This window comes from Ruegeria sp. K11 (genome assembly GCF_056531905.1).
The window spans coordinates 390,818-448,261 of record NZ_JBQFMP010000002.1; the positions used below are offsets into that span (position 1 = coordinate 390,818).

Annotated in this window: 53 protein-coding genes and 1 tRNA gene (2 of these 54 only partly in view); 25 read left to right on the plus strand and 29 right to left on the minus strand. The window is 54.7% G+C overall.

What is annotated here, in order from left to right:
• Nucleotides 1-836, plus strand: partial view of a ribonuclease J gene (locus ACR0K4_RS04720; RefSeq protein WP_480853042.1) — the 3' portion only. Its footprint begins 832 nt before the window's first position; the window shows 836 of its 1,668 coding nt (coding positions 833-1,668); its start codon lies off the left edge, out of view; the stop codon is at nt 834-836.
• Here the strand turns inward: ACR0K4_RS04720 and ACR0K4_RS04725 are convergent.
• Both ACR0K4_RS04725 and ACR0K4_RS04730 read right to left on the minus strand, forming a co-directional pair.
• Nucleotides 833-1,534, minus strand: a complete 702-nt coding sequence (locus ACR0K4_RS04725; RefSeq protein WP_480853043.1) for an NUDIX hydrolase — start codon at nt 1,532-1,534, stop codon at nt 833-835. The genes ACR0K4_RS04720 and ACR0K4_RS04725 overlap by 4 nt on opposite strands.
• Complete coding sequence (locus tag ACR0K4_RS04730; protein ID WP_480853044.1) at nt 1,531-1,929, minus strand: DUF983 domain-containing protein; 399 nt, start codon at nt 1,927-1,929, stop codon at nt 1,531-1,533. Before ACR0K4_RS04730 ends, ACR0K4_RS04725 begins: the two co-directional genes overlap by 4 nt.
• A gap of 220 nt (nt 1,930-2,149) precedes the next feature.
• On the opposite strand from ACR0K4_RS04730, the gene ACR0K4_RS04735 reads away from it, so the two are divergent.
• From ACR0K4_RS04735 to ACR0K4_RS04750, 4 genes are read left to right on the plus strand one after another with little or no spacing between them, the layout of a single operon-like run.
• Nucleotides 2,150-2,617: an EF-hand domain-containing protein gene (locus ACR0K4_RS04735; RefSeq protein WP_480516884.1), complete on the plus strand. Its 468-nt coding sequence runs from the start codon at nt 2,150-2,152 to the stop codon at nt 2,615-2,617.
• Nucleotides 2,618-2,623: 6 nt separating this feature from the next.
• Entirely contained in the window at nt 2,624-3,238 is a 615-nt protein-coding gene (locus tag ACR0K4_RS04740; RefSeq protein ID WP_480853045.1) for an RNA polymerase sigma factor, read from the plus strand.
• Entirely contained in the window at nt 3,231-3,569 is a 339-nt protein-coding gene (locus tag ACR0K4_RS04745; protein WP_480853046.1) for a hypothetical protein, read from the plus strand. The genes ACR0K4_RS04740 and ACR0K4_RS04745 overlap by 8 nt, the downstream gene beginning before the upstream one ends.
• A complete protein-coding gene (locus tag ACR0K4_RS04750; RefSeq protein ID WP_480853047.1) occupies nt 3,566-4,039 on the plus strand; it encodes a periplasmic heavy metal sensor in 474 nt (157 codons plus the stop codon). Before ACR0K4_RS04745 ends, ACR0K4_RS04750 begins: the two co-directional genes overlap by 4 nt.
• A gap of 6 nt (nt 4,040-4,045) precedes the next feature.
• On the opposite strand, the gene ACR0K4_RS04755 is transcribed toward ACR0K4_RS04750, so the two are convergent.
• A complete protein-coding gene (locus tag ACR0K4_RS04755; RefSeq protein ID WP_480853048.1) occupies nt 4,046-5,446 on the minus strand; it encodes a diguanylate cyclase in 1,401 nt (466 codons plus the stop codon).
• A gap of 89 nt (nt 5,447-5,535) precedes the next feature.
• Here ACR0K4_RS04755 and ACR0K4_RS04760 point away from each other — a divergent pair, with 89 nt between their 5' ends.
• The 5 genes from ACR0K4_RS04760 (at nt 5,536) to ACR0K4_RS04780 (ending at nt 9,916) form a co-directional block, all read left to right on the plus strand.
• Nucleotides 5,536-5,814 carry a DUF3572 domain-containing protein gene (locus tag ACR0K4_RS04760; RefSeq protein ID WP_480853049.1) on the plus strand — a complete coding sequence of 93 codons (279 nt, stop codon included), beginning with the start codon at nt 5,536-5,538 and terminating at the stop codon, nt 5,812-5,814.
• A 31-nt stretch (nt 5,815-5,845) separates the two neighbouring features.
• The gene (locus tag ACR0K4_RS04765; RefSeq protein WP_480853050.1) at nt 5,846-6,538 is read left to right on the plus strand and encodes an HAD family hydrolase; all 693 of its coding nucleotides are present in this window, start codon (nt 5,846-5,848) and stop codon (nt 6,536-6,538) included.
• A 118-nt stretch (nt 6,539-6,656) separates the two neighbouring features.
• Nucleotides 6,657-8,216, plus strand: coding sequence for a trimethylamine methyltransferase family protein (locus ACR0K4_RS04770; protein ID WP_480853051.1), 1,560 nt, complete (start codon nt 6,657-6,659; stop codon nt 8,214-8,216).
• Nucleotides 8,217-8,333: 117 nt separating this feature from the next.
• The gene (locus tag ACR0K4_RS04775) at nt 8,334-8,921 is read left to right on the plus strand and encodes a heme NO-binding domain-containing protein (protein ID WP_480516867.1); all 588 of its coding nucleotides are present in this window, start codon (nt 8,334-8,336) and stop codon (nt 8,919-8,921) included.
• Nucleotides 8,918-9,916 (plus strand): diguanylate cyclase domain-containing protein, encoded by a 999-nt coding sequence (locus ACR0K4_RS04780; RefSeq protein ID WP_480853052.1) that lies wholly within the window; start codon nt 8,918-8,920, stop codon nt 9,914-9,916. The genes ACR0K4_RS04775 and ACR0K4_RS04780 overlap by 4 nt, the downstream gene beginning before the upstream one ends.
• Nucleotides 9,917-9,982: 66 nt before the next feature.
• On the opposite strand, the gene ACR0K4_RS04785 is transcribed toward ACR0K4_RS04780, so the two are convergent.
• The 8 genes from ACR0K4_RS04785 to ACR0K4_RS04820 all read right to left on the minus strand — a co-directional run bounded on the left by ACR0K4_RS04785 (nt 9,983) and on the right by ACR0K4_RS04820 (nt 17,618).
• Nucleotides 9,983-10,675, minus strand: coding sequence for a CbiX/SirB N-terminal domain-containing protein (locus ACR0K4_RS04785; protein WP_480853053.1), 693 nt, complete (start codon nt 10,673-10,675; stop codon nt 9,983-9,985).
• A 73-nt stretch (nt 10,676-10,748) separates the two neighbouring features.
• Nucleotides 10,749-11,681, minus strand: coding sequence for an AEC family transporter (locus ACR0K4_RS04790; protein WP_480516861.1), 933 nt, complete (start codon nt 11,679-11,681; stop codon nt 10,749-10,751).
• A 47-nt stretch (nt 11,682-11,728) separates the two neighbouring features.
• Nucleotides 11,729-12,532, minus strand: a complete 804-nt coding sequence (locus ACR0K4_RS04795) for an MBL fold metallo-hydrolase (RefSeq protein WP_480853054.1) — start codon at nt 12,530-12,532, stop codon at nt 11,729-11,731.
• Entirely contained in the window at nt 12,529-13,335 is an 807-nt protein-coding gene (locus ACR0K4_RS04800; RefSeq protein ID WP_480853055.1) for a TatD family hydrolase, read from the minus strand. Before ACR0K4_RS04800 ends, ACR0K4_RS04795 begins: the two co-directional genes overlap by 4 nt.
• A complete protein-coding gene (locus ACR0K4_RS04805; protein ID WP_480853056.1) occupies nt 13,332-14,453 on the minus strand; it encodes a DNA polymerase III subunit delta' in 1,122 nt (373 codons plus the stop codon). The genes ACR0K4_RS04800 and ACR0K4_RS04805 overlap by 4 nt, the downstream gene beginning before the upstream one ends.
• A 9-nt stretch (nt 14,454-14,462) precedes the next feature.
• Nucleotides 14,463-15,086 (minus strand): dTMP kinase, encoded by a 624-nt coding sequence (gene tmk / locus ACR0K4_RS04810; RefSeq protein ID WP_480516853.1) that lies wholly within the window; start codon nt 15,084-15,086, stop codon nt 14,463-14,465.
• Nucleotides 15,083-16,249 carry a D-alanyl-D-alanine carboxypeptidase family protein gene (locus ACR0K4_RS04815; RefSeq protein WP_480853057.1) on the minus strand — a complete coding sequence of 389 codons (1,167 nt, stop codon included), beginning with the start codon at nt 16,247-16,249 and terminating at the stop codon, nt 15,083-15,085. Before ACR0K4_RS04815 ends, tmk begins: the two co-directional genes overlap by 4 nt.
• A 16-nt stretch (nt 16,250-16,265) precedes the next feature.
• The gene (locus ACR0K4_RS04820) at nt 16,266-17,618 is read right to left on the minus strand and encodes an SPOR domain-containing protein (protein ID WP_480853058.1); all 1,353 of its coding nucleotides are present in this window, start codon (nt 17,616-17,618) and stop codon (nt 16,266-16,268) included.
• A gap of 204 nt (nt 17,619-17,822) precedes the next feature.
• Here ACR0K4_RS04820 and ACR0K4_RS04825 point away from each other — a divergent pair.
• Nucleotides 17,823-17,912: transfer RNA gene (locus ACR0K4_RS04825), tRNA-Ser, on the plus strand.
• 375 nt (nt 17,913-18,287) lie between these two features.
• Here ACR0K4_RS04825 and ACR0K4_RS04830 read toward each other — a convergent pair.
• From ACR0K4_RS04830 to ACR0K4_RS04840, 3 genes are read right to left on the minus strand one after another with little or no spacing between them, the layout of a single operon-like run.
• Nucleotides 18,288-19,967: a recombinase family protein gene (locus ACR0K4_RS04830; RefSeq protein WP_480853059.1), complete on the minus strand. Its 1,680-nt coding sequence runs from the start codon at nt 19,965-19,967 to the stop codon at nt 18,288-18,290.
• Nucleotides 19,964-20,380: a DUF2924 domain-containing protein gene (locus ACR0K4_RS04835; RefSeq protein WP_480853060.1), complete on the minus strand. Its 417-nt coding sequence runs from the start codon at nt 20,378-20,380 to the stop codon at nt 19,964-19,966. Before ACR0K4_RS04835 ends, ACR0K4_RS04830 begins: the two co-directional genes overlap by 4 nt.
• Nucleotides 20,377-20,607, minus strand: coding sequence for a DUF3489 domain-containing protein (locus ACR0K4_RS04840; protein WP_480853061.1), 231 nt, complete (start codon nt 20,605-20,607; stop codon nt 20,377-20,379). The genes ACR0K4_RS04835 and ACR0K4_RS04840 overlap by 4 nt, the downstream gene beginning before the upstream one ends.
• 390 nt (nt 20,608-20,997) lie before the next feature.
• Between ACR0K4_RS04840 and ACR0K4_RS04845 the strand changes: the two genes are divergently transcribed.
• The 6 genes from ACR0K4_RS04845 to ACR0K4_RS04870 all read left to right on the plus strand — a co-directional run bounded on the left by ACR0K4_RS04845 (nt 20,998) and on the right by ACR0K4_RS04870 (nt 26,846).
• Complete coding sequence (locus ACR0K4_RS04845) at nt 20,998-21,852, plus strand: ParB/Srx family N-terminal domain-containing protein (RefSeq protein ID WP_480853062.1); 855 nt, start codon at nt 20,998-21,000, stop codon at nt 21,850-21,852.
• Between the two features lie 12 nt (nt 21,853-21,864).
• Nucleotides 21,865-22,464, plus strand: coding sequence for a DNA-methyltransferase (locus ACR0K4_RS04850; protein WP_480853063.1), 600 nt, complete (start codon nt 21,865-21,867; stop codon nt 22,462-22,464).
• Nucleotides 22,457-22,888 carry a DUF5681 domain-containing protein gene (locus ACR0K4_RS04855; RefSeq protein WP_480853064.1) on the plus strand — a complete coding sequence of 144 codons (432 nt, stop codon included), beginning with the start codon at nt 22,457-22,459 and terminating at the stop codon, nt 22,886-22,888. Before ACR0K4_RS04850 ends, ACR0K4_RS04855 begins: the two co-directional genes overlap by 8 nt.
• Nucleotides 22,875-24,353 (plus strand): phage terminase large subunit, encoded by a 1,479-nt coding sequence (gene terL / locus ACR0K4_RS04860; RefSeq protein ID WP_480853065.1) that lies wholly within the window; start codon nt 22,875-22,877, stop codon nt 24,351-24,353. Before ACR0K4_RS04855 ends, terL begins: the two co-directional genes overlap by 14 nt.
• Nucleotides 24,354-24,472: 119 nt before the next feature.
• Nucleotides 24,473-24,691 (plus strand): hypothetical protein, encoded by a 219-nt coding sequence (locus ACR0K4_RS04865; protein WP_480853066.1) that lies wholly within the window; start codon nt 24,473-24,475, stop codon nt 24,689-24,691.
• Between the two features lie 226 nt (nt 24,692-24,917).
• Nucleotides 24,918-26,846 (plus strand): UvrD-helicase domain-containing protein, encoded by a 1,929-nt coding sequence (locus ACR0K4_RS04870; protein WP_480853067.1) that lies wholly within the window; start codon nt 24,918-24,920, stop codon nt 26,844-26,846.
• Nucleotides 26,847-26,939: 93 nt separating this feature from the next.
• On the opposite strand, the gene ACR0K4_RS04875 is transcribed toward ACR0K4_RS04870, so the two are convergent.
• The 5 genes from ACR0K4_RS04875 to ACR0K4_RS04895 form a co-directional block, all read right to left on the minus strand.
• A complete protein-coding gene (locus tag ACR0K4_RS04875) occupies nt 26,940-28,133 on the minus strand; it encodes a hypothetical protein (protein ID WP_480853068.1) in 1,194 nt (397 codons plus the stop codon).
• 45 nt (nt 28,134-28,178) lie between these two features.
• Nucleotides 28,179-29,171 carry a hypothetical protein gene (locus tag ACR0K4_RS04880; RefSeq protein WP_480853069.1) on the minus strand — a complete coding sequence of 331 codons (993 nt, stop codon included), beginning with the start codon at nt 29,169-29,171 and terminating at the stop codon, nt 28,179-28,181.
• Between the two features lie 278 nt (nt 29,172-29,449).
• Entirely contained in the window at nt 29,450-30,397 is a 948-nt protein-coding gene (locus ACR0K4_RS04885) for a DUF2726 domain-containing protein (protein WP_480853070.1), read from the minus strand.
• 871 nt (nt 30,398-31,268) lie between these two features.
• Nucleotides 31,269-33,584: a hypothetical protein gene (locus ACR0K4_RS04890; RefSeq protein ID WP_480853071.1), complete on the minus strand. Its 2,316-nt coding sequence runs from the start codon at nt 33,582-33,584 to the stop codon at nt 31,269-31,271.
• Nucleotides 33,577-34,800 (minus strand): phosphatase PAP2 family protein, encoded by a 1,224-nt coding sequence (locus ACR0K4_RS04895; protein WP_480853072.1) that lies wholly within the window; start codon nt 34,798-34,800, stop codon nt 33,577-33,579. The genes ACR0K4_RS04890 and ACR0K4_RS04895 overlap by 8 nt, the downstream gene beginning before the upstream one ends.
• 178 nt (nt 34,801-34,978) lie before the next feature.
• Here ACR0K4_RS04895 and ACR0K4_RS04900 point away from each other — a divergent pair, with 178 nt between their 5' ends.
• From ACR0K4_RS04900 to ACR0K4_RS04920, 5 genes are all read left to right on the plus strand, one after another.
• On the plus strand, nt 34,979-36,586 hold the full coding sequence (locus ACR0K4_RS04900; RefSeq protein ID WP_480853073.1) for a tetratricopeptide repeat protein: 1,608 nt from the start codon (nt 34,979-34,981) through the stop codon (nt 36,584-36,586).
• A 691-nt stretch (nt 36,587-37,277) separates the two neighbouring features.
• Complete coding sequence (locus ACR0K4_RS04905) at nt 37,278-38,207, plus strand: hypothetical protein (RefSeq protein WP_480853074.1); 930 nt, start codon at nt 37,278-37,280, stop codon at nt 38,205-38,207.
• Nucleotides 38,208-38,231: 24 nt separating this feature from the next.
• On the plus strand, nt 38,232-38,996 hold the full coding sequence (locus tag ACR0K4_RS04910; protein ID WP_480853075.1) for a hypothetical protein: 765 nt from the start codon (nt 38,232-38,234) through the stop codon (nt 38,994-38,996).
• A gap of 33 nt (nt 38,997-39,029) precedes the next feature.
• Nucleotides 39,030-40,175: a M12 family metallopeptidase gene (locus tag ACR0K4_RS04915; protein WP_480853076.1), complete on the plus strand. Its 1,146-nt coding sequence runs from the start codon at nt 39,030-39,032 to the stop codon at nt 40,173-40,175.
• A gap of 42 nt (nt 40,176-40,217) precedes the next feature.
• Nucleotides 40,218-42,761: a hypothetical protein gene (locus ACR0K4_RS04920; RefSeq protein WP_480853077.1), complete on the plus strand. Its 2,544-nt coding sequence runs from the start codon at nt 40,218-40,220 to the stop codon at nt 42,759-42,761.
• 191 nt (nt 42,762-42,952) lie between these two features.
• Here ACR0K4_RS04920 and ACR0K4_RS04925 read toward each other — a convergent pair whose 3' ends face one another.
• The 4 genes from ACR0K4_RS04925 to ACR0K4_RS04940 form a co-directional block, all read right to left on the minus strand.
• A complete protein-coding gene (locus tag ACR0K4_RS04925) occupies nt 42,953-43,195 on the minus strand; it encodes a hypothetical protein (protein ID WP_480853078.1) in 243 nt (80 codons plus the stop codon).
• A gap of 409 nt (nt 43,196-43,604) precedes the next feature.
• The gene (locus ACR0K4_RS04930) at nt 43,605-44,591 is read right to left on the minus strand and encodes a SphA family protein (RefSeq protein WP_480853079.1); all 987 of its coding nucleotides are present in this window, start codon (nt 44,589-44,591) and stop codon (nt 43,605-43,607) included.
• A gap of 23 nt (nt 44,592-44,614) precedes the next feature.
• The gene (locus tag ACR0K4_RS04935) at nt 44,615-46,468 is read right to left on the minus strand and encodes a sensor histidine kinase (protein WP_480853080.1); all 1,854 of its coding nucleotides are present in this window, start codon (nt 46,466-46,468) and stop codon (nt 44,615-44,617) included.
• Complete coding sequence (locus ACR0K4_RS04940; RefSeq protein WP_480853081.1) at nt 46,465-47,118, minus strand: response regulator; 654 nt, start codon at nt 47,116-47,118, stop codon at nt 46,465-46,467. The genes ACR0K4_RS04935 and ACR0K4_RS04940 overlap by 4 nt, the downstream gene beginning before the upstream one ends.
• Nucleotides 47,119-47,906: 788 nt before the next feature.
• Here ACR0K4_RS04940 and ACR0K4_RS04945 point away from each other — a divergent pair.
• The 3 genes from ACR0K4_RS04945 to ACR0K4_RS04955 are packed head-to-tail and all read left to right on the plus strand — an operon-like array spanning nt 47,907 to nt 51,903.
• Entirely contained in the window at nt 47,907-48,881 is a 975-nt protein-coding gene (locus ACR0K4_RS04945; protein WP_480853082.1) for a HAMP domain-containing protein, read from the plus strand.
• Nucleotides 48,881-49,636, plus strand: a complete 756-nt coding sequence (locus tag ACR0K4_RS04950) for a MinD/ParA family ATP-binding protein (RefSeq protein WP_480853083.1) — start codon at nt 48,881-48,883, stop codon at nt 49,634-49,636. The genes ACR0K4_RS04945 and ACR0K4_RS04950 overlap by 1 nt, the downstream gene beginning before the upstream one ends.
• Complete coding sequence (locus ACR0K4_RS04955; protein ID WP_480853112.1) at nt 49,636-51,903, plus strand: aromatic amino acid transport family protein; 2,268 nt, start codon at nt 49,636-49,638, stop codon at nt 51,901-51,903. Before ACR0K4_RS04950 ends, ACR0K4_RS04955 begins: the two co-directional genes overlap by 1 nt.
• Nucleotides 51,904-52,115: 212 nt before the next feature.
• On the opposite strand, the gene ACR0K4_RS04960 is transcribed toward ACR0K4_RS04955, so the two are convergent.
• From ACR0K4_RS04960 to ACR0K4_RS04985, 6 genes are all read right to left on the minus strand, one after another.
• Nucleotides 52,116-52,748 carry a tyrosine-type recombinase/integrase gene (locus tag ACR0K4_RS04960; RefSeq protein WP_480853084.1) on the minus strand — a complete coding sequence of 211 codons (633 nt, stop codon included), beginning with the start codon at nt 52,746-52,748 and terminating at the stop codon, nt 52,116-52,118.
• A 229-nt stretch (nt 52,749-52,977) separates the two neighbouring features.
• Nucleotides 52,978-53,964 carry a zinc-dependent alcohol dehydrogenase family protein gene (locus ACR0K4_RS04965; RefSeq protein WP_480853085.1) on the minus strand — a complete coding sequence of 329 codons (987 nt, stop codon included), beginning with the start codon at nt 53,962-53,964 and terminating at the stop codon, nt 52,978-52,980.
• Nucleotides 53,965-54,045: 81 nt separating this feature from the next.
• Nucleotides 54,046-54,891, minus strand: a complete 846-nt coding sequence (locus tag ACR0K4_RS04970) for an enoyl-CoA hydratase/isomerase family protein (protein WP_480853086.1) — start codon at nt 54,889-54,891, stop codon at nt 54,046-54,048.
• Nucleotides 54,892-54,983: 92 nt separating this feature from the next.
• The gene (locus tag ACR0K4_RS04975; protein ID WP_480853087.1) at nt 54,984-55,772 is read right to left on the minus strand and encodes an SDR family NAD(P)-dependent oxidoreductase; all 789 of its coding nucleotides are present in this window, start codon (nt 55,770-55,772) and stop codon (nt 54,984-54,986) included.
• A 12-nt stretch (nt 55,773-55,784) separates the two neighbouring features.
• The gene (locus tag ACR0K4_RS04980; protein ID WP_480853088.1) at nt 55,785-56,750 is read right to left on the minus strand and encodes an LLM class oxidoreductase; all 966 of its coding nucleotides are present in this window, start codon (nt 56,748-56,750) and stop codon (nt 55,785-55,787) included.
• 12 nt (nt 56,751-56,762) lie between these two features.
• Nucleotides 56,763-57,444, minus strand: the 3' portion of a protein-coding gene (locus ACR0K4_RS04985; protein WP_480853089.1) for a CmcJ/NvfI family oxidoreductase. Its footprint extends 95 nt past the window's final position; the window shows 682 of its 777 coding nt (coding positions 96-777); its start codon lies beyond the right edge, outside the window; it ends in the stop codon at nt 56,763-56,765.

Consider the following 57,444-nt stretch of genomic DNA (forward strand, 5'->3'; position numbering starts at 1 on the left):
TCCCAAAGGTCATCAGCGCCGAAGAGGCGGTGGATGTGCCCCGTCAGAACCTGATGCTGATCGTCACCGGCAGTCAGGGCGAGCGCCGCGCCGCCAGCGCTCAGCTGGCCCGTGGCAAGTATCGGGGCCTAGAGGCGAAAGAGGGCGATCTGTTCCTGTTTTCCTCGAAGACAATCCCGGGCAATGAACGCGGCGTGATCCGCATCATCAACCAGCTGAGTGAAAAGGGCGTTGATGTCGTCGACGACAGTTCTGGCCTTTACCATGTGTCAGGACACGCCAACCGACCCGATCTGCAGCGTGTGCACGCGTTGATCGATCCGCAGATGGTGATCCCGATGCATGGCGAACATCGCCACTTGCGCGCCCATGCCAAACTGGCGGAAGAGGGCGGCCGCACGGGAATTCTGGCCGTGAACGGCACCATGCTGGACCTGACCGGCAACGCGCCCAAAGTTGTGGACTATGTCGAAACCGGCCGGACCTATCTGGATGGGTCTGTTCAGATCGGAGCGCTGGATGGGGTGGTGCGTGATCGCATCCGCATGGCGCTGAACGGTCATGTGACGATCACTGTCATTCTGGATGAAGAAGACGAACCCTTGGGCGAGCCCTGGTGTGATACAATGGGTCTGCCAGAGATGGGCTCGTCCCGGGCCGCGCTGATCGAGGTGTTGGAAGAGGACCTGAACCAGTTCCTGATGCGTGCGGATGCCAAAACCCTGCGCGATGACGATAAGATCGAAGAAGCTCTGCGCCGGATCGCGCGGCAAAGCGCGCTGTCCGAGATTGGCAAAAAGCCCGAAGTGACGGTGGTTGTCAGCCGGATGCGCTAGGGCTCAGACGGCATGGGATAGCCGCGTAGCTGCAGAAACAGGCTTGCCTCTTCATTGTTCAGAAAGAAAGGCACCGTTTCGGGTGGTTGCGTGTCTGTCGCGCGGGCGGCGATTTCGGCCAGAACGACCTCGGTGATGAAGGGCAGATCAAACTCGCGCGCCTGACGGATCTTGACCCATTGCAGGTGAGACAGCTCGTCCGAGGCATGGGTGAAATCGTCCAGATCGCCCTGTATGGCGTCTGCATCGACCAGAAAGAACCGCGCATCAAACCGGCGCGGACGACCAGGAGGCGTGACGGCCCGGAATACGAACTGCAAAGCCTGGGCGGCAGGCACGTGGCCCGTCGCGGCAAAGCTTTGCCAATCGTCAGGCACAGGATCAGGCCATTGTCCGCTTTGCCCGAGGATCAGACCGGTCTCTTCCCAAAGCTCGCGGATCGCAGCGGCGGCCAATGCGTCCTGCAGACCGGGTTCGGATTGCTGCGACAGGCGGTCGACGCACAAGTCTGGCAGCGGTGTTGCAAGCGGTACATGCGCGTCTGCCGCATCAACGGCCCCGCCGGGAAACACAAACTTGTTCGGCATGAACGCGGCTTTAGAGCCGCGCTGACCCATCAATATCGCAGGATCATCAAACCGGTCCCGCAATACGATGACGGTTGCTGCATCCCGGATTGCGGTCTTGTCCTGCGTCATTCAGACTTGCCGAACCCGTGCATCCGCCTGGCCCATTGATAGCCGACGATGGCGCCTTTCAGACGCGGCAGCAGGTACAGCGACAGCGCGACACACGCGATGGAAAAGCCGATCGCCATGGTCCAGGGGCTGGGCCTCCAATGCACGTATGACACATGCAAGGCGGGCGCCAGAAGGTGACCCACGATCAGAATGGTCAGATAGGCCGGTCCGTCATCGGCGCGATGATGAAACAGCTCTTGCCCGCAATTCGAGCAGGCATCGTTCACTTTGAGGTAGCTATGCAGCAGCTTACCCTCACCGCATTTTGGACATTTGCCCTTAAAGCCCCGCATCAAGGCAGGTTTGGTCGGTCGGTCTTCGCCAAGCTGAGTGTCGATGGTCTGGTCGGTCATGTGATTCTCGCGCGTTCAATTCCGGCAGATATAGTCGTTGAAAGACCCGGCTGGAAAGGGGGTGCGTCGCTTTGCGGCGTCTGGTGAAAAGCTAACAGGTTTCGCCCTCAAATCAAAGAAATCGAAAAAAGATGCGGGCATCGCGACGGAACCATCGGGCCGTCGCGTTTTAACAGATATCAACGGCGGCGCGCAGCCGCGAAACAAAGGATATCGAAGCATGAAAACGGCAACCTACATTTCGGCCATCGTCCTGACAGCCGTTGCAGTGACGGGAACATCAGTTTTGGCCAAAGGGTCGCGCGACCGGCAACCGGCGACGTTTCAGGAATTGGATGCAGATGGAAATGGTGAAATTACGCAGGCTGAACTTGAGGCGCATCGCAATCAGCGCTTTACGTCGGCCGACGCGGATGGCGACGGCCAGCTGAGCGTTGACGAGATGCAGGCTGCGGCCCAGAAAACCGCATCTGATCGAGTGACCAAGATGTTCGAAAAGCATGACGCAAATCAGGATGGCTTTCTGAGCGATGATGAGTTGCCCAAACCGCGCCGGGGCGCAAAAATGTTCGAACGGATTGATGCCGACGGAAACGGAACAATCTCGGAACAGGAATATGCGGATGCGAAAGACCGGATGGGGCGCCATCACAAGCGGCAGGGAAAACAGAAGTCTTCCGATAATTGATGCAGGATGGAGGACCTGACCTCTGGCCCGAAACCGGTGTGTGGCGATATGCTTGCCACACTCGAGCCCAGCGACGAGGCGTTGCTGGGCCGTTACGCTGCGGGCGATCCCCGGGCGGCCCGGGTGCTGACGGACCGGTTGGGGCCACGTTGTTTCTCGGTCGCGCTGCGCATGCTGGGCAACCGGGCCGAGGCCGAGGATGTCACGCAAGATGCCATGATGCGGCTCTGGAAGATGGCACCGGACTGGGTGTCAGGACAGGCGCAACTGTCCACATGGCTATACCGCGTTACGCTGAACCTGTGTGTAGATCTGCGGCGCAAAAAACGACCCGATGCGCTGGATACAGTGCCCGAACCCGAAGACAGCGCTGCAAGCGTGCTGGATCAGATGCAGGACACGGCACGCAAAGATGCGCTGCAGGATGCGCTGGACCAATTGCCGGACCGACAGCGGCAGGCTGTTATTTTGCGGCACATCGAGGAATTGCCCAACCCCGAGATCGCTGGGATTATGGAGATTTCCGTTGAAGCCGTCGAAAGCCTGACCGCTCGGGGGAAACGAACTCTGACAGCGCTACTGTCCGGGCGCAGAGAAGAACTGGGGTATGAAAATGGCTGACCAAGAAAGCAAGTTGGAGGACCTGTTTGCACAGGCCCGGAAAACGCGAAACACGCTGCCCGAAGACCTCGCCGTTCGGATTGAGACAGATGCCGAAGCCTTGCGGTTGAGCAGACGCGCTCGGGCAACCAAGGTGGGGCGGCGGCGTTGGATTGCCGGAATTGGCGGTTGGCAAGGGCTGGGTAGCTTGATTGTGGCCAGCGCGGCCGGGGTCTGGATCGGATTTTCGGCTCCGTCTTTCCTGCCTGATCCGGCGGAATTGCTGAGTGTCCAGGACAGCTCGTTTTTGCTGGCGGAACTCAACCTCGATTATCTGGAGGACACGGAATGAGCGACAATCCAGCGCGCAAAGTAAAATGGATGCCGATCACTCTGGTGATCTCGCTGGCGGTGAACTTGCTGGTGGCTGGTGTGGTGATCGGGACAGTTCTGCGTTTTCGCGGAGGCGAGCATGCGGCGGTGCCTCCGGGATTTGGCCCGGCGCTTTATTGGGCGCTGCCAAAGGAAGACCGCAGATCATTGCGTGGTGAGCTGTCCGGAAAACGATCCAAGGGTTCAGATCGCCGCAAACAGGATTTTGCGGCGCTCAGCCAGGCGTTGCAGGCCGAGCCATATGATCCCAAGACGGTCGAACTGTTGTTGATCCGACAGGCGGAAGCCACTGCGACCCTGCAAGCAGCCCTGCATGAGCGTTGGCTGAACCGCGTCGCTGATATGAGCGATGCGGAACGCGTGGCCTATGCCAAAAGACTGGAGGAGGTGGTCAAGCGCGGCCCGCGCAAATCGCGGAAAAAAGACTGACTTGCGTCAGGCCGCGCTCTGGCGCAACCGGACTTGATTGCGCCCGGCCTTTTTCGCGGCATACAGCGCCTTGTCGGCGGATTGGATCAACTGGCTGACCGGGTCGACACTGTTCCGGTGCACCAGGTCGGCTGGTTCGCACATTTTGAGCCCGACGCTGATCGTCACCGGGATCAGCGCGGGGTGATCGGGCAGGCGGAATGGATGGCGGCAGATGCAATCGCAGATGACATCCGCTTGCCCAAGCGCGGCCCGTGTCGAGGTTTCGGGAAGCCCGATCATGAACTCCTCGCCGCCGATCCGGGCAACAAATCCCGCCCCCTTCATCGCTGCCTTCAGGCGGCGGGCCGCTTCGGTTAGCACAAGATCGCCGCCAGCATGACCGAATTGATCATTGATTGCCTTGAAGTGATCCAGATCGGCCAGCATGACCGCAAAACCATGCCCGGATTGCTGTGACCGTCTGGTGATTTGGTCCAATGCCCGCATCGCGTATCGGCGGTTGAACAGACCTGTCAGCGGGTCGGTCAACGAATCCGTCAGACCCTGCCGCATCGATGCCCGCAGCCGGTCATCGCGGGTCTTGCGGGCAATCTGTGTCTCCAACCTCAGGGAAATCTCATCTGTATTGAAGCCATCCATGCATATCGCATCAGCACCGCGATCCAGAGACTCGGCCGCCAGCGCCGCGTTTTGGCCGGGCAGGACACCGATCATCACCGTGTGTCGGGTTGCCTGCCGGGACCGCAGATCCGCAAGGATATTTCGGCCATTCGAATCGCCACTCAATTCAACGACGATTGCATCGGGAACTGGACCGGACAGCAATTTGCGAAGATTGGCCAGCGTGTGACAGGTCACACTGTGACGGGTGTTTCCGGACAGGGCTTTGCTCCACAACGAAGCTGTTCGCGCAGATTGGGTCAGCAAGGCGATGCAAGCAGGTTTTGGTGGGGCAATCAGACCAGCGCCGGGTTCCGCGAAACCTATGGATTGTGAGTCGTCCCGGGCCTTAAGGTCCTGCCGGTCCGCGCGGGCGCGCAGCAAACTGCGCACACGGGCCAGTAAAAGCGCATCGTTGTATGGGTATCCCAACACATCGTCCAACCCGCTCGACAAGGCCTGAAGGCGGGCAGCTTTATCGTTTTGCGGCACCACAGCCACCACCGGCACGTCCGCCATCGAAGGGTCGTCCATCATCAGGCGCTTGACGTCAGATGCAGTCCCGTCCGGAAGCGTCTGGGCGGTGAGAACCAGGTCAGGCCGCACCCGCCGCAGCATCGTCGCTAGCCCGACCAGTTTTTCCCCCTGCACGACGTGATACCAAGCCGCCGTCAATTGCACCTTGAGCATGATGCGGTTGGTCGAAACCCCATCGAGAACAAGTATTGTGCCTTGTACGGACATTGCCATTCACCGTTTGATTGCATGCGTTGCCAAAGTGTTTATGAGTCTGGTTAACAAACCCTTTCCAACCTGCGTTTTGAGGCGAGATAATGCCGATGGCACCTGAAACAGCCGAAACAGTGGCCCTGAAAATCCTCGGTTGGCTGGTCGAAAACGAAGAGCTTTTGCCCGTGTTTCTGGGAGCCACGGGTGCCTCGGAGCAGGATTTGCGAGACCGGGCAGGTGATACGGACTTTTTAGGTTCTGTTCTGGACTTCCTTATGCTTGACGATTCGTGGGTCATTGCCTTTTGTGATGCCAGCGCAATGCCTTATGAACGCCCGGCGCAAGCGCATGCCGTCTTGTCCGGGGCGTCGGAAATGCACTAGACCTGAGTCCAACTCATTGGAGATATCCCAAATGGCGATCGACGCCCTATTGTTCGACAAGGACGGTACATTATTTGATTTCGCCGCGACCTGGGGGGATTTCGGGCGCATCGCGATGTTGCGCCTGTCCAACGGGGATGAAGCGCGCGCACAAGCCATGAGCGCGGCCATCGGCTTTGATTTGGCACGCGAGATTTATGCACCCGACAGCGTCGTCATCGCGGGCACCGTTGATGAGGTCGCCGACGCGCTCATGCCTCATATGGAAGGGCAATCACGCTTGCAGGTGATCGATACGCTCAACCGGTCTTCAGCCGAGGCGCAGCAGATTCCGTCTGTACCGTTGGCCCCTTTTCTGGACGGCTTGAAAGACCGGGGGTTGCGGTTGGGGGTGGCCACGAATGATGCGGAAGAACCGGCATTGCAGCATCTGGATTCGGTCGGTGTGCGGGATCGGTTTGATTTCATTGCCGGCTATGACAGCGGCCATGGATTCAAACCCGGACCGGGGCAGCTGCTGGCTTTCGCCAAACATGTCGACCTTGCCCCCGAGCGGATCGCAATGGTCGGAGACAGTCGTCACGATCTTGAGGCCGGTCGCGCGGCAGGGATGGTCACAATTGGTGTTCTGACTGGTCTCGCGCCTGCCGACATGCTGGCTCCGCTTGCTGATGTTGTGCTGCCGGATATTGGTCATATCCCTGCCTGGCTCTCGGAATCCTGATGATCTGACGCGGGAAATCGCCGCTCTGAGATTCAAAACCGACATCTTCTGTCGCAGACAGAGCGGCCAGAGCCAGACCTTCCGGGCTTGCATGGATACAGCAGGACCGGAGGGTATCATGGCCGACACAAAGAACCGCAGACGCCGAAGCGGCGGGCGCGCAGGCGCGGCGGAGCGTCGGGGAAGCGCTGTGATCGATCAGATGCCCTGGAACCCGCCGGTCAATATCGATGCGCCAACTGAACCTCTTGGACCCGAAGGCGTCGAGGCGATCCATTTAGGAGCCATGCGCATACTCGAAGAGATCGGGATTGAATTCTATAATGAAGAGGCCATTGCTATCTTGCGCGAGGCGGGGTGCACCATAGACGGAGATAACGTTCGAATGGGGCGTGACTTCGTGATGGAGATGGTAGAAAAAGCGCCGAGCTCGTTCAGGATAATGCCGCGAAATCCAGATCGTCAGATCGAAATTGGCGGCCGCAACCTTTTGTTTGGCAACGTTTCCTCTCCGCCGAACTATTGGGATATGGAAATCGGGAAGAAGGTGCCCGGGACACGGCAGATGTGTCAGAATTTGTTAAAGCTGACGCAGTATTTCAACTGTATTCATTTTGCGGGCGGCTATCCGGTGGAACCGGTCGATCTCCATGCAAGCGTGCGCCATCTGGACGTGCTCTATGACAAGCTGACCCTGACAGACAAGGTGATGCATGCATATTCGCTGGGCAAAGAGCGCGTCGAAGATGTGATGGAGATGGTGCGCATCGCAGGTGGTCTGACTCATGAAGAGTTCGAGGCCGCGCCGCGCATGTATACCAACATAAACTCGACCTCGCCTTTGAAACATGATCATCCGATGATCGATGGATGTCTGCGTCTGGCCCGGCGCGGGCAAGCGATCGTTGTCACTCCCTTTACACTGGCCGGGGCGATGGCGCCTGTAACGATGGCAGGTGCAGTGGCACAGTCCTTGGCCGAAGCGCTGTGCGCAATAGCTCTGTTTCAGTACGTTCGTCCGGGCATTCCCTGCGTAATCGGGACGTTCACATCGAATGTAGATATGAAATCGGGCGCGCCTGCGTTTGGAACGCCGGAATATATGCGGTCAACCCAGATGACCGGCCAAATGGCGCGGTTTTACGGCCTTCCCATGCGCTCGTCCGGTGTGTGCGCCGCGAATGTGCCGGACGGGCAGGCGATATGGGAGACTTCGAACTCGCTTTGGGCCGCGGTGCAGTCGGGCACGCATATGGTTTACCATGCGGCCGGTTGGCTGGAAGGCGGGCTGATTGCCAGCCCCGAGAAATTCATAATGGATTGCGAAATTCTGCAGCAAATACAGCGCTATATGCAACCCGAGCTGACTGCGACAGGACCGGATGAAATTGCTCTGGATGCGATACGTTCGGTTGGCAATGACGGGCATTTCTTTGGCATCCAACACACGCAGGACCGGTATACGACCGCGTTTTATCAACCTTTTCTCAGCGACTGGAAGAATTTTGAAGGATGGGAGGCGGCGGGCGGCATATGGACAACCGAGCGCGCGCATCAGATGTTCAAAGAGATCATCGGCAGTTTTGAGGCCCCACCGCTTGACGACGGCATTCGCGAAGAGCTTGCCGACTTTGTCGCGCGTCGCAAGGCCGAGGGCGGTGCGCCGACGGATTTCTGAGGATAGGCCTCAGCGTGAGATCACATCGCATTTTCAATATCTCACTTCGAGGGTTGGGAATTTATTAAGCTTTCTGGGGTCTGTTCATGAGGAATTGCAACCCCCGGGGGCGCCCCTATGCACGGTCTCATCAACAGGGCTATTCAATCCTTTGTGTGCGCAACATACGGTCAGCCCTGCTGGGTGCGGGCAACCGAATCCGCCGGGTTGGGATTGGTCGAATTCGAAGCGATGCTGGTCTACGATCCAAAGATTTCAACCCGGGTCCTTGATGAGTTATGCGTCGAATTGAACCGCCCCCGCGCAGAGTTTCTGGAAGATCTGGGCACCTATCTGGTGTCGCACCCCAATACAGAAGGATTGCGGCGCTTGCTCCGGTTCAGTGGGGAGACCTATGTAGAGTTTCTTCATTCACTTGATGATCTGGCAGATCGGGTCCGACTAGCGGTGTCCGATCTGGACCTTCCCGCGCTGGAGCTGCGTGAAGTTTCCCCCACCGAGTACGAATTACTGTGTTCTCCAGGTTTGCCGGGTTATGCCTGCGTGATGACGGGGGTACTGCGGGCGATGGCTGATGATTATGGCGCGCTTGTGATCCTGCCGGACGTGCAGCAGGTCGATGAAACGGACGTGATTTCGATCACATTGGTTGAAAGCGCCTTTGCCGAAGGCCGCCGCTTTGACCTGGGGGCCCGGTCGCCATGAAAGAAACAGACCAGTTGGCTACCCTGCTTCAGACTCTTTGCCCGATGTTCCTTCTTGTCGATCAGGATGCGCGGGTTTATCGGGTCGGACCTACTTTGCAGAAACTTCGCCCTGAACAACCGATGGAGGGGCAGTTTTTTTTTGATCTGTTCCAACTTGTTCGACCCAGGTCGGTGACGACACTATCAGCTTTGATCTCACAATCCGGCGCCAATCTGCGGGTGAAACTCCGTGGCCAGCCACAAACCACATTGAAAGGTCTGATTGTCCCGTTACCCGATGGTCAGGGGGCCGTGATCAACCTGTCCTTTGGCATCTCGATTCTGGACGCGGTGCAGGATTATGCGCTGACCAGCGCCGATTTCTCGGGCACGGATCTGGCGATCGAACTATTGTATCTGGTCGAGGCGAAATCCGCCGCGATGGAGGCATCCCGGTCGTTGAACCTGAGGTTGCAGGGCGCAAGGCTGGCTGCTGAAGAACAGGCCTATACGGACACGTTGACCGGTTTGAAAAACCGGCGGGCGATGGATCATATACTGGGGCACCTCATCTCGACAAAATCGACCTTTGCCTTGATGCATCTGGACCTCGATTTTTTCAAATCGGTGAATGACAGACTTGGCCACGCGGCCGGGGATTTCGTACTGCAACAGGCAGCCCGGATCATGCAGGACGAGATTCGTGGTGACGATACCGTCGCGCGTGTCGGAGGGGACGAGTTCATTCTGATCTTCAAAGGTCTGACAGACACGGATCAGCTGACCAGAATTGCCAGCCGTCTGATTGCGCGCCTGCAAGAACCGATGCAGTTTGAGGGGGATAACTGCAAAATCTCATCCAGTATCGGGACGGCCCTGTCTACTCAATTCACCGCGCCCGAGCCTGCGGCGATTGTGCACGCCGCTGATCTGGCGCTCTATGCCGCAAAGCGAAGCGGTCGTGCGTGCCACAGGTTCTATACAGATGGGGCGACGACAAAATCCCATGAATAACGTGAAGGATTGCGGCAAACGCACGCGAGCGTTGTGCCTAAATCACTAAGAACTCAGTTAGATTCGTCACGAGGCGCACCCGTCCAAAGTCGCTGCGATTTGCCGCTGAACCTGTACGAGGTCCCCGATAACGGGCATGACGTGGCCCTCAAAAGATGCCAGAGCCAGCTCTTGCGGGATATCCTCCAGCACATGACCTCCGGCGCAGGCAAAGAATGGAAGACAGATGGACATGGGACCTGCGTCCCGCGCGGCCTCGGAGATCGAAGGTGGTTGTTCCACGAACCCGACACGCAAGCTTTGGAATGGGATGAGCCGACCCAGTTCGCCGCCGAAGTCCCGGGCAATTTTCGCCGGGTTCTGGCTTCGGCCCGACCCATGGGCGGCGATCACCAGATCGGTTGTTTTGGCTGCCCATCCCAGCGCGGACATGCGGTGCGTCAGGGCATCAGCCACAAGAGACGGCAACGTCGGGTCGGTGCCCATCGGGTCAAGTACGTTGACAGGGCGCGCTCCGATCCGTTTGGGCAGCGCGCTGGTCACAAACCACCCACGGGCCATGAACAGCGGATAGACAAGGGTGCCGTCCGGCAGCGCATCCAGACAGGTTTCCAATGCCCGGGGTGCGGCCAATGTTGCTGACGTAACCGTTACCTGTTCGCACAGGGCATCAACTTTCCGGGCCAGCGTGGCCAGCGCGGCCTCGGCGGGTTCGGGATCGGATGGTTGGCCATGTGCGACGATAACAGCGTGGGGCATTGCGGGCTCCGTTGTTTGTTCTGTGATAAGTGTAGCATCGCAAAGCCGAGTCAATCTGCGACCGAAGATTCGATTATCCCAACAGTGTCAACCACATCCAGACCGTCAGAATGGACGCGCCGGTGCCGATCAACACGGAAGAGGCCGCAACGCGTTTGGCACGCCCGTAGATATTGGCGAAGATATACGCATTGAAACCGGGGGCCATTGCAGCTGTCAGCACGCCCGACCGGAACAGGTCCGGAGATAGCGCCAGCGTTGACCCAAACAGCCAGACAAGGGTTGGATGCAAAAACAGCGAAATGGCGCAGACAAAGAGGATGGCGCGCAGATCGCCCTCGGGCCGGTATTTGACCAAGACGCCGCCCAGCGCAAACAAGGCTCCGGGTAATGCGGCGCGGGTGATCAGGTTAAGTGCGTCATCTACCACGCTGGGCAGGGCAAGGCCCGACCAATTGACCAGGAACCCCAAACCGATTCCAAGTATCAGGGCATTTTTGAACATGGCGGCCAAAACTGAACGCACCATGCGCATGCCACCATTGCCGCGATTGCGAAAAATCTCCATCACCGTGATGCCGACGCCGTAACAAAACGGCGAGTGGAATGCGATGATGGCATAATTGCCGGTCAGATTTTCGGGCCCGTAGGCGCGTTCGGTGATGGGCAGACCCAGCAGAACGGAGTTCGAAAACAGGCAGCAAAACCCGATGGCGACGCTGTCTTCCCACTCGCGACCAAAGATGAAATGTGCACCCAGCATCCCGACGGTAAAGCACAGCCCGGCTGCGGTGTAGAAACTGCCCAGCAAGCGGGGGTCAAAACTGGCGCTGAGGTCCAGATTGGCAATGGCGAGAAACAGAAGGCAAGGAATGGCAAAGCCTTGGGTGAATTTCATCACGCCATCAATGTGTTCTTCTCGGAAATACCCGGCGCGCGTCGCGGTGTATCCGGCCCCGATCACCAGAAAAACCGGCAGGATGACGTCAATCAGGCTTTGAAACATGGCGCAGCCCTTTTGGCTTGAACAGCTATGCGCGCGATACCCAGAGGTCAGCCCCTGATCGTCTGTCGGATCACCATCCCGTCGAAGGCAGGTGTGACGTAATCCGCCGTTTCTGCCTCGACCGTGGCGTAATCCAGATCGATATGCATGTTGGTGAGAACGGCGCGTTTTGGGTTCAACTGGTCAATCCAGACCAACGTCTTTTCCAGATGACTATGGGTGGGATGCGGAGAGCGGCGCAGGGCGTCGATGATCAGACAGTCCAGCCCCTGCAGGGCGGGCCAGCTGTCGTCGTAGAGCTCGGCCACGTCAGGCAGGTACGCCAAGTCCCCCATTCTGAACCCCAGCGCGTCTATGGCGCCATGGTTGACCCGGAACGGGCGAAACGGAATCGTGCCACCCGGCCCATCGATCTCAAAGGGGCCGTCGATCGCGTTCATTTCCAGTATCGGCGGGTAGGGCGAGCCTTCGGGCTGTACAAACGCGTATCCGAACCGGCCCAGCAAGTCGTTCTGCGTGGGTCCGTCGGCCCAAATCTGGACCCGCGTGCGCATGTTAAAGACGATCATCCGCAGATCGTCGATGCCGTGCATATGGTCCGCGTGCGAATGGGTATAAACTACGCCGTCCAACCGTCCGGTGCCGGTGTCCAGCAACTGACTGCGCATATCCGGGGTTGTATCGATCAGGACCGAGGTGGTTCCATCCGGCCCATCCCGCTCGACCAGCATCGAACACCGCCTGCGCCGGTTGCGGGGATTGTCGGGATCACAATCGCCCCAATGTCCACCCAGGCGCGGAACGCCTCCGGACGAGCCGCAGCCGAGGATGGTGCAGCGCAATTCGGTCATGCAGCGGCCTTGTAGGTTGCGGCCTTCGAGAACAACCGGTCGAAATTGGTTTGAGTTCGGGCCGCAAATTCGGCGTAGTCCATGCCAAATATTTCCGCCCCCTTGCGTGCCGTATGGGCCGTATAAGCCGGTTCGTTGCGCTTGCCGCGAAAGGGCGGCGGGGCAAGATACGGGGCGTCGGTTTCGACCAGAATGCGGTCGACCGGGGCTGCGGCAAAGATATCGCGCAACTCCTGACTTTTGGGGAAGGCGGCGATGCCGGACATGGACAGGTAAAAGCCCAGCTCCAATGCGGCCTTTGCCAGTTCTGCCGAAGAGGAAAAGCAATGCATCACGCAGGAATAGGGCGCGTTGCGGTATTCGTCGCTCAGGATGCGGGCCATGTCATCGTCTGCGGCGCGAGCGTGGATGATCAGGGGCAGGCCAGTGCGTTGGGCGGCTTCGATATGGATGCGAAGAGAGCATTTCTGCACCTCCGCGCTTTTGGCGGTGTAATGATAGTCCAGCCCGGTCTCTCCAATGCCCACGAATTTAGGGTGTCGGGACAAGGCTACCAGTTCGTCCACCGTGGCCATCGGTTCGTCAGCGGCGCTCATCGGATGGGTTCCGGCGGCGTAGAAGACGGGCGCGTGGGCCTCGGCAATGGCGCGAACGTTTGGTTCATTGCGCAGGCGCGTGCAGATCGTGACCATGCGGGTTACACCAGCGTCTGCTGCGTTGGCGATGATCTGATCCAGTTGGCCTTCGAAATCCGGAAAATCCAGATGACAATGGCTGTCAGTGATTTGGGGGGTGTCGCTCATCTGCTCTGACCGGCGGTTTCCTGTATCTTGAACACCGTATCTAGGACCAGAGCGGCAGGGTCAAGGTTCACCGCCTGACCATGACGCGCGCGGGCTGTGATCAGGGCCGCAGCTTCGGCCCATTTGCGGGCCTGTTCGGGGGACTGAGACAAGCGAGACAGGATTTCGGCCTCATGTGGCGCGGCTTCGGGCGAGGGCGGGGCACCCGTCGCACCGGTCAAGGCGAGGCGTGACAGGGCCACATCAATCAGCGTGAGAAGCAGTTCAAACCGCTCAGCGGCGCCGCGCTGGGCGGCGGCTTCGGCGAGAGCCAGCGCGCGTTGGCGGTCCATGCGAGGCAATGTGCCGAGAACTGCGATGAATTCAGCGTAAATCTCCAACCCACCCAGGGTGATCAACCGCACGGCATCCCCCACCGAGCCCGCGGCAAGCGCAGCCAGATGGTCCGGAACGGCAGGCAATTCGGCTCCGGTCTGTGTCAGAGCCGATTGCATATCCTCGGGTCCCAACGGTGACAGACGCAAGGTCCGGCAGCGTGAGCGGATCGTTGGCAACAGACGGGATGGCTGGTGCGAGATCAGCAACAATGTGGTGCGCGCCGGGGGCTCTTCCAACATCTTCAAAAGGGCGTTGGCCGCGCTGACATTCATTTCGTCAGCCGCGTCCACGATGACGACCCTGCGCCCTCCATCCGCCGATGACAGGCCGAAGAATTTGCCCAGCTTGCGGATATCGTCCACCACGATGTCGTTGCGCAGCCGTCCCTGGTCATTCAAGGATCGGATGACGGTGGCCAATCCCGGTTCTGCCCCGGCCAATATGCGATGCGCAACCGGATGATCCGGATCAATGTCCAGCGTTTCAGGGGCCGGAGGAGCGTTGAACAGACCATCATCCTGCGCCGGCGGCGTCGCAAGCAGAAACCGCGCGATCCGCCAGGCCAGCGTGGCCTTACCGATGCCTCGCGGTCCGGTCAGCAACCAGCCATGGTGCAGCCGGTCCGAGTTATACGCGGTCAGAAACGCCTGTTCGGCCTCGGTCTGCCCGAACAAACGCAGCGTTTCGCGCGGGTGAGGGGCTCCGGGGGCCTGATCCGGGGTCGGGGTGTCGTCGCTCATGGTCGTCCGTTACAAGGATTGCAGGACGATATCTGTCACATCGCGGGCAACGCTGTCCATGTCACGATTGCCATTGATGACACGAAACCGGTCCGGAAATTCATCCGCCAACGCCAGAAATCCGGATCGCATCTTTTGTTGCAGGTCGAGGCCGAAGTCTTCGAACCGCTCTTCAGTTCCCTGCCGCCCCTTGGCGCGGGACAGGCCAAGCGCCGGATCCATGTCGATCAGTACGGTCAGATCGGGTTCCCGCCCGATCATGAGGGCGTGCAACTGGTCCACGATCCCGCGCAGATCGCCGCGTGACAGACCTTGATACATGCGGGTGCTGTCTGCAAACCGGTCGCAGATCACAATCTTGCCCGCAGCCAGAGCAGGCTCGATCGTGCGTTCCAGATGATCGCGCCGCGCGGCGGTGAACAGAAGTATCTCGGTCTCGGCGGACCAGCGGTCAGGATCGCCTTCAAGCACCAGACTGCGGATTTCCTCGGCCCCCGCCGAGCCGCCGGGTTCGCGCGTCAGAACGACGTCTCGCCCCAATCCGCGCAGATGCTCAGCCAGCAGACGCGCTTGGGAAGACTTTCCCGATCCGTCGATACCTTCAAAAGTCAGAAACAACCCGTCGCCCGTCACAATGCGTCCAGAGGGTTTCCGATCACGTCGGTCAGGACAATGCCGCCAACGGTCAGCATACGCACCACGAAGCCGCCCGCAGCAACGTCCTGCGACGCCACCAGAGGGCGACGGATTTCCGGCAGGCCTTCGGGTTTGATCACCAGCTCGGCCAATTGCTGGCCCTTGGTTATGGGCGCATTGATGGGCCCGTCATAGACAACCTCGGCTTTGATATCCTTGTCTCCCAACACCGGGAACAAAAGGGTCAGGTCATCTTCGGGCACCAGACCGACGGTTTTTTGTGCCCCCATCCAGACCTTGGCTTCGGCTATTGGCGTTTCCGCTTTGGCAACTGTCCTCTCGACAAAATTTCGAAACGACCAGTTAACGACGGCCTCAGCCTCCTCTGCCCGGCGGGACGTACTGTCGAGCCCTGAAAGGACAAAGATCACACGGCGGTCGCTTTGTTTCGCGGACCCGACAAGGCCGTACCCGGCCTCTTGTGTGTGGCCTGTTTTCAGTCCGTCCGCACCGATGCCCAATCGCAGTAGCGGGTTACGGTTGCGGGAATTTGAGGGAGCGCGCCCGTCAAACTCGAATTCTTCTTCTGCGAACAGAGGGTAATATTCAGGAAAGTCGGTGATCAACCTGTCGGCCAGAATTGCCAGATCGTGCACGGACATCATGTGCCCGGCGGCTGGCCATCCGTTGGAATTGGCGAAATTCGAGGCGTTCATCCCCAGCTGTTGCGCCCGCTGCGTCATGAACCGGGCGAACCCGGCTTCAGTTCCATCCGGGCTGAGCGCTTCGGCAATGACCACGCAGGCGTCATTGCCCGAAAGCACAATGATGCCGCGCAAAAGATCCTCGACAGTAACCCGGTCCTGAGTGTTCAGGAACATGGTCGAGCCGCCATAGCTCATGGCATGTTCCGACACCGGCAGGGTTTCGTTCAGGGTCAGGCGACCTTCGCGCAGCGCCTCAAACGCCACATACAATGTCATCAGCTTGGACATCGATGCTGGCGGAAGGGGTTGATCGGCGTCTTTCGACAGCAGAACGGTGCCGGTTTTCTGGTCTATGACATAAGCAGCCCTGGCCTGCGTATCAAATGCGTGGGCAGGGACGGCCATAAGGGCCATGCCAAGGGCGAAAGTGGTTGATCGCAGTGCGGACAGCATCATGGACCTCCTGTCTTTAATTCCTGGCGATAAAGGCGTCGGTGAACCCAAGGTCTTTTACATCAGACAACAAGGCGCGTCGATCCGAACGGGTGGCAACCGGGCCTACCAGAACACGCCAGACGGTTTTGTCTTCTGTCTTCAGCTCGCTCACCTCGGCGGACATCCCATTTCTGCGCACTTTCTGGGCTGCGCTGTTGGCGTTTTCTTCAACGCCAAACGTGCCGATCTGCACATAAGGTTTGGACAGGGCGGATTGCGGCGCAGTCGAGGCGGTCGCCGCGACCGTCGTTGCCGTTAAAGGCGCGGCCGGAGTTGGCTCGGCCGCGTCGATTGCTGCCGCTGCGCCGGCTATGGGGTCAAGCGTCGTCGTGGTGATCTCATCGGTTTTCTTGCTTTGCCACCATTTGCGCTTTTTCGGTTCGTCAGTCGGAGCCGTTACGACAGGGTCGGTCAAACCCGTTGTCTGGGGCTCTGGGACCGAGGGGTCCTCGGTCGTGACCGTAGCGGCGACTGCGCCTGCTGCCGTACCGGCGACCGCAGCGTCAACAGCCGCTGTGCTGGTTTCTTCAGCGGGTTTTCGCTGCCACCATTTGCGTTTTGGCGGTTCCTCGACTGCATCTGCCGTATCCGCTGCCGCAACATCCGGTTGGTCGGCGACGGGCGTCGCGACCTCGGCTGGGTCGTCTGCCGACGATGCGGCGGCCACGCCCACAGCTGCACCGGTGGCCACAGCCGCTGCGGCGACGTCAGCCCCAGTGTCCGCTGCAGGTTTTTTCTGCCACCATTTGCGTTTGGCAGGGGCTTCGGGCGAATTCGTATCCGGGGTTTCCGCCGATGCGGTTTCCACCTCACCCTCAGGTTCTGCGGGCGCAGGGTCCGGCACGACTGTTTCGCGTTTCAGCGCGACTACTTCGATACGGGTCGGCGCGCCAGCCAGCATTCCCAATTCTGCTGCCGCCGACGATGAAACCTGAAGTGCCGGTCCAGGCAGATTTCGGTCCCGCCGGAACAATGCACCCGTTATGGATTTGTCGTTGGCAGTATTCTTGATCAGCACACGCTGTGGTTGCTGAACGTCCGGATGAGCCACCCATGTGCCCCCCAATGAGGGCCGTCCATCCCAGAGACCCGCTTCGGTCACTTGAAACAGTTCGGGGGCCTCGACATCGCGCTGTTGGCCTGTCGCCGTTTCGGGGAACAGCTCGATCGTCTGACTCTGACTGTTTTCCGCCTTTTCCGCGGCTGCGTCTCTTTCCTCGGGTCCCTTAAGGTCGAACCCTTCTTCACAGCCTGCCAAAGCTGCCAAACTTACGGCTAAAAACGCCAGCCTCTGGGGCCCGGGGCGTTTGCCAGTCGCTCGTTTCATCGTTTTATCCCTTGCCTGACAGGGCCATTATGTGGCCACGCCTCAACCGCTATTGCTGGTTCTTGTGCCAGTCTAACGCGATCCTCTGCGCAGATCATAACGCGCCAGTGGTGTCATGGAAAGGCCGCTGCATGGGCTTCGGCAAGTTTTCCCGACATTGTGGCTTGCCTCTGGTTCCAACTCGCCTTAGACGAGGCGATACGCGGGGAGGTGGCAGAGTGGTCGAATGCGGCGGTCTTGAAAACCGTTGGGCGTGAGAGCGTCCCCAGGGTTCGAATCCCTGTCTCCCCGCCACTCATACCTGTCTCACTTCAGATATGTTTTCTGGCCCGGAATTGTGCCGCAATTCCCGCGCGTTGGCGCGTGCGCATTCAATCAGAGACGGAGCAGATCGTACACTCAGAGCGCAATTTCGGCCGCAGTCTCAGTGCCGCATTTTGGCGGGGTCGCTTTGGGCTGGATTTCCCTGATACCCGGCAATTTACAGGGAATTTTCGCGAAACAGGTCTGGAACTCGACTTTTCAGATGTCACAACTCTATTTTTTTCAATGGCTTATGTTGCAAATTCCCTAAAAAGTGGAGCAGGGAATTTTCTCGCAGAAACAGGGAATTGTGCCGACGGATCAGGGAGGGCGAGCCTTGTATCAGGGACGCAGGACTTGGAGATGTCAGAAGCCGAACAGGCGCTCCTGTTCGGACCAGTCTAGTGGGTGGGTCACGCTGACCAGACGCTTGAGTGTGAGTTCGGGCGGCTGTGTGCCGTCGAGAATCGCAGCCTGAATCTTCGGGGAGAGAAAGGCGAGCTGGGCGCGGGTACGGATGAAGGCGCCGGGGGCGCTTTCGCGGCGTGCAATCTCCATCAGTTGAACTCCGGCTCTTAGATCGCGCGCCCAGCCATGGGCGCGGATCAACATGGACCGGAGATGGGGGTCGGGTTGGGGTGCCATTTCTCCGGCGATGACCTTGGCCTCGACGCCGCGGCGGCGCAGATCGAAGGATGCCGTGATGTGCGTGAGATCCGGATGCAGATGATCGGCCGCGACGACAAGTGCGCTTGCCAGGGTTTTGGGGTTCAATTCGAGGTCGATCTGTCCTCGTGCAATTCTGCCGCTGGCCAGAATATCAGCGCTGACTTGCCCGCCTTGGCGTTGAAGCCGGATTACTAAATCCGCAACTGAAGCCTGAATTGCCTCCGCTGACCCGGCCTCCGGCTGCGCCAGAACTCGATGCGTGATTGCGGCGTCTTGCAGATGTTTGACGATGACATCAATGACCGCGTTTTCCAGCGCAGGGCCGGGCAGTCGCCAGCCGGAGATATCCGTGCCACCCGAGATCAGTCGATTGGAGACGTAATAGCGCAACCGTCGGCCTTTGCGGGTGGTGTGGGTTGGCGTCAACCGATCCCCGGTTTCGTCCTGCAGCAGACCGGTGAGCCAGGCGCCGGGGTCATTGGTATGTTGGCGCGCATCAGGTGAAGCGTCTGCACGAGATCGCTGCGACGCTTGGTGCATTTTTTCCTGCACCCGAGCCCAGATACCCTGGTCGATGATCGCCGGATGTTGTCCGTCCCAGACCTTATCCTTGTGGCGAATTTTTCCGAGATAAGCCGGGTTACGCAGCAGGTAATAGATCTGGCCGCGTAACAGCGGACAATCCCCCTTCATACTGCCATCCGCCCGAACAACCCGTTTTGACCGCAGCCCTTCTGCCGTTGCCCGTTCTTCTACTTTGCGCAGACAACCCAGCTCGTCATAGAGATCAAAGAGATGCCGGACCGTTCTGGCCTCCTCCTCATTCACCACCAGAGTTCTTGCCTTTGGATCAGGGTGTCGATCATAACCCAGAGGCAGATTGCCACCCATCCAGAGGCCCTTTTTATTCGACGCAGCAATCTTGTCGCGAATACGTTCCGCCGTGACTTCCCGTTCGAACTGGGCAAAGGACAACAACACGTTCAGGGTCAATCGGCCCATGGAGGAGGAGGTATTGAAGGCCTGTGTAACCGAGACAAAGGAACAGTTCGCCTCTTCCAACCGTTCGACCAGCTTCGAGAAGTCGGCAAGCGATCGGGTCAGCCGGTCGATCTTGTAGACCACAACCATGTCGATGCGCCCGGCATCGATCTCTTCAAGAAGGCGCTGCAGGGCGGGGCGTTCCAGCGTTCCACCAGACAGGCCGCCATCATCGTATCGCCCGGGCAGTAGAGTCCAGCCTTCGTGTCGCTGGCTCGCGACATAGGCCGCGCAGGCCTCATATTGCGCATCCAGAGAGTTGAAGTCCTGATCCAACCCATCTTCTGAGGACTTGCGCGTGTAGATGGCGCATCGGATTTTACGGCGCGGGCTCATTTGGCCGCCTTGCCGGTGAGCCCAAAGAAACGCGGCCCTGACCAATGCGCGCCGGTAATCTCTCGGGCGATGGCCGAGAGCGAGCGATAGGATCGCTGGTCCCAGACAAAGCCGTCCTCTGTAACGTCGACAACATGGGTCACGCCATTCCACTCGCGCAAAAGGCGCCCGCCGGGTTTAAGGACAGGGCAGGAAGGCCGCGGCTTAGTCTCTGAGCCCTTTCCCAGTGTGGCTTTGACCTGCCGGGGCAGCCCGCCATGACGGCGGGACTGCATCTCAAAGGCAATGAAACGGCGCAGGAAGGGTTGGCTGAGCATGGCGGGTGCGGGTTGATCAAACAGTTGCTGCCAAAGCGTGACCAGATCTGATCGACCAATGGCGGCAAGATCGGCGACGTCGCTTGTCTTCGTCATGACTCGCCGTCCTTATTTGCTGTGAGGTGATACGTGGAAGATCCATGTGGCTTGTCGGATTCGCTCCGTTCGATTGTGACGCCTTTTTTCCGCAGACCGCTGATAGCTGCTCGGACCGAATGAGGTTGCCACCCCGTTGCTTTGCAGAGCGCCTCAATGCTGGCGCCACTCGGGCGACGCAACAAGGCTTGCACCTTGTCAATTTTGGTTTGCTTTGGCTTGGACATGAACTGTCTCCTCTGATCTTGGGTCAGCGAGATGCCGAACCCCGGTACCGAGGAGCGCCCGAATGGCTCGGGCGTGGGATCAGTGATGCGTGGTTCACAGCAACAGTCCAGCTCTTTCTGGAGCAATCCCAAGAGGAGTGTGTATTGCAGGGCGTTGCTGCCGTACCCCCGATTATTCGTCAACAATCTTAATCGGTTACTTTTCTTTGGGGGTTGCAATTGCAAAAGCCCGTGCATAGATTCGAGCCAGCCCTGCAAGGGACAAGGTCCCACGGGGAGGTGAATACATCTCCCAGGCAGCATTCGGCGCCGCATTTTTTGAAGCGGATAAGACCGAGAGCATTCGAAGGGGCAACGAACCGGATCGATTGGTCCGGAGAGTTGCTAGTCATGCTCTCTCCGAATTCCCAACACGATCCTTTCTTGTCGACGCTAAAGAGCGTCAAACGAAAGGAGGCGGCTATGTCTGCCAAAAAAACACACAGCGACGCCAAGGCGTCCAACACGCCGATCTGGTTGGCGGAAAAAGTCGTCCAATCTCAGATCAGCCAGATCAAGCCCTACGCCAACAACAACCGCGTGCACGCGGCCAAGAATATAGACAAGCTCAAAGCGTCGGTGGCCAAGTTTGGCTTTGTCACCCCGATCCTGTTGGATGGTTCGGGCACGATCATTGCGGGTCATGGCCGCTATGAAGCCGCCAAGGCCCTGGGGTTGATGTCCGTGCCGACTGTTGTCGCGGATCACTTATCAGACGCGGAAGTGCGCGCTCTGCGCATTGCGGATAAAAAGCTGGCTGAATTGTCGGACTGGAATGAGGCGGCGCCCCAAATTGAGTTCGCCGAGCTGATGGATCTCAGCCTTGATGGCGAGCTGGACTTTGATCTGGACATCACCGGTTTTGAGACACCGGAGATTGACATCATCATCGACGGCGAGGATGAGGCCACGGAGACGGAAGCGGAAACTGTTGAGACTCCGGACCCTGCTGCACCTGTCATCACGCAGCCAGGCGAACTCTGGATTCTTGGAGATCACCGCATCTTCTGCGGGGATGCTTTGCAAACCCAGAGCTACGAGACGTTGCTGGAAGGCGAGCTTCCGCGGTTGGTCTTCACGACCCTCCTTATAATGTTCCGGTCGATGGGCATGTGCGCTGTGGTGCCAGTGGCGATCATCGCGAGTTTGCCATGGCATCCGGAGAAATGTCGGACGGCGAATTCCGTGGCTTTCTCTCAAATGTGATCAAACGGTTGTTTGACTGTCTCCCCGGGCGAAGGCATCGCGATGATCTGTATGGATTGGCGTCACATTGAAGAGCTGATCGCCGCAGGAAAGGCGGGCTGTTTCGATCTCATCAATCTGTGTGTCTGGAACAAGACCAATGGCGGGATGGGCAGCCTCTATCGCTCCAAACATGAACTGGTCTGCATCTTCAAGAAACCCGGTGCTGGGCATATCAACAATGTCGAACTGGGCAAACACGGGCGCAACCGGACCAATGTCTGGGATTATGCGGGCGTGAACAGCTTTGGGGCAGGGCCCGAGGCCGATCTTTCAGATCACCCGACGGTAAAGCCGACGGGTCTGGTGGTAGACGCCATCATGGATGTGAGCCATCGCAGCGACGTCGTGCTGGACGCCTTTGGCGGGTCCGGCGCGACCCTGCTGGCGGCAGAGAAAACCGGACGCCGGGCGCGCTTGATTGAACTCGATCCGGCTTATGTGGATGTCGCCATCCGCCGTTGGCAGGAGATGAGCGGTAATAGCGCCGTGCATTCGGTCACAGGCCAGACGTTCGACGCGCATTCTACAGCCAATCATACGACTTCAGAGCGGGAGGCGCCTCATGTCTGACGACACGAAAGAGTATGAGGTGGGCTACGGCAAGCCGCCCAAAGCGACCCAATTCAAGAAAGGCCGCTCTGGCAATCCGAAAGGGCGGCCGAAAGGTGCCAAAGGGGTGAATGCCAGCCTGAAACGGGAATTGGAAACCAAGATTACGGTTCGCGAAGGCAACCACAAAATCCGGATTTCCAAGGCGGAGGCAATTGCTAAGCGGCTCACGGCTGGCGCGTTGAAGGGCGACACGAAACTGTTGATGGCGCTGCTGAAGCTGGACACAAATCTATTCAACACAAGTGAATTGGACGCGCAAGAAAGCGCCCGTGCGGTTGAGCCGGACGCTGTCGACTACGACATCCTCCGGGATTTCTTTTCCAGTCACCCGGATGGTGACGGCGGTCCTGGAGATGGGGAGGTGGATGATGTCAGCTCCTGATCCCAAAATGGTCCGGCAGGTCGCTCGCGAGGTTTGCCGGGATAATTTCTTTCCCTTCGTGTGGCGCGTGTTTGACACGCTGCACCAGGGAACTGACCGCAGCTTTGATCCGGCCTGGCATGTGCGGGCCATGTGCCATGAGTTGGACAACGTTCGCGTCGGCGAGAACAAGCGATTGATCATCAACATTCCGCCCCGGTGCCTGAAGTCGGTCACCGTGGCCGTTGCCTATGTCGCTTATCTTCTCGGGCATAACCCCAGCGCCAAGATCATTGTTGCCAGCTACGGGCTGAATCTGGCGCGCAAGCATTCCGAAGATTGTCGTCGGATCATGTCTGCACGCTGGTACCGGGAAATGTTCCCTGAAACGGTCTTGGCTAAAAAGGGCAACACCTCAGAAGAAATCCGCAACACAAAGGGAGGCAGCCGTAAGGCTGTCTCCATCGGCAGTTCTGTGACTGGTCATGGTGCTGATTACATCATCATCGACGATCTGCTGAAAGCGAGTGATGCCGGCTCCGAAGCCGAGCTGGTCAAAGCACAGGAGTTCATTGAGGGGACCTTGCTGTCGCGCTTTGACAACCCGGCCGAGGGGCGCGTGGTTATGGTTGCACAATGGCTGCACGAGATGGATCCTCCGGGGTATCTGCTCGAACGCGGTGCCTATCGGCACCTAAACCTGCCTGCCATCGCCGAAGAACGTGAGGTGGTTTCACTTGGGCGTGGAAGGGTCATGCGCCGCAAACCGGGTGATCTCCTGTGCCCGTCCCGTTTGGATCAGGACATGCTTGATACCAAGCGTTGTGAAATGGGCGCAGCTGTGTTCAATTGCCAGTATCAGCAGAACCCCATTGCTCCCGACGGGTCACCCCCGCGTTGGGAGAGGTTTGGTACCTACAAGACTATCGAAGATCGCCGCTGGTATCAGCTTGTCGTTCAAAGCTGGGATACGGGGATGTCTGCGGATCCCCGGTCCGACTTCTCGGTCTGTACGACCTGGGGCTTCCGAGAAAATGCGTGGTGCCTTCTCGACGTCTGGCGTGGGCAGGTGGACTACCCAGACCTGAAAGCCAAAGCACTGCAGCTTGTCGGTCGCTGGGATCCGGATCGTGTTCTGATCGAAGATGCCGCTTCTGGCAAACCGCTTCTGGACGAGTTATTTCGTGATGACCGTCGGCGCTATGAACGCATCAGACCTGACAAGGACAAGGAAACCCGGTTCCAGTCCGCGTGCGGTCCGGTCGAAGAGGGCAAGGTGTATCTGCCTGCAAACGCGCCCTGGCTGGCGACGTTCAAACGCGAATTGCAGCCCTTTCCACGCGGTCGCAATGACGATCAGGTCGACAGCTTTGCCCACTTTCTGAACTGGTCCAAGGGATTGGGGTTCTATCGGGCGCTAGGCCATGATCATCAGATAAACATCGAACGTCGCGAGCGCCGTCACGAGCGGATCAGACGGCGGTAGAACATAAACCAAAGTTCGAGGCCGGTAGTCGGCCTTGAACCGCCCCGGCGAACCTTGGTCAGTGGGCACGAAGGGCGGAAACCGGTCATTAGCTGCAACCGCGACAATAAATAACACAAATGAGTGAAAGCGGACACGAGTCGCTTTATGGCAATACCTTCGTTTCAACCAATCCCGAGAAAGTCCGAGAAAAGAAGCGCAAGGTTGTGCTTGTAGCGATGGCTTTTCACGTGGATGAGGAGCGTCTGGTACCGCGTGAACTGCTGGAAGAGGTTGGTCTCACGCCCGAAGACAATCCACGTATTCCAGTGCTCGACGAACCAGATATACCGTTCTAAACCGTGTTCTCGTCGAGCTCGCTGCCATCGCCCGGGTCGATGTGCCTTGAGTTCGACGAGAGACGGTAACCTACCCTGGCACTGATGAGTGTTTGAGAGAACTTAAGCGATTGGGTTTTTGCGACTGCACACCGCGACGTTTGATCGCTCAGCCGAAGGTTGAAGGTTGCAACCGACAAGCCCGTAATTCAATTTGTGCCAAATTGAGATTTATTGAGGATTCGTAATGGCATGGAATGATGGCCTTGTCCCGGGCACCCCTGCATACCAAATAGCGTCAGAAACCAGCAATCGCGTACGTGTGGTGGCTGGTCCAGGCACGGGTAAGTCCTTTGCCATGAAGCGACGTGTGGGTCGGTTGCTTGAGGAGGGAGTCGATCCGACTCAGATCCTGCCGGTTACTTTCACGCGAGTAGCCGCCGAGGACCTCCACCGCGAATTGGTGGGCATGGCAGTTCCCGGTTGCGACGAGTTGGAAGGAACCACACTTCACCGGCTTTGTTTGCGCCGTCTTTCACGTAACTCTGTCCTAGAGGCGACTGGGCGGCACGCGCGTCCACTGAATCAGTTCGAATTGGAGCCAATGGTTGCAGACCTTATGCGGACTGGGCGTGGCAAACGTGCTGTTCGAAAGCTCCAAGCCGCGTATGAAGCAGCGTGGGCGCGGCTTCAACACGAGGAACCCGGGCATGCCGTCGGTGAAGAAGACGCAGAGTTTCAGGCCGAATTGCTTGCTTGGCTCCGCTTCCATCAGTCAATGCTGATCGGTGAGGTTGTTCCACTGTTCTACAATTTTCTTTCTGCCAATCCTGCGGCAGCAGAACGGGCCGAATACTCCCACATCCTCGTTGACGAATTCCAAGACCTAAACAAAGCCGAACAAGGCGTTGTCCGCCTCATGTCGGATGCTGCTGACGTCTGCGTAGTCGGTGATGATGACCAGTCGATCTACAGTTTTAAGCATGCTCATCCGGATGGAATTCGCGATTGGATGGCCAACAACGCTGGCGCCGTTGACATTGGTCTGGATGATTGCCGTCGTTGCCCGACGCAGGTTGTGGCAATGGCAAGTTCGTTGATTTCAAGCAACATAAACCGCCCAGTTCCACGTCCACTAAATGCAATGGCAGAAAACGGTGCGGGCGAGGTCAGAATCATTCAGTTTGGAACTTTGAATGCCGAAGTTGCTGGCGTAGCACAACTTGTGTCTCAATTCGTCGCCGACGGAGTTCCACCGGGCGACATTTTGGTACTTGCCCAGAGTAAAGCGGTGGGCACGCCAATTTTTGAAGCGATTGCCGAAACTGGTGTTGCGGTCCGATCTGAATACACGGAATCTGAATTGAATAGTATGGATGCCCAAAGGGCATTTGCATTACTGAAACTTCTGGAAAACCGCGATGATCGGGTGGCGTTGAGATGGCTGGTAGGTGTCGATAGCAATACTTGGAACGCGGCTGGTTATCGCCGTATCCGAGAGCATTGTGAGGCTACAGGTGACGCTCCTTGGGCGGTTATGGAGCAGTTGCGCGATGGCACCCTAGCATTGCCATACACCCAAAACGTCGTTCGGGCATTTCGAGACCTTTGCGCCGAGCTCGACGCGCTAGATGCCCTTCCTGATCTCAATGCGCTGATCGAACGCCTGTTCCCCGATGGTCATTTAGGAACACGGGAAATCCGGGCGCTGTCGCTTATGGTTCTCGAAGATAACCCCGATATCAATAGAACCGATCTTGTCGCTGAATTGCTGACTGCCGTTACGCAACCCGAGACTCCAACCAACGTCGAGTACGTTCGCATCATGAGCTTACACAAGAGCAAAGGGCTAAGTGCTCCGGTTACTATTGTATCCGGCTGCGTTGAGGGCCTTTTGCCCCGGCGACCGGAAGAGGGAATGACCGCTCAGCAAACGTCCGACTATATAGAAGAACAACGACGCCTGTTCTATGTTGGCATCACACGAGTGAAGGCATCACCTGCGGATGGCAAGCCCGGCACGCTTGTTTTAACTTATGCCCAAAGGATGCCTTATGGCGACGCCCTTAGAGCGGGTATTCAGCCTGCGGACCAAGACTACGGAGACGGTATTCTAATCGCCAGTCGGTTTATCAATGAACTTGGGCCTTCGGCGCCGAATCCAATCGTTGGTTAGGATGAAAAATTGAGATAACAGGGAGAAAGCAAATTGCTTTCTCCTTGCCAGCCACACTCGAGTGTTCTTGCTGTCATTGGTCTGCTCTGCAAATTAGTGCCAATCGACTCTTAGTTCGTCGTCGTACTTGAGTGGCATAACCATCATTGCTTCGTAAGATGGGAACAACCGTCCTGGTCGATTGCGGGACAAGTCGTAACCGAACTCTGAACCGTCCATTATCCGCTCCAATTCGGCACGAGGCTTCTCTTCGATTAACTCTAATACATACTGGAAGAAAAGGTGCACATCTTGATAGCGTGCTAGCACGCCAGCTATGTCAAATACGCGTTCCTTTTTTTTGAAGAGTTCGAGGATAGGGTCTGCGCCACTTCGATAAAGGGGCGTAAAATTGTCAAAATATACTTCTTCAATAGCGTCTTTTTTTGGATCGATGTTTCCGTGCAAGTTATAGTTCCTACGGTCCATTACACGCTTGAAATTTTTGTAAAAACTATTCTCTGAATCAACACCTGCGGTGAAATAGTTGCACTTTAGATGGAGGTCGAAGACACGGATATCGATTGGTTGTCTGACATAATGGTCATACTGACGCGGATTTTGCTTTAGTTCGTCTTTCCGCATCACAAAAATCAAAAGGTTTATAAAAGCCTCGGCTAACACCGGTGTCATAAGGTCAAGCGATAGAGACGCACTAAAAACTCGGTCTGCTCGCTGCCCAATCTTTTTTACTTGCCGAAGATACCTCTCGATACCGGTTTTGGACGAACGTCTGTGAGGCGTAAAACCTGGCGTGTCTTCTTCATCTGTCAACACATCGTGGAAACCGGCACAGGCGTCTGCGATCATCGCAAAGCGGTTTGACACAATATCCCACTTTTCAAACCGGGCGCCTACATTGGCCATCTCAGAGCCAACGCGCCCAAAGTCGTTCTTTAGGTGTCTGACGAATCTAACCCAATCCTTTGAAGACATAACTTTTCCAGTGATGCCTATGTGGACATCGCGATTTCCGCCTTGGATGTGGATCATGTGAGATCCAGCTTTGATGATGTAGTCCCAGTGGATTAGGTTGTCGTTGTCACCCGGTTTTTTTGCAAAGGTCTGGAAGCCATATGGCTGGCCAAATCGAGCATGCAAGTATTTGTATACGTCCAGCGGTGACAGATGCTTCCGAAAAACCAGTATGCTACCAGTCGGTCTATCGTTTTTCGGTGTCTTTGGCTCCAGGAATGCGAACATTTCCTTATTCGTCGGTTTCTCCCATTCCTTTGGATCGAATATCATGAACCTTTGCTTTCACTACCGTTCTGAAGTTTCTCGACTTTTCAGCTACGTCTTTTTTCTACCGTCTAAGAATGCGCCGGTATTTGGAAACTTGGGTCTCGTTCTTAATAGCTCATCAATCTCCTGAGATACTTTTTTCATTGTATCCTCGGAGAGGTTTTGGTGCCTATTTGCCATTGCAGATAGGATGTGTCGAACACTGTCCTCCGCCATGGTGCTATCAAGCGTCTGGTGCACTATGGAATCACTCAGAATTCGAGAAAGGACCGTGGTGGGGCGCTTGAATGCAGCACCAATATCAACCACGGATTGTTGGAGGTGATGGAATCTGTTGCGTTCATGAACATATGTGTCATAGGCAAACTTAGATTCACCAAGCCGATTTTCAGCCAATTTACGGTGAAATTTGACCAATCGCCGAACATCTCTGATGACACTGTTGGTAGCCTTTATTACGTCAAGTTTCTCGCTGGATTGAATGTAGTTTTGTGCGTCGGCGTTCCATGTAAACCCGGAGAAAAGAAGGTAATTTGATTCCAAGAGCAACTTAACCGAGCGTTCGGAACTCCAAGAGATGGAGATTTCAGGCTCAACTAGGTGGTAGTGGAGTATGAAATTTCGTAAGCCCTTTGCAAAGCTATGTTCCCCAGCATTCTTACCGATTATACGTTTGACGGCACGTGTATAGGCTTTGCTCTTCTTTAGGCCCGCATAGTCTCTAATTCGATAACATACATCGACGTAAGAAGCGTATAGAGCCGAGAAAGTAAGTAAGCTCGATGTTGCCTTGGAACGCTCTCTTTCGTAGGTAACTCTATCGGCGCCATGCAATTCATAAGCAGACTCCATGCCAGCCATGGCCGTATTCAGGCTGAGGCAAGCTTCAAGCATGGCCGAGTGCACTCGTTCCAAATTCTCTAAGGTTGTGTGAACCTTGTGGTACGGAGAGTATCGCAACGCAAATGCCCAAGCTTCATCGCTCAGTCTGGAGGTATACATCGACAACCCTTCCGGTTGATCGGTACCGTTTTCCGCCATGTACTCGGCTACGGCGAACGCTCGATTAAGTTCCGCGAGCTTCCCATCCCCAAAATGCCAACCCATAACTTGGCGCGAACTAAAACAACGAACGAGGTCAAACTCTTGGCGTGTTGCGCCTCCCGATACAGACGAAAATATGTCTCTTATGTTGAACCGGTGACGGAGGACAAAGAGAGCAAAGTTATTTCGTAGCATTCGCAACCTGCAAAAATTTCAGCAAATCAATTTTGAGCATCGAGTGTGAGGTAATAAACAGTTTTAGCCATGCGATACTATCAGAACAACTTACCATCCTGACCTTTCGCAAACGCGTCGAGAAGATCTGCATCCGAACGACTCCCGCCACAGCCAAAGGTGAACGAATAACCCTGACTCGCGAGACCGGTTATCTCAGCAAGCCGTTCATCTGTGCTCGTGACCGCGTGTCCCGCATCCGTGCCGATCAGACGAATGTTCTCATGGAGATCATCGCTCGCCATCCCATCTGCGAACTGCGCAATTTCCATCGGGATCGAGCCGACATCAGCAAGAAACCCAGGCGAAGGTAAACTGATGCGGACGCTCGCCGCTCCTGTAATTGGACCCTTCGACGAGTTGATTGAAATGAACGCCCGGAGATCATCGTCGGGCGACTTTACGATCAGCCGACAAATGCTCAGATGCGGAAGTTCGTCTTTCGCTATGCCGTGCTGCTGAAGGGCCCTAGTGAGTTTGCCGTTCGTGTTCCCAACGAAATCAAACTCACTGTCAAATATGTGTTTTGCATCCGCCTTGAGGAATCCGCTCAGCATGAAAGGTTCGGTCGGATCAAGTTGGCCATCTTCTTTCATTTGTTGAAAAAAGCGGGCATGAAATACGAGTTCAACGAGGTACCGTGTCAGCGTCATAGCGTTGATCTCACGAACCTCTTGAAAGCCGTAGATGCGGAACAGAGACAAGTTCGCCTGCTGGCAAATCGAGTCCTTGTTCTTGTCGTTCGTCGAGTTGTGCCCCGGCCCGTCAAACTCGATAACGAAGACAGGTTCTAGGTCTTTGTCGATCAGGACAAAATCGAAATGCGCCTGCAACGCGTATGTGCCAAGGGCGCGTTGATCAAGCTTGGATATGTCCAAAACATCAGCGATGCGAACCTTTTCGTGCAATTCAGCTTCATGGCGGTCGATTACAGCCCTGATTTGTTGTTGGATGCGGTCTTCACTGTGATTGCGGAATTTTCGAAGCATGACATCATCTAACATTAGAAGGCAGGTCGAGCCACTTAGATACCTCGTAACATCCTTGTAACGCCGAACGCACACCGCGACTAACGCTTTGCCAACAAGCGGTTAACGTCTAGCCCTAGGCATTTTTAATCAGTAGATCAGTGGTTCAGTTCCTGTAGGTTACCCTCCATATCACTGGTTTCGAGAAGCCCGGCCTCCTCAAGTTCGCGAAGCTGGCGCTTCAATTGCGACGAGCTACAAGCCAGTCCAGTCGCGTGTAACCAGTCAGACAGGAGGAACTCGTTTGACCTATAGGTTGGGGCGCGTAACAGCAGCCTGAGCAAAGCCAATGACCGGGGTTCGTTGGGCAGAGCTTCAAGTTGATTTGATGAATTTAGCAGCATGCTCTCAGAATGGCCGCTCGCAACTTGTTTTGACACCCTCAAGCAGACTTCGGAGGTCCGCTTTGACGGGTCGCATTGCAGCATGATCACACGTCGGCCAACGTCCGCAACGGGCCGGATCCGTGTGATCAGTTAATGGCGGGGCAGGGAGCCCTTCTGCAACGGCACCGGCGTCTGTTGTGAGCCCAATCGGTGAATTTGATCTTCGTGCTGCGCGCGCTCGCAGCACGAAATTTGCCGCATCTGCTTGGTTCATGACGCGGCACAGCGGCAGAAAAACCGGTCATTGGTTCACGGCACGGCGAAGTTCCAGACGGCAACCTTCGGGTCGCGGGATTTCGCTTCCGTCCTCGTTCAGGTACCGAAAAACTGCTTTGTCCTATGCTAAGTCTTTAATATTGTCTCTGACTCAGTCTCCGCGAAGGAGCCATACGGTTTCGGCGCAATCAAGAAGATAGCAAAACAACGTTTCTTTTTTCAGGAAAAGTTCACGTTTCTTCTTCCTTGATAACTGCATCACCACCCAGTCGATGGACCGTTCTCTTACGAGGATCAGACACGCGACCCGAGCCCATTTTGAGGACGCCCTCCTCACCGGGAATGGGCCATGTAAACTCATGTCCCCAGCTATCAAGATGTTGTTCGGCTTCGCTCTCTCGGGACAGGTCCCGAAACCAGTCCTGCGAACCTAAGACGTGCCAATCTGCTGGGTCGCTTTCAAGGAACGCTTTCACGGCTTCACGAGTTGCAAGGGCCGTTGACATACTTGTACCGCGTGATCCAACAACGGAGCCATCGCGTGAACCAGATCCTAGCAGGCCGAACAAAGATGGGGCGTTTTCGCCGGGGTAACAGACAGTCAAAATCTTTCGACCATTATTCTCCGGGTACTGACCAACATTCTTCTCACGTGAGTTTACTTGGTCATAGTCAAGTTGCGGATTTCCGTCAGTGGTGGCCGAATATGCGGTGGGATAGCCATTCGCGTCATCAAAGCTTCCGACCGCGATCATCTCAGGTTCAGAAAGCGACGAAATGGCATTGTGCGTTCCACGCCTTTGAACGGGCCCATACTTGTACCAGTTGTCGTTATCGGTGGGAGAATCGGTTTCATCGAACGAATACGTATCCGCTACGGCACCGGATTCATCGTTGTGGCCGTTCGGGTGTTCCGTCAAATGGGTACGGTAGTACTTGTGGTCGAAGTATGAACGGCGACCGGTTTTGCTTGTGACAACGGCCGACTGATCCGATTGAAGAAAGAATGTGAAATCCACCGGTTCGCTTTCTTCGTATTCAACTTCAATCGTCCACTCCCCCGCGGGTGCCAAAGGCGCATCGGGCAGATCTAGCGTTGTCGGAGCTGTGCAGACCAGCAGTGCCAATCGATGTCTGACATTCGAGTTTTCCATTCGGCCTTCGGTTGCGTGCGTTGTCGCACCGCTGGCCGGATTAATGGCAACGTGCTGCACATACACGCGAGCAAAATCCTTCAAATCCGAGAAACTGTTATTCGTCAGGTCTTTCACTTGCAGACGTCTTTTGCTGCCCGGTGGCGAAACAAAAATACGCGATTTTTTCAGCATGTTCTCAAAAACATCTCTTGGCTTGGCTTCGCTCCAAATCTCAATGAAATTTGCCGTCGAGTCCGCAGGCTGAATACGCCAGGGAAGACTGATGCCCTGGCGTGCCTTCAGTTTGTTGTCTTTTCCGAAAGTTACGCCTTTGGCACCAAGAACAATCGAAGCCGCACCTCTGTGAAGATTGTCGTTTCCGACGGGCATTGCAATCCGTACAGGCGACGCGACTTGGCCATCGGCTTCGGCTTTTTCCTTTCGCTCGCGAAAGAGGTTATTCAGAGCAATCTCGATAATGTGATACCCGTCTTTTGGGCCCGCCATCATGCCGTAGGAAAAATTAATAACAATTGGGTAACCACGCACTTTTTGCCCGTCGGGATTTGGCGTGTTTTTGAGCCAAAGTGCGTCAGCAACGTGCAGAATACGGTCCACGCCATAAATGGCAAAGTAAGGCAAAAAGTTTCCGCCGGTACCGTGCGAATACTGCGCGGGCAGATTCACCGCGATGATGCGCTGCCGTTTGCGTTCCTCCTTGGTCGAATCCATGGGATCCAGACCTGCAGCAAGACTTAGTGTATGAGTCCCATGTGCAGCCGCCATTTCTAGGTCGTGGTTTCCCATAAGGAGGTCGGGCGAGCTGATCTTCAGATCACGGTTAAATGCCTCTTCATCAACAACGCCGTTTTCATCACCGAACTTGGTGAGTGCTGCGTTGATGTCGCTCGAGAAAACCTCTCGCCCGCAGGGCAACCAGGGATCTGTCGGCTCCAGCGCGCCATCTTCCAGCAGCTTCGAACGCTGAAATTCCATGACTGCTCCCTGTTGCCAGGACGATACGATACGCGTTTCACGGGCCTCGATGTTGGTGCTCATGTGACTCAGGGCGATACCGGTATCCAGAATTCCGGTGATTACTGTGCCTGGAGGGATACCCCCGGGCAAGCGGTCCTCGATGTCGCTCGTCTTCCACTCAACATGCGCTTCGTTAGGATTGGCCGCAAGCGAAGGTAGCGGGACTGCTTCTCCGGCCTGATACAATGAGTCGCTGACCTTTGTTCCTTCAACAGAATCCGGGTCGATACCTCTGAATGTTAGAAAAAGGTCCTTCAGGCTCTTTCTTAACTCTGGAGGCAGATGCTCCTTTTCCTTGTGTTTCCACCAATGGGCATAAGGACCAATGTTTTTGCCCCCAATACTGCCGGCCCAATGCCATTCGTCACTCATTGCCTTCTCCAGTGTCGTCCGCCCGGTTGTCATTCGCGCCAGTAACGCTTGGGCATCCGGGCCACTCTTCGGCGGCCCGATTCCAGATCAACGCCAGTTCAGCTAGGATTGGCGTGTCCAAGATGTGGTGCTTTTCTTCCAAAACTCCATCCAGCACATCGAAATCCTTCAAAAGGAAATCTGCAGCCATACTGCCTTCGTCGTTTGCGAGATTCATGTTGCGCGGTCGCAATATCTCTCCCGAAGCCAACGCCCAGACTGCATCTGCAATGACGCAACCGACATATGCACCGGCCAACGAATCCACCGGGAAGTGTACGCCAGCAACAGTGCGGTTGGTCGCAATACGATGCGCCAAACGGAACGGAAGATCGGATACACCTTGTTCAATTCCAGCAGATGCATGCGAACCCGATATGCCAAACTCGGGGCCTTTACCCGTTTGCAACCGATACAAGATCGCCGCCACCGCAAATGTCTCCAATGAATGACCTGACGGATAGCTGGAATGGTTCGGGGTCTGGATTGTTGGTTGCACCTGCGCGGCATAATCAATGGGCCTTGCTGCGCGGCAATAGTACTTAAATGGTGTTTCAAGACGAATGGATAAATTGCGAACGATGTTCATAAGCATTAGTGTATTCTTACGGCGGCCGTCATCGAGATAGGCCTGAGCCCCGAAAAAAGACATCATGTCTTTGAGCTGCACATGAATTTCAGCAAGGCGGTCATCGCGCAGATCGGCATAGGCGCGAAGCCATGTCATTTGCTTATCAAAATGAGCTTGCGTCGGTCGCACGAGTTCAGTCAAATGCTTGCCATTAAAGGTCATCCTTACGCCAAGGCTCATACCTTTTTCGTCGTCGAGATTTTCAAAGCCAAACAACGATGCGATCAGTGTTTCCACGACAAATGCGCCGTACGAAGGCCGAAGATCATCAAGATAGAGTTCATCACCAGGCAGCTTTACATTGTCTAGGTCGTCTTTGACTCCAGGTGCTGTAACTGTTCCGTTCCAGTAGCCGGTCACACCGTCACGCGCAGTGAGCAGCGCCGAACTGACCAAAGGCGATGCTGCGCTATCCGGATGGCCGACCGCAAAGGCACCGCCTACCGAACCGCCGACAGACCCGCCGACCGAGCCACCAACGCTCCCACCAACTGAACCGCCAACACTACCGCCGACCGAGCCTCCAACACTTCCATACCTAGGCATGCCCATTCTCCATTCGATTAATTCCCGTAGTCAGTATTCTCAAAAGCCGAGTTCGCTCAACTATAAGAGCCCACCACAACTCGGTTTTGACGCTTCTTTGACGTTCCCATTCGATAAGTTGTCCAAAAACGCAAAATACTATAGCTTATCCTATAGTTGCTCGTTTGGGATTTGAGTGATGATTGGTGAAGGAGAATACAGTGCCCGGATATTTTTGACCGGGACATTTCGAGTGGAGCTTGAATGCGGCAAGGATGTAACGCCTAATTCTTCCAAGGCGCAGGCCTTGCTTGCTTTGCTTGCAACTTCCCCGAACGGATCGCGTAGCAGAGGTTGGCTTCAAGCACGCCTTTGGAGCGATCGTGCCCCTGAGCAAGCTTCGGGGAGTCTGCGTCAATGTTTGGTTCAGGTTCGTCAATCGTTTTCCGAGATTCCTGAACTATTTGAAACGTATCGAAAAAACATCGTATTGAATCTTAGTTTGTTTGAAATCGTTTCAAACGACCAAGACGAGTTTCTTGAGGGGATAACTGTTCGCGACAAAGGCTTCGAAGAATGGCTTCGTGTGTCACGAAATAGCCGAAATGGCCTGATTCCTGCCACTGCTCGCACCGAAGCGCCAACTTCTAATCCGATGTCGGTAGCAAAAGCAGTGGCTATAACGCACAAGGTTTCTGGCGAAAGTGGTTTTGATCGACTCGAATGGCTAAGTAGTTTGATGACGGACAACGTTGCGCGCCATTTACGTGAAGCTTTCTCGGTCGAAGTTATTACGGATAAAGAGCCCGTCGTTCATGAGAATTTGTGGCAAGTCGTTATCGAGACATGCCAGTTTTCATCCTCAACGACTGGAGTTCGGATGGCTCTGTCGCGTCCTGCGCGAGGGCTCCACCTCTGGGCGGGCAGCACGACCGTAGAGATGCAAGGCGCACCGCCGGCAGATCATCCGGATATTGCTCTGCTCTCCAATCGGCTGGTTGAGGCAATGGCCGACGAACTGTTTTTGGGGGAAGACACTGAGAGGGACTGCCCGGACGCTATATGTAGGCGTGCCATTCGCAGTATGTTTGCAATTAAGGCAGACTCGGTTAAATCAGCCGATGAGATGTTCGAACGGGCATTCCAGTTAAAGAGGCGCGGACTTTACCTTGCATGGCGCGCACAAACCAAAACGATCATGAAAATCGAGCGCCACGGTTTCGACGAAAAAGAACTCAGGGAAGAAGCCAAAGCACTTTGTGCAAATGCGCTTGAAATAGAACCAAACAATTCGATGGTACTTGCGACAGTCGCAAATACATATTGCCTTACTTTGCGTTCCTATGAACGTAGTATGTTCTTGGCCAAGCGAAGTACTCAATTAAATCCACAAAATCCAATGGCTTGGTTTGCGCTTAGTTCAGCCAATATGCATGCAGGAAACAGCAAGGAATCTCTACAATTCACACTTAAAGCCAATCAACTTGCATCGACTTCACCCCATCGTTTTTGGTGGGACAGTCAGGTATTTGCGGCGGCATTGACTGCTGGCAAATTTACCGAGGCTGAGTACTTTGCAGAGTCCTGTCGTGTTCAGAATCCTGACTTTCGCCCTCCTCTTCGGTACCTTATTGCCCTGCATTCGCAGGCCGGTCGCGAAGCGGACGCCATTAGGATGGTTGAGCATCTGAAGGCCATTGAATCAGATTTCTCAATTGAAAGCCTTGTAAAGGATCGCGAATATCCGGCAGCCTTACTTCATCAAAACAACCTCTTTGATCTTAATAAGATCGGCGCTCTTGCTTGATCGATAGGTTTGACTGGATACCAGCAGTTTGATGTCCTACCCTGCATCTTTCACGAGCTCGGATGTGTGTTTTACCTGAGAATTTTGCACCTATGGATTTGTTCGTAACCTTGGCGTAAGCGGCCTGCAACGCACATCGCTACACGTCTTTTTCAAAGACGATTTCGGGTTATGGACCGCAATTCTATCAACTGAACGTGCTGGTTTGTCAAACCGCGTTGGTCACAGGTCGATATGAAAGAGCAATTCGAATTGCGAAAGCCATTGAGGGAATTGTGTCGAACAGATTGTATTCAAAAAAGTACCTCGCGGCGCTGGTAATGAATACCAATCGCGAAAATGAAGCGAGAAATGTGATTTCGGATTTGAGGAAGTACGAGCTTGAATCTTCGTTCGATCAAATGACTGACATTTCCTATCAGGCTTTGGCCTAGAGCTTTTCTCGGCTTAGGGCAAAAAAAGAGTTCGGTTGATGGGTGTCTTGATGCAGGCCCCGGACAGTTTGGGACTTTAAGGCTTTATCGGCAACCCCCAAGAATAATCACATATTCCTTATTGTGAAAAAAGCGTCAAAAGCCGCGGCCATTTCGAATTTGTCTGGCGAGATGAACAACCACTCTCACAATATATCTGAAGTAATTTCGATCCCGCGACGGCGAAGGTCGCGGGAGCAAGAGGGGGATCTAAAACGATGAAATTTGGAAATACAGCGGTCAAAGTCACGTTTTGCCTTACCATCGCAATGGCAGGATGTTCGCCCTATGCCTACGAAAAAGAGCTCACGTCGTTTTCAAACTCGACCAATGCAATCGCATCGGGAATTGAGGAAATTCGGGTCGATTTGATTGCGCAACCCGGCAACGAGGCGTTCTGGCAGGCTTATTCCCAACCAAATGCAAGGGTTGAGCTGTCTCCGACAGCCTGCGCAAATGTAAATCCCAAACCGACCGAAAGATGTACGCTACGTGTGGCTGCCAAAGAAGTCCGAGCAACACCGCTTTCACAGGCAACACTTTCCAGCCTCAGGCAACTAGATGGCCTGTCCGGGTATGCCGCGGCACTGGCTTCTGTCGCAAATGCCAAGGACCGTACAGATTTCGATGCAGCTTCGGCTCAGCTTGCAACAAAAATGGCATCCTTCATCGGATTGGCGAGTGGAGGATCTGGCGCAATCGTCTCGCCCGTCATTCAGGCGGGCTTTTCGCTACAGGCACTTTCTTTTGATCGCGCCCGTCTCAAGCAAATGCAGGACAGCGTCGCAACTGTCGATGCAAAGCTTCCGGCAGCTTCGCCTCGCCTTACCGCAGCGCTGAATTTTTTGAGGAACGAACGCATAAAAGCTGTTTTCAAGCGGATGTCTCTTGTCGAGGACGCGGTTGAAAAGGCAACGACCACCGAAGAACGCGCAATGCTTATTCGCGAATTACAAAGCGGTGCTGCAGAAATTGCCAAACTTCAATCCCAAGATCCGAAAAAGACTGTGGATGCAATGGTGCAGGCGCATAACACTCTGGCGAAAGCCCTTGAGCAGCCAAAGCCCAACCTTACCACCATTGCAAGTGAGCTTTCGGCTTTTGCCGAGCTTGCAGAGCAATTCAACGCTGCGAATGCAGCCGAATGAACATACAATTAGAGGGTTTGACATATGGAAACCGCAACGATCATAGGCACTTTGGGCGCAGCTGGAATTGGGTTCGTTCTTGGCTGGACACTTTATTTTGCCATTCGGGGGCGTAGTGGTGAGCTATCCATTGCTGAGTTGACCGCAATAGCGGGTGTCATTGCAGGGTCGGTCGTCACCGCTTTTCTGGAAGGCACTGGAATTCCGGAAGCCCAACGCGCCTACGTCTTTGGCGGTTATGGGCTTGGCGTTCTGTTCGGATTTCTGTGGTATTTCACGCTCTACAAACGCTCGCTGCACGAAACGGCCAAACCTGAAGATGGCATGGCACTAATGTCTTTGAACGAGGTCGAAAAGGTCGCGGAGCGAAACCCGATGACCGTTGTGCGGAGGATGCGGTCTCGTCCATCCGCCGCCCAAGACGGACTTTCAAGGAGTGATTTGTCCGCCGCCATAAAAGCAGCCGAGGCTGTTTCGGCGGAATTGGGACGTCTGCGCGAAAATGTAACCGATCCGGACCATACGGACTATGCGCCAGAACGCTCGACCGCGTTGAGAGCGCTTCACCGCGAGGTGTCCGGCCTACTTCAAAGCCTCTACCTGGCAGCCGCATTGGCCGAGCTGAACTCGCCCGAGTTGAGTGATCTGCTTGGTACAATGAAGTCCGAAGCTGCTGCTCTCAAGATGGAAGCGGATCGGATGAAAGAAGCGGCGGCCGATATCGGCAGTCTGAACGAGACATTCGAGACAATCAACGCACTCATCGAGAGAATCAAAGCGATCAACTGAGCACAGTTCTGCGAAAGAAAAAGGGGTATTTTCATGGCAAACCAAAAGTCCTCTTCAAGAGTAAATGGAAAAAAGAAAACGGATAAGGCGAACAGGGTGAGTTATTGTATCGCTCCAGCCGAAATTCCGCGGTCGATTTCCCCCAATGCCAATCCAGCGCGGGTGCGTGCGATAAACGAGTTTGGTAAGATTTGGAACAATGGAACCCAGATCCGGTATTACTTCTTCAATAAGTCTACTGATGGTCAGGATATAAGGTTCAGTGATGGCACGACAAAGTTTGTGTCATGGAAAGGCACCGCGAAAGAAAAACAACTTGTGCGCGATGGATTTGCGCATTGGAAGGCTTTAGGCATCGGGTTGGACTTCGAGGAGATTGACGATCGAAGTGAAGCAGAAGTTCGCATTGGCTTCATGAAAGGCGATGGTCATTGGTCATTTCTCGGGCGCGACGTTCTTGAAATCGGGCCGGATCAAAGGACCATGAACCTTGACGTCGACATAGGTTTCGATGACGGGTTTGATACCGTCCTGCACGAGATTGGACATACGCTTGGATTCAGCCACGAACATCAAAGTCCAAACGCTGGTATCAAGTGGAATGAGCAAGCTGTCTATGATGCGCTAGCCTTGCCGCCGAACGAGTGGGACCAGGAAACAACCTTCCGTAACATACTGCAAAAACTGCCTTCGCACTCGACCAAGGGAACAGACTGGGACAAGGATTCGATCATGCACTACCCCTTTGAGGCGGGCATGATCCTCGAACCGCCGGGGTATCAAACCAAGCCCTTGGTGCCCGCTCCGGGATTGTCGGCGCTCGATAAGGCCTGGGTCCTCAAACTCTATCCGCGCTTGACCGCCTCGGGGCAGATGCCCAAACTCAAGCGGTACGACTCGAAGGTCATAAGCCTCGCGCCGGGCGAACAGTTTGACACCGTGTATGTTCCCAAAGCAACCGATACGTACAAGATTTCGACCTTTGGCAAGACTGACCTTGTTCTAACGGTTTTCGAGGAAACCGAGACCGGTCCACGCTTCCTCGAAGGGGACGATGATGGCGGGCAGGATAAAAATGCAAGCGTAGAAATCAAGTTAATGAAAGGGAAAAGCTACGTTATTCGGACGCGCCTCTATTTTAATGATGCGGATGGTGAGTTTTCATTGATGGTGCACTGATTTTTTGAGTTCAAGTACAATTGTTTTCTGTGGAGAGTGATGATGGAGGTCAAGAAACGTTGTCAGGGCTTTAGTGCGTCAACGCTAAAGCGGTGCAAACGGTTTGTAAGCAAAAGTCGTTTGGAAGAAGGTTGCGTGACTTGTGATCAGCACAGTGAACAAGACGACATAGCGAAACGATATTCAGGCGATATTCTGCGTATTGTCGAGCATTTTCTTCGCGAAAAGGAATTGATCCCTCCAGAGGTTGTCGGCAAGCAATCTGTCGAGCAGGCCCGGAAACCGGTTTTGACGCAGGGGATCGCAGGAAATGTGTCAACTTTGAGCGTAAAAGAACTTCGCAAGCTTACGCCGGAGCAGTTCGGGACGCGCACAAAATGGAAGGCCTTTGGCGGTAAACCGCAAGTGGACGGTTTCTTAGAAGGTCGAGCCCCAATAGAAGGCATTGGGTCCTATCGTACTGCTGTACTTGGTGCGCTTGCAAAAAATGCGAAAGAGTTCGGGTTTCTCCTTGCACCTCTCGCAGCATTGGTGAGCGCCATTGGATTGGTCGTCTATTACCTCCTACTAGGATTTGGGTTTCAAAGAATTGTTGTTGATCCTACGAGTGTGACGGCAACTGCATTTTTGGCGATTGCTTTGACATTTATTGGTTACTTGATCAGCAATTCGAAAATCACGCGAAAAGATCAGGCGCGAAAGAAGTTACACATAACCCGCGACGAACGAGTCAATGAATTTGAAACGCAGCTTGAAGAAATGTCAAAAGACGCAGAGCGGATCTCGAATTCGATTGATGTGTGTATCCGAGGCAAGGAGAAGCATGAGAACGCGAGAATAATTGCCAGGTATCTCGCACTACTAATGCGCAAGAAGGACGCCGAAGGCAGGTTTTGGAACAGGCTGGCGCGATGGGTTTCCAAACGGCTCTCCCGTTTGTCCAACGCATCTCCTCCAGCCGCCGAACCAAAGGTGCTGGACCTTTCCAAGGCCACTGTGCGCGAGTTGGTGACATTGGAAAATGCTCCAATTGACGACCGCATCAAAGAGCTTCAATGCAGAAACGCGATGTACTCCGAAGCTGAAAAAGACGTGGAACGCCAAAAACAAGCAGCTTTGACGGAAGGCGAAATCGAGCGCTTGAATAGAGAGATCGCGGGGGATGATGCCGAACTGAAACGGCTTGAGACCCAGAGTTTGTGGGTCTTGCTGACATTTAGCACGCTTCCCTTTACCTTTACCTTTGCCGGTTTCGGGGTGGCCATGGCTGTGGTCGCAGCGGCGACCCACTTGATCGTTAGTCGTGCTGAAGCTTACTGTGGCCAGTGGCTCAGGCCGATCAATTGCTTCTATCTTGAGATAGCACAACCCGACGGTGCCTCTGAGGTCACAACATTTCACAAGCTTGCATTTGTGCACGGTCGCGTCTCGGATCATTTTCTTGTCTCAAGTCTCGGAGCAGAAGGTGAACCGGCTACGAGGGAAGGTGTTGCCCGTATAAACATACCAGTCTCGTCCGTTGTTGGCATGCAACGGTACGGCAGAGAGTATACACGGATAGGTCAATCCGACCCAATTGTTCCTGTCATCAACCTGATCCAGGAAAACGCCTTCTCGATTACCCACAACACAGCACTTGCTTCGGGCGGTGGGGGTGGACCCGACACGACCATCGTAAATTATCAGGCAGATTTTCCCGTCGATAACCGTGAGGTGACACACCTAGTTTTGAACAACGAGTTTCAGACAGATGTCCTGGTTCGGGAGGATATCTTTCCAGTTCTGGTGAGCAACTTCATATTGGACGGAAAAGAGATGTCAGTGCCGGAAGATGGCGAATTTCGGCATATTCTCGTGCCATTCTTCTTAGACGTGGTCAAATCCGAAGACAACAAAAGAAGCGAAATATATGCTGTTGATGGGGATGCATCGATCGATACCGAGCTTGACGCGTTCATGGCCGGATTCTTTAGCCTTTCCGATCCGGAATTTCATCTTGAAAATCCGGCTTCGAAAGAACTCATGGGTCCAACCAATCTTCTGGGCTTGGTGCGCACCGCATTGGGCGCGTGTAAACCACAGCGGAAAACTAGTGCTACATTTGCGATAAGCATAGCGGGGTATGCCAGCGAGAAGCCATTCAAAGGGAGCAATGGTCAAGATCGCCAGGAAAGCGATATCCTCAACCACGCTTTGGCCGAAGGTCGACGGTTCGCAGTGCTGGCAAATGTCGTCGATTACGATGACAGCTTCGTAGGAAAAGAGAAGGCGAAAATCGTTCTAAGCCCACGCGACGGGAACACAGGCCAAGCGGAGCTCTCCGATCTGATCCTCACCTTCCTCATGCTCTTGAAGCGCGACAATCCTGCAGACCTGGTCGCGTTTCTGGAGAGTGTTGATCGCGTTCTGTTTTATTCAAAGCTCAAGGGTGAGGTGTTTCGGTTCAGCGACAGGAAAGAGATGAACGAGCATCTCAGCAAGTGGGTACCGTCGGTGGATCACGCAGATGGGCCAGTGCGGGAAGCGTTTCAAAGAAGCGTTGTGATCTCGATCAGCGAAGAAGAAATGAAAAAGTGCGGATTGTAGACGGTGATCGGGTCGGGCACAAAGTCCCAGCGACCCACCAGCAGGTGCACTCAGTACGTCGGTGTGATGAAACTGTAGGAAAACTAACCCCGAGCTGGATACTTTGGGCGGCTGGCAAGCGGCAACTAGACCTTGTCCAAGAACTTTCGATCGATGATGATTTCCTTGCCGTCGTCTTTGGGTTCGACAATCTACATCACGATCACGATCACGATCACGATCATGGCTAAGGCAACCCAGGCCGGCGGGCTGAGTTTTTCATTCCAGATCAAAACGCCCCAGATCACGCCCGCGATGGTCATCGTGTAGGCGGTTTGGCTGTAGAACACCGCAGCGGCCGTTCTATTGAAATGGAACACCATCAGATAGATCGAGATGGCGAGCCTGATCAGCACTACGAAGATTAGTTTCAGATTGCCCGGTGAGGTCAGCAACAGGGAAATAGTCTCGCCGCCTGAGATCGCCTACGGCAAGCCGACATCGGAACAGCCAATGTAAACGCTCACTTCGTCCGCGTCTGAGTTGTTGGATCAAACTGAGGCGAACTTACAGTTTTGGTCTTAGCCAAATCCAACCTGTCGAACGACCGCATTGACAACAGCGCTGCGCCGCTACGTCAAGTATACCGCAAGTGCGAAAAGATGCTGCGTTTGCAATAGCGGCATGAGCAAAAGGCAGGAAAGTCCCGCAATCTGTGAGTTCGACCGCCGCAGAATTTGCTCGCGCGGCGAATGTCCGGTTCGGTGAAGCTGCAATGCGGCGGGGTCATGCCCAATGAATGACTGGTAAGGGCCGTCAGCGACCATTTTCGTCCAAACTAAGATTCAACTTCTGGCTCCGTATTTAGAAGAGCTTTCGAAAATAGGTTATTGAAATGCCGAACCCGTCTACAACATTTTCACCATGTACAGAGGACAGAGCCTTGAACTTCAGAGCGCTTCCGCTTTTTGGCATGTCATATGCAGCGACAACACCGAGACTGAGTACTTCCGCGCGGCGGCCATCTGGTTGCACAGTTCGGCCAAACTGCCGGTCGTTTTCCAACTGCTTTGCATAAAATCCGGTAACCCCGCCTTGAAATCTCCCAATGCGTTCGGTCACCGCGAAGTCGATATTCAACAGTGAGCCACTTTTGTAGTCGGTTTCCGGATTTTCGAGGTAATTGTTCCAATATACCTTTGCGCTGAACTCGGTCCCATCCGCGATGATCGCGGGTGTCGTGTATGTGGCGGCGATCATCGGTGCGATGTCCCAAATATTGTTCCCGATGGTCACTCCATTTGTGGCGGCATCAGACGCGCTGTATTGACCGACCGGTATCACCACACCTAGACCAAGTTGAAAGGTGAGGCCCTGCGAAATTGGGTATGTCCCTGGGTATCGTGAAGCTCTAACGGTGCCAAAGTGCTTGGACCAGTTTACTTCTAGGTAGGGATCCCCAAGGCCCGAGCTGCATCTCGTGGGGGTTGTGACAAACAAGCGTCCGCAATTTTGACCGAATGGGACGAAGCCCACGAAACCAAGCGAACCTCCAAGGACTTGTTGATCGGGTACGAAAAGAAAACCCAAACCTCCGTTGGTTATTGTCTGCTCTAGCCCGTCCAAGGCGGGGATTGATCTGCCTTGACCGTCATTGAAATTGTTGGATTCCCCATATGCAACAACACCAAACCCGTAAAACCCAGGTGGTGGAAGTTGGGCAGCTCGAATGTCCGACCCGCCGATCGGGCCGGCAGCAGTGCTGCCTTCTACCGCCCACGCTTGGGCGGTTGGAACAATCAAACCGCATAGTAATGACAGGACAATTCTTAATCTCACACTCTTTACCACCGCTCATACAGTTACGCTTCGTTTTACCCACGCGACGCTAGACATGTTGGGATCGACAGCGAAGCTATTGTCCCTTGCTTCGCAAAGTCGACGGAGAACTCTCCGTTCAAGCTGTCGGCGCGGTCCTTCATGTTTTTCAAGCCTTGTCCAGTTTGCGCGTCAGAGCGCAGCCCGTGACCATTATCTTCGATTTCAATGCGCAGCCTTTGACACTTGGCTTCGGTAACAGCGAACCGAATAGTGACTTTGTTGGCGCCCGAGTGTTTGGCTGCATTCGTTACCGCCTCTTGCAGGATGCGAAGAATATGCAGAGCGCTGGTTGGGGTCAGGCCTTCTATCGGAGGAAGCTCGACCATCTTCCAGTCCAATTCTATACCGGCCAGCGACAGTTGTTGTTCGGCGCGCTCCCGAAAAGTGCCAAGGATACCCGTGATGTCTTCGTCAACGGACAATGAGTTGATCATTGTGCGCAGATCATCCAGCGCAGCACGTGCCGAATTTTCGATTGCTTCAGGTGGAGCATCCCGATTGCCGGACATCGCGATAATGGACATAAGCTGGCCGCCCAGGCCATCATGCATGTCTCGCATGATGCGACGGCGCTCTTCGTCAAGCACCTGCTTTCCTTCCAACAGGTTTCGGCGCTCAAAGGCCTCGCGCAGCTGGTTTTCTTTCTGTTGAACTCTGTCCTCAAGCGTATTCGCAAGCGTCTCAACATGGTTCATTGAGGAAATCAGACGGAGCGCAAAAATCAAACTCAGAGCTGGCAAGATGAGAAGGTAGACGATTCGGAAATGCAGAAAATTCCAATTTGGCGTCACATTCATAAGCACGAGCGTGTCGTGCACGGCTAGGCTGCAAGCGCCAAGGATTGAAATAGAAAGAACCTGAGCTTCCCAGCGTTTTTCCCAAACCGCGGAGCGAACCAGGACAAATACGATCCATGCTGACACAACCAGGCTGAACGGCACGACCAACGCCAAGTCCACATAGCGAAATACAGGTGTTGGCAGCAGCAGGAAGGTGAGCGTCGCAATTGCCGGTGGAATAAGAATGTAGGCTTCTTTGAACGGAAAACGTCGTTCGGATAGTTCATAAGTGAACAGCAGCCCCAGCACAGATAACCAGAAGTTCGTCACAAGACCAAACATGGTTACCGCTTGTGTCAGTCCGATTTGGCTGGGCAGCAAGATTGGCAAACCGTGCACGCCGCTGAACAAAAGCAAAAGCCCGCAAATCAGGGCCGCGCGTTCTTGGCGCCGAAACACCCACAGCAGCAACAACAAAGCGGCCAGAAGTATTTGCCAGACCAACACCAAAATCGGGATTATGACAGCGCGGGCAAAAAACCAGTCAAAACTGGGTTTCAACTGATCGGCCGGGCCCAGATAGATTTCACTCAGAAACCCGATCAGTTGGCCGCCGGGTTTTAGGGTGATCTCCAGCGGTATAGGCCCGGGGTGGTCGATTGGGATTAGCAAAGGGGCATAGAACGGTACTCCCTGATCGGCGGCCAGTTCGCCGCTGAACGAACCGCCTTGAAGCAGTTCGATCCCGTTAAATGTGACACTGATCTGGCCCGAGTGGTTGGGTATGAAAATTGCCCAGTCTTCGGATCGATCCGGCTGATCAATTGACAACCTGTAGATGCCTTCGGTGTTTGTGCGCGTTGGAAAGGACCGCCAATTGTCTGGCAAGGTAACCCGCGCCCATTCACCTTCTTGCTCAAATTCCATTTCAGCAGTTGCCGGTACATGTCGAGGCAAAGGCAAGAGCTCGAATGCGAGGAAAATCGTGATCGTGGTAACTAGTAAAGACCACAGGATCATTGCGGCAGGGTGGCCAAAAGCAGAACTGGAACGGTATGCGTTATTCAAGAGATACTGATCAACCCACGCTGAATGGCTTCGAACACCGCTTCACCCCGGGAATTTACCTCGAGCTTGCGGTAGATGTTTTTGATATGTGTCGGAACTGTATTGCTCGACATACCAAGCTTCTCTGCAACATCTTTGTAAGTAAACCCTTTTGCGATCCCCCACAAAATATCCATTTCGCGTTCTGTCAGAAGGTCGTCTGTATGTTCGGAAACTTGGGATTGCTGCACTATCTGGATAATGAAACGTGCCACGGAAGTTGATATAGGCGAACTGCCAGCTACAAGTTGACGAACGGATTTCACGATATCCAGCGTATGTGTGTCTTTTAGAATAAAGCCTGACGCGCCTGCAGAAATGGCTGAGACTACGCTGTGTTCATCTCCCAAGACGGAAATGACCATAATCTCCATATCTGGCAGTTGTTTTCGCGCCAGGCGTATGAGGTCAAACCCATGGCCATCCGGTAGTTTCAAATCGGTAATAAGAACATCTGCCGTCAGATTGGCGACAGCGGAGGCACCCTCTGCAAAAGTTGCGCATTGGGCGGCGACTGTAAAGTCGACCTCAGTTTCAATACTTTTGATCAGCGACTGGCGCATTGCCGGGTCGTCTTCAACCAGAATTATGCGTATGGAACTATCGGTCATCGCTTTTCTTCATAACTGTACTCTCAGTCATGGCTGCAAGCCAAATGTTCTGTCGGTTCTTTATAACTGCCAAAATTGGATTCTGATATTTCGCCTTGAAATTCATTCCAGTCCAAGTTGAATACCGCAACAAACTGGCATGCCGTACAAGAAAAACACATGTCGCGATCCCCTGCGATCCCCTTTGTATGGGATAGGCTGTGGCTACGGTTTCGCGACACAGTACCTTACGTAAACTTCGGGATGAGCGACGAAGCTAACAGCCTTCGACTCGTGATCTCAAAGTGGTTTTGCGATCTGAATGGCCGCCTGCTTACTACGTTTTGCATGTTCGTCGATCAGTGAATTATGGCCGATTGGGAGGGGACGGGAAAATGCAATTCAAATAACCGGATAGTCCGGCGGATTGATCTTTTTTGCATTCAATCCTGGTTTCTTCCTGTCAGGATCGGTTGCGATAACCTTACCCATACCAATCGGTCCCTTTTTTTGACCTACCAGACTTCGACCCAGTGGCGATCATCGAAGACGACACTGTATCGTCCATCATAGACCGGCATGATTTTGGAGGCTGAGCGACCAGGGCGGCTTTCACATCTTATTGGCCTTGGTTTGATGTTTCTACGTAGGAAACAGGTGTAGAATTGGTTTCAGTTTTAAGAGAAAAGTTTCAGTGTCTCTCTATCAGGTCCAAATTTCTGGCGCTTGTCATACCGTCAATGTTGCTATCTCTCGCCGTAGTATTTGCGGTTGTCGAATACAACGCGCGATACGCGGCCGAGCAAAGATTGCGCACGAAACTGGACAAGCTGGTGTCGATTCAAAGTGCCGTGCTATCCGATCCGCTGTGGAACTTGGCTGACGACCAGCTTGCACTTTCGTTGTCGGCTTTGGCAGTAGATGACGATGTTCTGGCTGCAGCCGTATTCGACAATCAGGGCGGTCTTGTCGCTTCGATTGGTGATACAGGTCTGTTCGAACGTCAGCTCTATGTTGCTGACCACAACATCGTTCACTTCCAGAATGATGAAGCTATCAGGATCGGCACGCTTACCGTCGCGCTTGACGATACGCTGACGAGAACGGAAGCAGTTATTCGGTTTTGGGTAGCTTTAGGGTTGGCAATGGTCCTGCTGGTGTCGGTCATCGGGACGACTTTGGTGGTGCATCACAGTATAATCGAAGTTCCTTTGCGAAGACTGTTGCGCTCAATCAAGGCTGCACGCAAGAACGGACTTCATTTACCCGTCGAGTGGCACAGCCGCGACGAAATAGGTGCCGTCGTTGCAGCATTCAATGAGTTGCAGGGCGCCAAACAAATTAACGAAACCGCGTTCCGCACGGCTCGTGACGAACTGGAGAAACGGGTTCAGGAACGCACTGAAGAACTGGCAAAAACCAGTCACCAATTGAAACAAGCGATCGGGAGCTTTCAGCAAGCCGAAATCCTTACCGATGCCGAATTCATAGAGCCTGAGGGTTTCACACCCGATATGCTAGATCTTGTGGCTCTGACGGCCACGGATGCCTCCCAGTGTGAACAAAGACTGAAACGCCGAGTCCAAACGTTACAGATCCAGATCGACGAAACCCGCCAGAAAGAGCAGATCAAAAGCATCACTGGCACGGATTACTTCAAGGACTTGCGCGCGCGCGCTAACGATCTGCGCGCGTCGATGCACGCTGATGGTTCCGCTACTGCAAACAAGACGCACACATCTCAACCGGGCAGGGCGGATCAAAATTCGGAGATGCGTAAATAATGAGTAAGATAATTTCGATACATTCCTTTCGTGGCGGCACTGGCAAGTCGAACACAACCGCAAACCTCGCGGCACAATTGGCGATGATGGGTAAACGGGTCGGTGTGATTGATGCCGACATTCAGTCACCTGGAGTCCACATTCTCTTTGGGATGAAGGGTAGGGACATCACCAAATCTCTTAATGATTTTCTTTGGGGCAAGGGAGAGATCGAAGAGGCGGCCCATGATGTCACCGAAAGTCTTGGGCAGCCCGTTTCAGGCCGTGTTTTCCTGATCCCTTCCAGTGCGCAGGCCAACGAAATCGTTAATGTCTTACGCGAAGGGTACAATGTCAGCTTGCTTACCGGCGGGTTTCGAAAGCTGATAAATGAGCTTTCACTGGACCTGTTGCTTATCGATACTCATCCGGGCCTAAACGAAGAGACATTGTTTTCCATAGCGGTTTCGCATGCGCTTGTCATCGTCATGCGACCCGATCACCAAGACTACGAGGGGACTGGTGTTACGGTCGAAGTCGCGCGCTCTTTGGACGTGCCTAATATGTCCTTGGTGGTCAACAAGATGCCCGTAACGCTTGCGCGCGAAGAGGTGAAGACGCGGGTTCAACAGACTTATGATATCGACGACGTTACAGTCCTGCCCTATTGCGAAAAAATGATGAGTCTGGCCTCACGGCGGGTGTTCTCATCTGTCTATCCAGACCATAGCCTGACACAGCTTTATCGGTCCCTCGCTATCAAGTTGACTGATTGATGACGGAAGCGGGTAAGCTGATATCACGCGAAGAGGTGTTGTTCGGCTTTATAGGTGGCGTTAACCGACGTGCGCGCAATGTTCTATCTTTAATTGAGGCTCGGGCAGCCCGTATCGTGTTGGAACGCGGCAGCGTCAATTCGCCTTTCGCCACGGAAAGCGTTCTTGAGACACGAAATCAGACCTACCTTTCGGCGATCTGCGATAGCGTAAATGATAACGTCAAGGTCTCGGTCTTTGACCTCGAGCGGACCGCGTCTGATTGGCAGGATCTTGTACCGGAAAGCCCTGAAATTAGGGCAGAACTGGCGTATCTTCTGAGCCAAAGATATGCTTTCCGCCGCAGAAACATTCCCCATACCTGCCGGGCTTTGGGGCTTGCCAGACCCGAAGTACAGGCGGCCTATGCATCACGTAACGGGCAACCTTTTACCACTGTCTTCAAGACGACCGCGAATCCTCTTGTCCAGCTTCGGTGGGTGTGGGAGCGTTTGAGTTCCTATTTGGAAGCTCTACCGCCTTTTTGGACGGCATTCGCTTTGACACTTACCGAGGTCGTAGGCGCAGGCACTCTGGCGCTGCCCATCGCTTTTGCAACCATCGGGCCCTTGGCGGGGTTGGTAATGCTGCTTGTCTTTGGTGCGGTGAACTTTTTGACAGTTGGCTATCTTGCCGAGGCATCCGCGCGCAACGGTCAGATCACATTTGGCAGTGCTTTCATCGGGCAGTTGGTCAAAGAGTTTCTTGGACCATTCGCAGCGCTGGTTGCGCGTCTGGCCCTGTTTTTCTTCTGTTGCAACATTTTGGTGTCTTATTACACCGGGTTTGGGTCGACACTGAGTGCTATTACCAACCTGCCGAATGCACTTTGGGTCGTCGTCATTTTTGGCTTTGGTGTTTGCCTTGTCTTGCGTAGATCTCTGATTGGAACGGTTTCGTCGGCGTTGCTGATCGGATTTATCAACATATCTATACTGATCATCCTTTCCGTTGTTGCCCTGCGGTATTTCGAGGCTTCGAATGCTACAAGTGTAAGCGCACTCTTTCTGTTTAACGAACCTTTTGACCCTTCAATCGTCCAATTGGCGTTTGGTATCGTCATGACCTCGTACTTTGGGCACGTCTCTGTCAGCAATTGTGCGCAGGCCGTGCTGCGCCGCGACCCGGATGGACGATCCCTGAAAACTGGCACAATGGCCGCAATGGGTGTTGCCATCATAATATATTCGGTTTGGGTTATCACGATAGGAAGCGCGATTGACCCGGCAAGACTGAAGTCCGAAACCGGAACAGTGCTTGTACCTCTGGCCGAGAAAGCAGGGCTTGGCGTATACGTTCTTGGCACCGTCTTTGTTATTCTTGGCCTGGGAATGTCATCGGTTCACTTCTCACTGGGTATTTACAACATGGCCCGAGAGGTGATCGCCGGGTTGAAACCACGTTTGCCGACCACCTCCGGTAGGCAGCTTTCGCATTCAGTTCTAGAAAACGTGGTGGCTCTTAGTCCGATCATCTGCATTTTTGCCTATGTCCAATGGTCTTTTTTCACCGGGCAACAGTCTTTCATCAAACCACTGGAACTGAATGGGGTGCTGATGACCCCGATCCTGGCAGGTGTTTTTCCGGTCCTGTTGCTGATCGTAAGCCGCCGGCGGGGACGTGCCGTAGAGGGTGCGAGACTTCATTGGGTGTTTGCCAACCCCTGGGTTTTAAGCTTTGTCGCATTGTCGTTTTTCTCCAGCCTTTTGTTCCACGGGGTATTCATCTGGTCCGATCCCGTATTTCAAACACTTGCTTTTGGAACTTCCCTGCTGTTGCTGATTTGCGTGCTCGCAGCATTCAAAGCTGGAAAGTTCCAACCTCTCCTGTTGGTCGAGTTACATCACTACGAAGAGACCGGTGACCGTTTGAATATCCACATAAGCGCGAGCGGCGAACCAATCGAATTCACATCGTTTTGCGAGTATCAGACCGGTCCACCCGCCGTCGGAGGGAGACGGAACTTCACGACTGAGAGATTTTCTGAATGTTCGGAGTTGAGCATCATCTTCTCGAGCCCCGGAGACGTTCAGATGGCGATACAGGCCTTCCATATTAACAGGTTCTTTGAAAAACGTGTCATTTCAGGTTCGGTTAAGGTGCTCCAGTTTTCGGGTCAACCCGGCGAAGCCATTGTTGGGCAGCTTAGTCAGCCATTCAGAGAACCTAGCCAGGCAGGCAAAATAATTCTTAAGCTCCGATTTGACGGTGCAAAAAACAGCCCGTGAACTAGCTACTGCTTCTACGCTCGACAACCTTGGAACGGAGTGACTTATCTAATAAGTGGATCCATCCACCGTCACTCTAAATTTTCTGTTCTACCGATTACCTTAGATTTTTTCTCTGTCAGCGAATGTCTCCTCTGTATGGCCTCACCGTAGCGACGGTGATCAATATTGAACGACGGCTTTGGGCCGCCCATGTAGACGGCCCAGAGAAGTTAGATTTCAATGGCTTCAGCAATGGCAAGGGCATCTTCAAGTTCAACACCGAGATACCTGACCGTACTGTCCATTTTTGTGTGTCCCAACAGAAGCTGAACAGCGCGAAGGTTGCCAGTCTTCTTGTAAATCTGGGTCACCTTTGTTCGCCTCATCGAATGCGTGCCATATGCGCTCGCCTCCAGACCAATCGATGTCACCCAATCTCGAACGATCCGCGCATACTGGCGTGTCGAGATGTGAAGACGCTCATGGAAGCGGCCCGGCCAAAGGTACTCAGAGCCGATCATGAGTTCGTCCTCCATCCACTTTTCGACCGAGGCTCTGGTGCTTTCGGATATTTCAAAACGCACCGGTTTTTGCGTTTTGCTTTGCAACACGGAAGCCCGTTCTTTGATCTGGCCAGATGACATAATGTCGACGACTTTCATCTTCACTAAGTCACAGCCTCGAAGCTTGCTGTCGATTGCCATGTTGAACAGCGCAAGGTCGCGATGGTTTTCCGCCAATTCAAGGCGTACACGGATTGCCCAGACATGCTTTGGCTTCAACGGTCGTTTCTGGCCGACGATCCGACCTTTGTTCCATGCAGGACGAAGTGCGCGAATGGCAGGTAGGTTTGGTGTTTCCATGACTCATCCTCCGATCCGCCATGCCCTCCGCAACGACAACCCGACGTTGACGAGGCACCATATCATGGAATCGCTGCGATTCCTTCGAAGTCGGCAGTAAACCCTCTGTAACCTTTTCTGCAAACTGCACTAAGGATAGCTTAAGCTCTGGAAAGGTGACATCAACTGCTGGCTAAACTGAATTGGCACGCGCAGTTGTTCCGCGCGCACCAATCCTCGCCGGATCGCATCACAACTCAACTATGACTTTCCCAACCGCAGATCCATTCGTCAGGTGCGCGTAAGATGCGCCGACCTCGGTTAATCCGAACTTTTGCTCGTCGACAATCGGTTTGAGCCCGCCCGCATCTGCAATCTCCGCCAATACAGTAAGGATGTCGCCATGGGTTTGCCGTTCGACATCGTGCATCATCGGGATCAGCATGAAGACGACATGCAGTGACAGACCCTTGAAATGCACTGGAGTCAAGTCGATCTCGACCATCGCGACGGTCGAGGCGACATGGCCATTTAGTTTGGCGGCTTCGAACGAGTTCGTCATATTCTGCCCGCCGACGCTGTCGAACACAACATCAAAGCCTACGCCACCAGTATGCTCTGCCACGTAGTTCTCGACCTTTTGCGTCGTGAAATCCAAGGGTTGCGCACCCAACTCTTCGATTAGGGCCAGTTGTTTGACACCGCGACCTGTTGCCGAAACGGTTGCCCCAAAGTAGCGCGCGATTTGAACCGCGACATGACCAACACCACCTGCGCCACCTTGCACGAGCACAGTCTGCCCTTCGCCAACACCTGCGCGGGTTAGCCCTTCGTAGGCGGTGATACCGACCAGAGGCAGCGCTGCGGCCTCCCGCATACTCAGCGTTTTGGGCTTATGTGCAATAAGGCGGGCATCCGCGTCGATGTACTCCGCCAGAGAGCCCGGTAGGTCCATCAAACCACCGGCGCAGCCATACACCTCATCACCTATGGCAAAGCCTGTCTCACCGTCGCCGACCGCAACAACAGTGCCCGCAAAATCCATGCCAAGCACAGCGGGTAATGCGGGGGACAGGGGCAGGTCCGCGCCCATGTTTCGGATCATCGTGTCGACAGTATTGACACTGGTGGCGGCCACTTTGACCAGTACATGTCCGGGTGAGGCGACCGGATCGGGCATCTCAGTGAGCTCAAATACCGCGTCGGGTCCGTAGGTATTCAGAACCATTGCTTTCATTGGGATATTCCTTTTTGGATGTGACGCCCCGCGCGCGCTTTAACAACGCACGCCGGATAAGATCATTATGTTGGGGGTTGGTCAGTTGATGTCCTGCACCTGCATCACCAGATCGCCCCATTTGCGCTGGTTCTCGATGTCGTGCTCCAAGCCTTGCTCATCTGCGATCGTAAACCTTTTGACGGCCGAAGTTTTGCTGGTGGCCTGATACAGCCAATAGGCTTCGGCCTTCAGCGCCTCATCAATCGGTTTGTCGATGGATTCATAGATCATCTGCTTGCAGGCATTGATCGACTCTGCAGGGAATTGCGCGATCCGTTCAGCTAAAGTGTTCACGTACGGGCCAATATCATCCGGCTCCAACGCTTTGTTGATTGTGCCCAGACGCTCTGCATCATCCGCGTTATAGTCTTGCGCGCTCAGGATGATCTCAAGCGCTTTGCCCAGGCCGGTCTGACGTGCCATGCGGGAGGCACCGCCACCGAATGGCAGGATGCCCATGCCGACCTCCATCTGCATGAACTTGTACTTGCCCCGCGCGGCAAAGCACATGTCGAGTGCCAACGCCAATTCATGTCCGCCGCCGCGGGCAAACCCTTCCAGCTTTGCGATGGTGGCCTGCGGTACCTTGCTGATCCGTTCGCAAACAGACTGCAAATCCAAAAGCTGCGCGTCCTCACGTGATACCGCCTCAGTCGACATGTCCTTGAGCAGCTCGGTGTCGTAGTGACAGACCCAGATTTCCGGGTTGGAGGATTGAAAGATCACGACTTTAGTGTTGCGGTCGCGCTCCAACCGCATAGCCAGACTGTTCAGGTCGGCCAGCATTTCCTGACCTTGCACATTCACAGAGCCAAAGTTGAATGTGACCGTGGCAATGCCATTCTCAACGGCGACGTCGAAGGTTTGAAAGTTCTCGTATTTCATCAGGTAGTCCTTTCTTGGGCCTCGACGCGGCATGCGCGAGGGGTGGGGGAGCATCAAAGGTGGAGGTGCGCGGCGTTTTTGCGCCGCTTTGCTTAGCCCGTTTGGGCGATCAAGCTTTTGATGGTGTTCATGACGTCAGCAACGTGATCTTTGTCCAATGCTGCGGCATGCGGGTTCGCAAAAGCAGCACTGTCATTGTCGAAATAGGTCCCTGACGCGTCGGCGAACCGCGCGCCCAAGGCGGCATCTATCAGGATATCCGCGCCGATATTCATGTCATTCCCGGCAACGCCAAACCCCTCTTGCACCATTTTCGAGGCCAAAAGTGATCCGGGATTTACGGCAACCATAACCGGCGCATCGGCTTGGGATTTGGGCCATTCCCGTGTCCATATGGTGATCGCCAACTTGCTTTGGGCGTAGGCTTCCATATCCGCCAGCGGCACATTCCCTTGCATTGCCTTGATGTTCACCGGGGCCTGTGCGGCTGACGACAGGTTCACGACGCGCCCGTTTGCCGGAATGATCGGCAGCAGAAAGTCGGTCAGCAGATACGGTGCAAGAGTATTGACGACAAAGCGGATGTCCTGCCCATTCTCAAGTACGGTTTGCGGGGCTTTCAGCACCCCCGCGTTGTTGATCAAAACATCCAACCTATCATGTTTCGCACGCACGTTCTCGGCCAGTTCGCGCACTGCGGACAGGTCGCTCAGATCAGCGGCAAAGACTTCGACATCGCCACCGACTGCGGCAGCTGCGCTCTCCAGTTTGGATATACTGCGGCCATGCAAAAGCACCTTGTGCCCGTCGGCGGCCAGCTTCTTGGCTGTTAGCAAGCCTATGCCGTCAGTTGAGCCTGTAATGAGAATGGTCTTGGTCATCGGTTGAATCCTTTACGAAAAGTCAGGCAGCACGGTGTCCGCTAGGTGTTCAAGGGTTGCGTCGATCGGCGCTTGATTGAACCTCAGGTTCAGCGCGACATGATTGATCCCAAGCGCTTCAACCTCGCTCAGGTAGCTGCGCAGAAAATTGGTGCCGGACTGAAACCCAAGGTGGATCGGGCGCGGAGGTGCGGCTGGGTCGGAAACGACATCGACGTAGAGCGATTGCATGACCGGCTTGTCCGGTTGGCCCGCCGCTTTCACACGCCTTCGGTAATCCGCGATGACCTGCCCCTGGGCAGACGTATTGCGTGGATAGGTCATCCAACCGTCGCCGTTCTGCGCCACCCAATCGGGGGATTGCTGGCTACCACCGGTAATAAGCATAGGTAGTCGTGTGCCATGCGGCTTTGGCAATAGATCAATCCCGCCAGACAAAGTACCTTGAGCGTTTTGATGTGTGGGATAATCCGACCCGACCGCCCGGATGTAATCAATGCTGTCGCGGAAACGTTGACCTCGGTCATCGTAACTTCGGTTCATCGCCGGGTACTCTTCGGGGCGGTCACCGGACGCAACGCCCAACAACAACCGCCCACCCGAGAGCACATCCGCCGTCGCCGCTGCCTTGGCCACATGGGCGGGGTGGCGCAATGGCAGGATGACACTCGACGTTCCAAGTGCAATCCGGTTTGTCGCTGTTGCCAGCGCCCCAAGATAGACAAATGGATCGAAGACCTGTCCTGGATCGCCAAAGCTGGGAACATTGAAAGGAACGTCCCGCAGCCACAGTGCTGCAAACCCAAGTTTCTCAGCCCTCTGAGCAGCTTCCAAATGTCCGCGGAGCGTCGGCTGTGTGCCAACCGCGTATGCTTCGAGCGGCAACACAAGACCAATGCTCAGCCGGCCGGGGCGGAACACCTGATTATACGTCACGTTGATTTTGGCAAACTCAGCAGGCTGCATTCTATTCAACATGTCTCGGTCTTGTTAATAGCGCACTAAAGTGCGGCTCTCGATGCTTTTGCGAATTGTCGTGACGCCTGGGTCCTCAATTAGATCAAGCGCGCTATGGGCAATTGATGACAGTCCTTGATTGTCATAGATGTTGAAGATCGCGACTTCCTCAGGCGTCATCTTGGATTGATAGACCCATTCATGCCGGGGATTTCCCACCAGCCCCATGATTTGCCCTTTGCGGTCAGGATAGATCAGGTCCAGCAGAATCCAGTCGGACGGATCAACGGATGACGGACGAACAAAGCCCAAAGGTGCCGAATTGATCGGATGCTCAATAGGGCGCCACACATTGACAAAAGCATAGTGACCCCGCGACCACTCAGCTGCGGTTTGGGCTCCCAATAGATCGACAAGCCTCTGCTCGGCTCCGTTCTTGCTGTAGTCACTATGGACGTTACGGGCAGGTTTTCGCGTCGCATCCGGGTCATCTGTCCGAACCGTGTGATCGAAAACCACAACCTCGCGTGCACCAAGTTTTTCCCGCAGCAGCGCTGCCAGTTCCGCGTCATGGCTCTGTTTCCAAGCGCTGCCAGAAAAGTCCTGAACCCGCGTTTCCAGCGGCGTGAATTCAACTGCATCAGAAGCAAATGCAACAGAGGTGGTCGTCGCGCGCATATCGGTCAACGTCACAGAGGTTGGAGTCAATTCAGGA

Coding starts and splice junctions, on each gene's coding strand:
- ACR0K4_RS04725 (WP_480853043.1), bottom strand. CDS start 1,534: ATGACGCAGGACAAGACCGCAATCCGGGATGCAGCAACCGTCATCGTA.
- ACR0K4_RS04730 (WP_480853044.1), bottom strand. CDS start 1,929: ATGACCGACCAGACCATCGACACTCAGCTTGGCGAAGACCGACCGACC.
- ACR0K4_RS04735 (WP_480516884.1), top strand. CDS start 2,150: ATGAAAACGGCAACCTACATTTCGGCCATCGTCCTGACAGCCGTTGCA.
- ACR0K4_RS04740 (WP_480853045.1), top strand. CDS start 2,624: ATGGAGGACCTGACCTCTGGCCCGAAACCGGTGTGTGGCGATATGCTT.
- ACR0K4_RS04745 (WP_480853046.1), top strand. CDS start 3,231: ATGGCTGACCAAGAAAGCAAGTTGGAGGACCTGTTTGCACAGGCCCGG.
- ACR0K4_RS04750 (WP_480853047.1), top strand. CDS start 3,566: ATGAGCGACAATCCAGCGCGCAAAGTAAAATGGATGCCGATCACTCTG.
- ACR0K4_RS04755 (WP_480853048.1), bottom strand. CDS start 5,446: ATGTCCGTACAAGGCACAATACTTGTTCTCGATGGGGTTTCGACCAAC.
- ACR0K4_RS04760 (WP_480853049.1), top strand. CDS start 5,536: ATGCCGATGGCACCTGAAACAGCCGAAACAGTGGCCCTGAAAATCCTC.
- ACR0K4_RS04765 (WP_480853050.1), top strand. CDS start 5,846: ATGGCGATCGACGCCCTATTGTTCGACAAGGACGGTACATTATTTGAT.
- ACR0K4_RS04770 (WP_480853051.1), top strand. CDS start 6,657: ATGGCCGACACAAAGAACCGCAGACGCCGAAGCGGCGGGCGCGCAGGC.
- ACR0K4_RS04775 (WP_480516867.1), top strand. CDS start 8,334: ATGCACGGTCTCATCAACAGGGCTATTCAATCCTTTGTGTGCGCAACA.
- ACR0K4_RS04780 (WP_480853052.1), top strand. CDS start 8,918: ATGAAAGAAACAGACCAGTTGGCTACCCTGCTTCAGACTCTTTGCCCG.
- ACR0K4_RS04785 (WP_480853053.1), bottom strand. CDS start 10,675: ATGCCCCACGCTGTTATCGTCGCACATGGCCAACCATCCGATCCCGAA.
- ACR0K4_RS04790 (WP_480516861.1), bottom strand. CDS start 11,681: ATGTTTCAAAGCCTGATTGACGTCATCCTGCCGGTTTTTCTGGTGATC.
- ACR0K4_RS04795 (WP_480853054.1), bottom strand. CDS start 12,532: ATGACCGAATTGCGCTGCACCATCCTCGGCTGCGGCTCGTCCGGAGGC.
- ACR0K4_RS04800 (WP_480853055.1), bottom strand. CDS start 13,335: ATGAGCGACACCCCCCAAATCACTGACAGCCATTGTCATCTGGATTTT.
- ACR0K4_RS04805 (WP_480853056.1), bottom strand. CDS start 14,453: ATGAGCGACGACACCCCGACCCCGGATCAGGCCCCCGGAGCCCCTCAC.
- ACR0K4_RS04815 (WP_480853057.1), bottom strand. CDS start 16,249: ATGCTGTCCGCACTGCGATCAACCACTTTCGCCCTTGGCATGGCCCTT.
- ACR0K4_RS04820 (WP_480853058.1), bottom strand. CDS start 17,618: ATGAAACGAGCGACTGGCAAACGCCCCGGGCCCCAGAGGCTGGCGTTT.
- ACR0K4_RS04830 (WP_480853059.1), bottom strand. CDS start 19,967: ATGAGCCCGCGCCGTAAAATCCGATGCGCCATCTACACGCGCAAGTCC.
- ACR0K4_RS04835 (WP_480853060.1), bottom strand. CDS start 20,380: ATGACGAAGACAAGCGACGTCGCCGATCTTGCCGCCATTGGTCGATCA.
- ACR0K4_RS04840 (WP_480853061.1), bottom strand. CDS start 20,607: ATGTCCAAGCCAAAGCAAACCAAAATTGACAAGGTGCAAGCCTTGTTG.
- ACR0K4_RS04845 (WP_480853062.1), top strand. CDS start 20,998: ATGCTCTCTCCGAATTCCCAACACGATCCTTTCTTGTCGACGCTAAAG.
- ACR0K4_RS04855 (WP_480853064.1), top strand. CDS start 22,457: ATGTCTGACGACACGAAAGAGTATGAGGTGGGCTACGGCAAGCCGCCC.
- terL (WP_480853065.1), top strand. CDS start 22,875: ATGTCAGCTCCTGATCCCAAAATGGTCCGGCAGGTCGCTCGCGAGGTT.
- ACR0K4_RS04865 (WP_480853066.1), top strand. CDS start 24,473: ATGAGTGAAAGCGGACACGAGTCGCTTTATGGCAATACCTTCGTTTCA.
- ACR0K4_RS04870 (WP_480853067.1), top strand. CDS start 24,918: ATGGCATGGAATGATGGCCTTGTCCCGGGCACCCCTGCATACCAAATA.
- ACR0K4_RS04875 (WP_480853068.1), bottom strand. CDS start 28,133: ATGATATTCGATCCAAAGGAATGGGAGAAACCGACGAATAAGGAAATG.
- ACR0K4_RS04880 (WP_480853069.1), bottom strand. CDS start 29,171: ATGGCGGAAAACGGTACCGATCAACCGGAAGGGTTGTCGATGTATACC.
- ACR0K4_RS04885 (WP_480853070.1), bottom strand. CDS start 30,397: ATGCTTCGAAAATTCCGCAATCACAGTGAAGACCGCATCCAACAACAA.
- ACR0K4_RS04890 (WP_480853071.1), bottom strand. CDS start 33,584: ATGAGTGACGAATGGCATTGGGCCGGCAGTATTGGGGGCAAAAACATT.
- ACR0K4_RS04895 (WP_480853072.1), bottom strand. CDS start 34,800: ATGCCTAGGTATGGAAGTGTTGGAGGCTCGGTCGGCGGTAGTGTTGGC.
- ACR0K4_RS04900 (WP_480853073.1), top strand. CDS start 34,979: ATGATTGGTGAAGGAGAATACAGTGCCCGGATATTTTTGACCGGGACA.
- ACR0K4_RS04905 (WP_480853074.1), top strand. CDS start 37,278: ATGAAATTTGGAAATACAGCGGTCAAAGTCACGTTTTGCCTTACCATC.
- ACR0K4_RS04910 (WP_480853075.1), top strand. CDS start 38,232: ATGGAAACCGCAACGATCATAGGCACTTTGGGCGCAGCTGGAATTGGG.
- ACR0K4_RS04915 (WP_480853076.1), top strand. CDS start 39,030: ATGGCAAACCAAAAGTCCTCTTCAAGAGTAAATGGAAAAAAGAAAACG.
- ACR0K4_RS04920 (WP_480853077.1), top strand. CDS start 40,218: ATGGAGGTCAAGAAACGTTGTCAGGGCTTTAGTGCGTCAACGCTAAAG.
- ACR0K4_RS04940 (WP_480853081.1), bottom strand. CDS start 47,118: ATGACCGATAGTTCCATACGCATAATTCTGGTTGAAGACGACCCGGCA.
- ACR0K4_RS04950 (WP_480853083.1), top strand. CDS start 48,881: ATGAGTAAGATAATTTCGATACATTCCTTTCGTGGCGGCACTGGCAAG.
- ACR0K4_RS04955 (WP_480853112.1), top strand. CDS start 49,636: ATGACGGAAGCGGGTAAGCTGATATCACGCGAAGAGGTGTTGTTCGGC.
- ACR0K4_RS04960 (WP_480853084.1), bottom strand. CDS start 52,748: ATGGAAACACCAAACCTACCTGCCATTCGCGCACTTCGTCCTGCATGG.
- ACR0K4_RS04965 (WP_480853085.1), bottom strand. CDS start 53,964: ATGAAAGCAATGGTTCTGAATACCTACGGACCCGACGCGGTATTTGAG.
- ACR0K4_RS04970 (WP_480853086.1), bottom strand. CDS start 54,891: ATGAAATACGAGAACTTTCAAACCTTCGACGTCGCCGTTGAGAATGGC.
- ACR0K4_RS04975 (WP_480853087.1), bottom strand. CDS start 55,772: ATGACCAAGACCATTCTCATTACAGGCTCAACTGACGGCATAGGCTTG.
- ACR0K4_RS04980 (WP_480853088.1), bottom strand. CDS start 56,750: ATGTTGAATAGAATGCAGCCTGCTGAGTTTGCCAAAATCAACGTGACG.